Raw genomic sequence first — 57,671 nt, forward strand, 5'->3', positions numbered from 1 at the left:
CGAAGACCCGTCAACGCGAACGGAATGTAGTCATCCACATCCCCACGCCGGTCATAGACCACGTACACCACAAGCCGACGACCACCAACCGGGAAAACACCCGGCACCCGACTCATGTTTGTCATACTTTGAGGATCTCCGGGGTTCGTATGAATTCATCGACGCGTATCAGTTGCGCGCTCCTGGCTCGCAGGCCTGGACAATATTAGCTTCCGGCCTGTCAGCGTCCCTGGGCGAGCGCCTTGAGCAGGTAGGCTCCATATCCGCTCTTGATGAGGGGCTCAGCGCGCTCACGCAAGTCGTCATCCGTGAGGAAGCCCATCCGCCAGGCGACCTCTTCGGGGCAGCCGATGGACAAGCCCTGGCGCTTCTCGACCGTGCGGATGAAGTCGGTGGCCTCAGCGAGAGAATCGAATGTTCCCGTGTCCAGCCATGCGGTGCCTCTAGTGAGAAGCTGCACCTTGAGCTTCCCCCGAGCGAGGTACTCGCGATTGACATCGGTGATCTCCAGTTCGCCGCGCGGAGACGGCTTGAGCGCCTTCGCGATCTCGATGACGTCGTTGTCATAGAAATAGAGACCGGGGACGGCGTAGTTGCTCTTCGGCTTCTCCGGCTTTTCTTCGAGCGAGACTACGCGCCCGTCCTCGCCGAACTCGACGACACCGTAGGCCGTCGCGTCATCGACCCAGTACCCGAACACCACACCTCCGTCGAGGTCGTTGTACTGGCGCAACTGAGTGCCCATGCCATGGCCATAGAAGATGTTGTCACCGAGGACAAGGGCTGCTGAATCGGAGCCGATGTGTTCCTCTCCGAGGATGAACGCCTGGGCGAGTCCATCCGGAGACGGCTGGGTCTTGTAAGTGATCGAGACACCGAATCGCGATCCATCGCCGAGCAGCCGTTGGAACGACTCCGCGTCATGCGGCGTCGTGATCATCAGAATGTCACGAATGCCCGCGAGGATCAGCGTCGACAGCGGATAGTAGATCATCGGCTTGTCGTACACCGGAACCAACTGCTTGGAGATTCCGAGGGTGATGGGGTGCAGCCGGGATCCAGTTCCGCCGGCGAGAATGATTCCGCGCATGGGTAACAGTCTCCCCGATCCCGCACACCTGAACAAACGCCCCGAGTCTTGCAGCGCGTCCCCGGTACGCTGGGTGGCATGCAGAGACTGCTTGTCACCGGCGGCGCCGGATTCATCGGATCTAATTTCGTGCATCACGTGATCGAGAACACCGACGCACATGTCACGGTTCTCGACAAGTTGACATACGCCGGCAACGAAGCTTCTCTCGCCGGTCTCCCGACGGACCGCCTGCGGTTCGTACACGGCGATATCGTCGACGCCGAACTTGTCGACGGGCTCTTCGCCGACGCCGATGCGGTCGTCCACTACGCCGCCGAATCGCACAACGACAATTCCCTGCACGACCCCCGCCCTTTCCTCGACACGAACATCATCGGCACGTACACGTTGCTCGAAGCCGCGCGCCGCCACGATCGCCGGTTCCACCACATCTCCACGGACGAGGTGTACGGCGACCTGGAGCTGGATGACCCGGATCGCTTCACGGAGAGCACCCCGTACAACCCGTCCTCACCGTATTCGTCCACGAAGGCCGGCAGCGATCTGCTGGTGCGCGCATGGGTACGGTCTTTCGGCGTGCAGGCGACCATCTCGAACTGCTCGAACAATTACGGCCCCTATCAGCACGTCGAGAAGTTCATCCCACGACAGATCACGAATGTGATTCGCGGCATCCGGCCGAAGCTCTACGGGGCGGGGCTCAACGTCCGAGACTGGATCCACGCCGATGATCACTCCTCGGCTGTGCTGACGATCCTCGGCAAAGGCGAGATCGGCGAGACGTACCTGATCGGCGCCGACGGTGAGAAGGACAACAAGTCCGTCGTCGAACTCATCCTCACCCAAATGGGGCAACCCGCTGACGCGTACGACCACGTCACGGACCGCGCAGGCCACGATCTGCGCTATGCGATCGATTCCTCCAAGCTGCGCGCCGACCTCGGCTGGAAGCCGAAGTTCAGCGATTTCGAGTCCGGTCTCGCATCGACGATCGCCTGGTACCGGGACAACGAGCAGTGGTGGGCGCCGTCGAAGGACGCGACCGAGTCCTTCTACGCTTCCAAGGGGCAGTGATGACGGAGTTCGGCAAGACGCTCACGATCACCGAAACGACGATCCCCGGTCTGCTGGTCGCGGAACTTCCCGTCCACGGCGATTCACGCGGGTGGTTCAAGGAGAACTGGCAGCGCGAGAAGATGGTCGCGGCCGGTCTCCCCGATTTCGGACCGGTTCAGAACAACATCTCGTTCAACGACGCGGTCGGTACGACGCGAGGTGTACACGCCGAGCCGTGGGACAAGTGGGTATCGGTCGCAACCGGACGTATCTTCGGTGCCTGGGTGGATCTGCGCGAGGGGCCCACCTTCGGGACCGTGTTCACGACAGAACTCGATCCATCTCGAGCGATCTTCGTACCGCGCGGCGTCGGCAACTCCTACCAGACGCTGGAAACCGACACCGCGTACGCGTACCTGGTCAACGACCATTGGTCAGCCGATGCCGAGTACTCGTTCCTGAACCTCGCAGATGAGACCGCTGCCATCGCATGGCCGATTCCGCTCAGCGAGGTGGAGATCTCCGCCAAGGACCTTGCCCATCCCCGGCTCGCCGATGTCAGGCCCATCGGGCCGAAGAAGACGCTCATCGTGGGCGCCAACGGACAGCTCGGCCTCGCGCTGCACGCGCTCCTGGGCGACAGCTCGCGCTATGAGTACGCGACCAGGGACGACGTGGACCTGGCCGATCAGGACCTCGGATCGGCCCGCCGCTGGCGTGAGTACGACACGATCATCAACGCGGCGGCGTACACGGCCGTTGACGCGGCCGAGACCGCCGACGGGCGAGAGGAAGCCTGGGCAGCGAACGTGACCGGTGTCGCCGGGCTCGCCCGGATCGCGACCGAGAATGGCATCACGCTCGTGCACGTCTCCAGCGACTATGTGTTCGACGGGACGAAGACCGGAGACTACACGGAGCTCGACCCGGTGCGTCCACTCGGCGTGTACGGACAGACCAAGGCCGCTGGTGACGCGATCGTCAGCACCGTTCCCCGGCATTACATCGTTCGCACGTCATGGGTCATCGGAGAAGGCAAGAATTTTGTTCGGACGATGGCATCACTCGCCGAACGCGGCCTCGATCCGAGCGTTGTCGATGACCAGTTCGGCCGGCTTACCTTCACGAACGACATCGCTGCGGGCATCCAACATCTTCTCTCAAACCGCGCCGCCTACGGAACCTACAACCTCACAGGAGCGGGTGATGTGACGACCTGGGCCGGGGTTGCACGACAAGTGTTCGCCGCGACAGGCCATGACCCCGCACGCGTGACAGGAATCTCCACAGACGAGTATTTCGCGAAGTCGGCAACTCCGGTCGCACCCCGACCGCGCAACAGCGCCCTGGACCTCTCCAGGATCCGTTCAACCGGTTTCGTGCCCGGCGAAACGGTGGACTCATTGTCCGAGTACCTTCGCAGCTGAGGACGATTGCGTCGAAGGGTTTGATGATCGAATGGGTAGCTGAGCGTCAGCTGCCCATTCGTCTACACACGCCCGATCAGGGCACCGTGACGTCGCGGCAACCGAGGAAGGAGTGACCGCCGCTGCCATTGTTGATCGCGTAGACACAGACCCGATGCGCTCCAGGCGCCATTGCGACGGTCTCACCGAAACCGTGATTCGAACCAGCCCCAGGATAGAAGGCGGCAACATCGGCACGAGGATCGTCAGCGAGGTAGGCTGCACTCGCGGCGTCTACATAGATGTGAACGCTGATCGGACCCGCTGTGTCCGGGTCAATCGTCCATCCCGCGACGATCGCGCCCCCTGTCGTAGGAACCACAGCCTCGAAGTTGCCGAACGGTTTCAGACCACGGTCGACGCTGGGGGCCTTCACCGTGGCGATCCTGCATCCGAGGAACGTGTGGCCCCCACGACCAGTATTGATCGCGTAGGCGCAGACGTTCGTCGTACCCGTAGGCAGGGTGAGCGGCTCCACGAATCCGTGTCGGGTCCCGAATCCCGGATAGAAGGCCGCGACATCAGGGCGTTCCTTGTCCGCTGCGTACGCTGCGCTGCCTGCGCCGACGTACAAGTGGATCGCCACAGACGCGCTCGTGTCCGGGTCGATCGCCCACCCGGACGCCGTCGCGACGTTGCCCGACACGGAGAGCGCCTCGAAATTGCCGAATGGTGGCCGACCGAGGTCTGAACTCCCAGGGACGGTCACTTGTTGACATCCGAGGAGAGCGTGACCACCCGCTCCGACATTTATGCCGTACACGCAGACGTTATGTGGCCCCGGCGCCGCCTCCAACTTGCCTGCGAACCCGTGGGCCGTGCCGAAGATCGGGAAGTGCGCGGCCAGATCCGGGCGGGCTTTGTTTGCAGGCAACGCCCAGCTCTGCCCGTCGACGTACACGTGAACAGGGATTGAAGCCACGGTGTCGGGGTCGATCGCCCAGCCCGAGAACTCGACCGCGCCGGCTACGCCGACAACCGAATCCAATCGACCCGCCGGCGGTCCGCTGATGGCATTCAGCATCTTGCATCCGAGCAGAGCATTGGCCCCTGGGCCTGCGTTGATGGCGTAGACGCAGGCGTTGAACTGGCCCGGGCCGAAGGCGGGGATCTTCGCTGAGAACCCATGTTTGAGTCCCGTACCGGGATACGCCGCCGCGACATCAGGTCGGTCCACGTCTGCGGGGAAGGCACCAGCCTTAGGTCCGACGTAGACATGCACCGAGATGGGAGATGCCGTACTGGTGTCAGCAACCCATCCTGAAACCACGAACTCGCCAGGGCGGGCTTCGATCAACTCAATGTTCCCGAACGGGTCCTCAGCCCGAGTCGATCCGAACCAGTCTGTGAAGTAGTTGTAGAAGTTCCTGTTGCCGTAGGCCCCGCAGGGAGCCTCGCCGTGCCCGGCCGCCAGCGCCGCCGCGTTCGGCTGGTACGGCGTGTAGTAGTACATCGCCGACGTAGCCTTGTTCGCGATGTAGACGGGCGACGATCCGCAGGCGACGTTCGGGCTGTACCGGATGTTCCAGGTCTTCCCCGGTGCGAACCAGGTGAAGTACCGGCCCTCCATGTAGATCTGCATCTGCCGCGCAGCGCCATAGATCTGGTGGAAGAAGCCGACGAAGGCGGGGTCGCATGGTGCGTCGTCCGGGCAGCCCTGGCCCAAAGCCATGTCGTAGCGCCAGGCGCTCGGCCATGTGTTCGTGATCAGCCCCTGCTCCTTCTGGAGCATCACGATCAGCACCTGAGGGTTGATGCCGCAAGACTGCGCGACCTTGTAGATGATGCGCGCCGCGGTTTCGTTGGCGGCTCCTGTGTAGCCCTGGCAATAGCTGTCAGCCGGGCGATTGACCGAGGTGATCTTGAAGTCCTTCAGGCAGACGATCGGCCTGCCCTTTTCATCTGTGCCACCGCGACACGTCGTCACCTTGCCGTTGAAGAAGGACTGGATCTGCGCCTCGGTCATCGTGCTCTTGTTCGTGAACACGGCGTCACTGATGAGGTTCCCTGGGTCGAACCCGGCGAGCGTCATCGGCTTGATGCCGGTTACGGGGTCGGATGCCGCACGAGAGATTGGTGCCGCCGGTGCAGCCGTGGCGGCGCCGGTAGGCACGAGGACCGCTGCTACCAAAGCGACGACGGCGAGCAGGCAGGCGAACCAGCGTCCGGGCGCGATCGGGCGTCGAGGACTACGGGCCTGTCCAGTCATATCGACAGTCTGTCGCAGCGACGCCGTGATTCAGCGCTGGACACGCGTCATTGCGCCGAGGAACCACGTTCGATGCGGACGCCCGACGTCACAACTCGGCGTGCAGTCCCCACACCTTCTCGCCGGAACTCGCCCACGAGAACGCCCGCGAGCGGTCGGCCCCGAGCACGCGAAGCCGTCGCGCGCCCGGTCCGGCCGCGTCGACGACGGCGTCTGCCAGCTCGGAGGCGTCCACGAGCATCCCGCCGTCGGCGATCACGTCCCGATGGATGCCGCTTTCGACGGCGACCACGGGAACACCGAGCGTCATCGCCTCGATCGCGCGCCAGGGCCATACGGTGAGCGCGCTCGTCGCCGCGAACGCCGAAGCGCCGGAGAGCACCGCGGCACGATCGGTCGCCGGCAGCGGTCCGCGCATGTGGGCACGCTGCTCCGGGAGACCGGCGGCGGACGCGATCTCGGCCAGACGTGGCTCTGTCCCTTCGGCGACGTCGAGTACGACGGCATCCAGACCCGCCGCAGCGGCCGCACGGAAGCCCTCCTCGAGCGACGCGTTCGACCCGACGAGCACGACGTACTGCTCCGGCAGGGAGAGTTCCGATCGGCGTCCTGCGGCATCGGACGGCTCTGCGAATCCGGTGGGTGCGGCGCCCGCGATCACCCGCACGCGCTCTCCCACCTTCGCGAGCTCCTTGAGCCGCTCGGCGAAGGCATGCGAGGGCACGACCACGGCATCCGCATGCTTCACCGCCCGGCGCAGCATTCCGCGCTGCCAGGCGACGGTGGTCTTCGAGAGCGTCTCGGGGGCCTCCCAGGCGTTCAGGTCCCACAGCGTGACGGTCGTCTGGTCGTTGTCGTGGACGCGGTCGTGCCGAACCAGCGGCGCCATCAGGGTCGGCGCGTGGATCAGTCCCCCGCCCACCCCGTGCGTGATCCCCATCTGCCAGGACGCGGCGAGCTCGCGCCGCGCCAGCGGCAGGCGGCGCACCTCGGCGAGGCCGGCGATCTCGACCTCCGCGCCGGCCGCGACGATCGCGTCGACCTCGCATCCGGATGGCGTGGTCGCGATGAGACCCCGCACCAGATCGGCCGAAGCCGCAGCCTGATCGGCATCGACGACGTGCCCCAACTGATCCAGAACAACACGCAGTCGAGCACCCATGAGGAAAGGGTAGCCTCAGCCGCGATCGGCGCTCGGACAACGCGCGATCACGACCGGCAAGTGTCAGCGACTACACAGCTTCGCGAGCCTCAGGGCGACGGAGTCGCCGTCGGCGTCGGTGGATGCAGCGCCTGCTGGATCATCTCGTGCACATGGGCGTAGTCCGGTTCGTGCTCGTCGACCCCGAACTCGGGCGTGAGCTCGATCGACGTCACCGTCTGCTCCTTCGCCTTGAGCACCAGGTCGAAGAACTCGGGCAGCTTGTCCTGCGGAAGATCCGTCTCGATCAGCGCGGTTCCGGCAGCGGCGACCTCGTTGAAGCGGGTGAGCACGGTCTGCGGCGTGAACTGGGCGAGGATCGCAGCCTGCAGCTCGCGCTGCCGCTTCATCCGATCCCAGTCGCTCGTCGTGTACCGCGACCGCGCGTACCACTGCGCGGTGTCGCCGTTCATGTGCTGCTGACCCGGCTCGATCCATCCGATCGCCCAGTCCTCGGCCGGCTCGCCGTCGTAGGAAGGACCGCCGCCCATCGGCAGACGCTCGGTGACGTTGATATCCACTCCCCCGAGCGCGTCGATCAGTTGCGCGAAGCCATGCATGTCGACGAAGACGTAATACGGGATCTCGATGCCGAGCACGCCCTCCGCCGCATCCTTCGTCGCCTCGATGCCGGGCTCGGAACCGTGCGCCGCTGCGTCGGGATACAGCGCCGACCCGCCGTCCTCGCGGCAGGTCTGCGCGGCGTTGCGGACGTGGTTCATCCACCCGTTCCAGCCGCACGTCGAAGACGAGTGCCCCTCGAATCCGTTCGGATACTGCTCGAGCATGGGGCTCTTCGCGCTGAACGGCGCGTTCGGCAGCTCGCGCGGAATCCCGGTGATCGTCACGGCACCGGTCGTGGCGTTCACCGAGACCACCGAGATGCTGTCGAAACGCATGGAATCGCGCCCCTCCCCGCTGTCGGCGCCGAGCAGCAGGATGTTGTAGTACCCCTCGCTGGGAGGAAGGCTCGGACCGCTGTTCCCGAAGACTGCACCGAGCGTGTCGCGGACGGACCCGACTGCAGACGCCGCATAGGCCGTGCCGCTGCCGATCAGGCCGAACAGCAGCAGCGCGACCAGCGGGATCGCGAAGCGCGAGGGCCCCTGCACCTTCACGAGCCGTACCAGACGGAGGGTGTCGAGCGTGAGCACCAGCCACAGCACGGCGTAGCCGACCAGCGCGATCTGCACGACGGTGAGCAGCACGGCGGAGAACAGGCCGGCGCCGACCGCCAGCCACAGCAGCACCGGGCGGGCGAACATCGCCAGCGCCGCGACGACGATCACGAGGAACCAGACGAGCAACGTGGCGCCGAGACCGAACCGGCCGAGCCTGCGCCTGCCGGCGAGCACCTGCGCGGAGCCGGGGACGAGAACGTTGAGCAGCACCAGCCACCAGCCGCGCTTCGCCATCAGTCCGGCGTCGGAGGCGTCCGGATGCCGGAGCGGGCGCGTCTCGATCAACGGCCGCCCGACCGTGCGCGGAGGCGCAAGGGTCACAGCGACTCCTTCAGCCGATCGTTCTTCTCCCCGACCTGCGCCTCCAGCTCGCGCGCGTAGTCCTCGACCCGGTCTGCGAGGGCGTCGTCAGCGGTTCCGAGGATGCGCGCCGCGAGGATGCCGGCGTTGCGCGCACCGCCGATCGAGACCGTCGCCACCGGGATGCCCGCCGGCATCTGCACGATCGAGAGCAGCGAGTCCATCCCGTCGAGGTACGCGAGTGGCACCGGCACGCCGATCACGGGCAGCGCGGTCATCGACGCGAGCATGCCGGGCAAGTGGGCTGCACCGCCGGCTCCGGCGATGATGACGCGGATACCGCGGCCACGGGCCTCGCGGGCGTACTGCATCAGCTTGTCGGGCGTCCGGTGCGCGGACACCACCTCCACCTCGTGCGGGATGCCGAAGTCGCTGAGCGCCTGGGAGGCGTCGCTCATCACGCGCCAGTCGGAGTCCGATCCCATGACGACACCGACGAGAGGGGCTGTGGAGGAGTGCAGAGGCTCAGTCACCCACTCAGGCTACGGGCTGGGACTGTGAGATCCCCCGAACGGCGCGCACCCTCGGTCAGGCGAAATGCCCCGCTGCTGCGCGCGCGATGTAGACGGCGTCGTCGAGGTCGTCACCTGCGACGTTGACGTGTCCCACCTTTCGCCCCGGGCGCGGAGCCTTCCCGTAGGTGTGGATCTTCGCTGCGGGCTGATCGCTCATCGCCGCCGAGAATCGGTCCTCCAGCGTGCCCTGGGCCGGTCCGCCGAGGATGTTCACCATCACCGACCATGGCGCACGCGGACTCGTATCCCCCAGCGGCAGATCCGCGACGGCACGCAGGTGCTGCTCGAACTGGCAGGTGACCGCTCCGTCCTGTGTCCAGTGCCCGCTGTTGTGCGGACGCATCGCGAGCTCGTTCACCAGGATGCGCTCATCGTCGGTCTCGAAGAGCTCGACGGCGAGCATGCCGGTCACGCCCAGCCCCTCGGCGATCGTGCGGCCGATGCCTTCAGCCATCTGCGCCAGCCGCTGCGGTGCTCCGGGCGCCGGCGCGAGGACCTCAGCGCACACCCCGTCGCGTTGCACCGTCTCGACGACGGGATAGGCGACCATCTCTCCGCCGGGCCTCCGGGCCACCTGCTGCGCGAGCTCACGGACGAAGGAGACGAGCTCTTCGACGAGCAGCGCCTCCCCCTCCCCGAGCGCCGCGAACCAGTCATCCGCCTCGGAGCCGGCACGCACCACGCGCACGCCCTTGCCGTCGTACCCGCCGCGTGGGGTCTTCACGACTCCCCGGCCGCCGTGCGCGTCGAGGAAGGCCCGAAGCTCGTCGGCATCCCTGACCGCAGCCCAGTCGGGTTGCGGGATGCCGAGTTCGGCCAGCCGCGCGCGCATCACCAGCTTGTCCTGGGCGAACTGCAGCGCATCCGGTCCCGGATGCACCGCGACGCCGTCGGCGACGAGAGCGCGCAGGACGTCCTGCGGAACGTGCTCGTGGTCGAAGGTGACGACGTCGACGTCACGGACGAAGGCGCGCACGGCCTCGAGGTCTCGGTAGTCGCCGACCGCCGTCGCGGCGAGCTGCGCCGACATCCCCTCTTCCTCGGCGAGGACCCTCAGGTCGATGCCGATCTCGACCGCCGGAGCGATCATCATTCGGGCCAGCTGTCCTCCGCCGATCACGCCCACACGCAGCGCCATGTGCCGCCTCCATTCGTCCGGGTCCATTCTCCCGCACTGGTGCGGAAGAAAAAGACGCTCTCCCGCACTGGTGCGGAAGAAGAAGACGATGTCCCGCAATCGCGCGGGTCAGGAGTCTTCGAAGGAGTCGGCGCCCGCCTGGGCGTCGCGGTGTGCGAGGATCTGGCTCACCTCGATCTGATCGGCGAGAGTCTCGTGCACGAGGGTGACGTTCGGGACGTTCGCAATCCGCAGCGGCGCATCGACGCCGTTGGAGAGGATGATCGTGCCCACTCCCCACATCCGCTGCAGGATGCCGCGGCGCACGCCGATCGTGTACCCGCGCGCATGCGACATCTCGCGCCGATGGCTGGCACCCAGCCCGTGCTTGACGATGACACGACGCGTCGTCACGGTGCAGGTGCGCGACAGCCAGAGCGCATACGGCACCACGACGATCAGCAGAAGGACGAGACCGGCGGCCGTGAGCAGCATCCAGTTCTCGAACGGCGCAGGCAGGTTGTCGTAGAAGTAGGCCGCGCCGCCGAACACGGCGATCAGCACCGACGCAGACCAGAACAGCCGCCGCGCGTGACCGCGGAATCGGGCGATGAGCAGTTCCTCCGCCGGCACTCCGGGCGGCGGCATCATCGGCCTGCCTCCGAGCGTCACGGGGTGAGTCACACCTCTATTGTGCCTGTGGTCTGCGACATCCCCGGAGGCGCGCCGGTCATCGCGGCGTCAGAGCGCCTGAGCGTGCACCACATCGCCGGCCGAGATCGCGCGCTCGATCTCGTCGGCGAGCACCACCAGGCGTCCATCCGCGTCCAGCCGCATCGCGCGGCCCTGCACGGTCTCGCCGCCCGGCAGCGACACGCGCACGTCGCGCCCCAGCGTCACGCATCGTCCGGTGACCGACGCGTGCAGGCCGCTTCGCACGGCGTCGTCGGCTGCGACCAGCGCCGTGAGGTGACCGTCGAGTGCCTGCAGGTAGTCGGCCAGCAGGCGATCCTCGTCCACCTCGGCGCCGAGTGCGGCGAAGGAGGTCGCCGTCGGCACCGGAAGCTCTTCCGCGGTCATCGCCGTGTTCACGCCCGCTCCGACGATGATCGTCTCACCCGTCGCCTCCGCCAGAATTCCGCAGATCTTGTGCGTGAACGTTCCGGCTCCCCCGGCCTCACCGCCGCCGATGAGCACATCGTTCGGCCACTTCACGCCGACTTCATGATCGGGAAGCTGTGCCGCGACGGCTTCAGCCATCGCCAGTCCGGCCGCGAGCGGGATCCAGCCACGAGCATCGATCGATGCCGGCAGGCGTCGCAGCAGCACGGACACCGCCAGGGATGCTCCCGCCGGCGCAGTCCAGACCCGATCGAGCCGCCCCCGCCCCGCCGTCTGGTTCCTCGTCGTGAGCACCGACAGATGCGGCCAGCCGGCAGGGTCCTCGGCGTGCTCCCGCAGGTCGGTATTCGTCGAGCCCGTCTCGGGCAGCATGGCGAATCGGGCGGCGACGGCCGCGGCACGGGGAAAGTCCATGACGAGGAGCCTAGAGCTCTTCCTCGTCGGCTTCCTCGTCATCGTCGTCCTCGTCGGATCGGATGCTGCCCATCTCGTGCTCGTGCCAGTCGTCCCATTCGCTCATGAGCCGCTCGATGGCGCCGTGGAACTTGGCGGAGGCGACGCCGGGCGTCGTGTCGCCGAAGTAGTGCTGCACCCACATCCGCAGGCGGGCGATGGCTTCGGCATCCGCTCCGACCCGTTCCACTTCCGCGACGATGCCGGGGGCGGCATCCGCTGTCAGCCATTCGCAGTCGGCGAGGTAGCCGGTGGTGTCGACGGAGGCCCGTTCGTCGGCCGGGCGCGTGATCATCAGCGGTTTCCCCGCGGCGAGCCGGTCGTAGACCATGGCGGAGATGTCGACGATCGCGACGTCCGCCGAGGCGAGCTGCCAGCCGAGCTCGGGGCCGTTGTCGTAGACGTGCTGAGCGCCGGGATCGGCGGCGTTCGCGGCGGCCACGGCCGCGATGATCCGGCGGTGCGCGGCCCCGTACTCGTCATCGACGACGCCGCTGCGCGGATGCGGACGGTAGATGACCCGGTGCTCGCCTGTGGCGAGCAGTGCCGCGACCAGGGCTTCGCCGTGCGTAGCGATCGAACCGTAGTGGGCGCTGGGGCGATCGCCCTCCCACGTCGGCGCGTACAGGACGACCGTCCGCTCGTCGGGGGTGTACGGAAGCACTCCCGAGTAGTGATCGGCCTGCGGGCGGCCGATCTCGATGGTCCGTGCATCGATGTCGTAGTTCCACAGCGTCCGTGAGAGCCGATCACGCGCGGCCTGCCCGGCCACGAAGGCGTAGTCGTACGCCTTGTACTGATTAGTGGTCATGTACATCTTGTCGGACTCGCCGTGGTTGATGAACACGTGCCAGCGACGTCCGTACCGGAACATCTGGAAGTTGCGGGTGTTCTGGTTCACGTAGAGGACGACGCGGATGTCCTGCTTCGCGACGAACCTCTCGAGGTCGCGCACCGTCGGCACGAAGGTGATCGGCGGGGCGCCCTCCTCCTCGAGGAGCTTCTCGGCGCCTGTCGCGTTGCGGGAGATCACGACCACCGGCCAGCGCTTCGCGAGCTCCGCGAGCGGTCGGTACCACTGACGCATCTGGTACATGTTGACGGCGCCGTCGGCGAAGTACACCGCGACCTTGTAGTGGTCAGCGGGGAGCGGGCCGTCCGCCTGCAGACGGCGCCGCACGCGTTGCACCGCGGATCGCGAGATCAGCGCTCGCCTGAGCAGGCGATATGCCTTCGTCGCGTCGGAAACTGCACCCATCCCTCCAGGATACTGAGTCCCCGTCACCGCCCTTCCCGCTTCCGGCCGGACTGCGGCCTCAGATCTCCGGCTGATCGACGCCGTCGTCCTCTTCGGCACCTGCGGACGGTGTCAGGAAGTCGCCGTCGAGAGCACGCCACCGTTCCCACTCATCCATCAGCTGCTCGATCGCCGCGTGGAACTTCGCCGTCGCCACACCGGGGCTCGTGTCGCCGAAGTAGTGCCGCACCCAGTGCCGCAGCCGGGCGACCGCCTCATCGTCGGCGCGGACGCGGTCGACCTCGGAGACGATGTCGGCCGCGGCATCCGACATCAGCCACTCGCAATCCGAGAGGTAGCCCTCGTCATCGATCCGCGCGAGGGGGTCGACCGGGCGGGTGATCAGCAGCGGCTTGCCGACCGCGAGCCGGTCGTAGATCATCGCCGAGACGTCGACGATGGCCACATCGGCAGCAGCGAGCTGCCAGCCGACCTCTGGTCCATCGTCGTGGACATGGTGTGCCGCAGGATCGGAGGCGTTGGCGGCGGCGATCGCGGCGATGATGCGCCTGCTGGCCGCCCCGTACGCCGGCGCGTTGATCCCGCTGCGCGGATGGGGCCGGTAGATGACACGATGCCGACCGGTGGCGAGCAGCTCGGCGACGAGGCGTTCACCGTGCGAGATGACGGATCCGTAACTCATCGATGCGCGATCCCCCTCCCACGTCGGCGCGTAGAGCACCACGATGCGATCGTCCGCCGGGTACGGCGTCTCGGCGAGATAGTGATCGGCTTGCGGCCGCCCGATCTCGAGCGTGCGGTGCTCGACGTCGTAGCCCCAGAGCGTCCGCGACAGGCGATCGCGCGCAGCCTGGCCCGCGACGAGCGCATAGTCGTAGGCCTTGTACTGATTGCTGACCATGTAGACCTTGTCGGACTCGCCGTGGTTGATGAACACGTGCCAGCGACGCCCGTACCGGAACATCTGGAAGTTGCGGGTGTTCTGGTTCACGTACAGGACGATCCTGATGTCCTGATCGGCGATGTAGTGCTCCAGATCGCGGATCTTCGGGACGTACGCCACCGGCAGCACGCCGTCGTCGAGCAACGTCTCGGCACCGATGGCCGAACGCGACAGCACGACGATCGGCCAGCGCTCCGCGAGCCCGGTGAGCGGCCGGTACCACTGCCTGATCTGGTACATGTTCACCGCGGAATCGGCGAAGTACACCGCGATCCGGAACCGATTCCCCTCCGGCGCTTCCGCCCTGCCCCGCACGCGCTGGGTGGCCGCACGCGACACGACAGCGCGGCGGATCAGGCGATATGCCTTCTTCACATCCGTGATGACGTCCATCCCTCGACGGTAATCAGCGAACCTCCGAGGTCGCCGTGACATGATCGACGGATGCATGAGAACGAAACCGCAGTGCCGCCTCCCGGCGTCTCGTTCGTCATGCCGGTGCTCAACGAGCGCGCCTACCTCGAACACGCCGTGGCGTCGGTTCTCGAGCAGGAACTCGACGGCCCGGCCGAACTGGTGCTCGCGCTTGGCCCCTCGACCGACGGAACCACCGAGCTCGCCCACCAACTCGCCGCCGAAGACGACCGGATCCGGCTCGTGGGCAACCCCGCCGCGCACATCCCCGTCGGGCTGAACGCGGCGATCCGCGCCAGCCGCTACTCGACGATCATCCGCGTGGACGCGCATTCGGAGCTCTCTCCTGGCTATGCCGCCCGGGCGCTGCTCACACTGCAGCGGACCGGGGCGGCGAACGTCGGCGGCGTCATGCGCGCCGACGGGCGGAGCCCGTTCCAGAAGGCCGTCGCCCGCCTGTACAACTCCCCCGTCGGCCTCGGCGGCGGCGCCTACCACAGCGGCAATCAGGAGGGGGAAGCGGAATCCGCGTACCTCGGGGTCATGCGCCGGGACGTGCTCGACGAGGTCGGCCTCTTCGATGAGTCCGTCCGCCGCGGCGAGGACTGGGAGCTGAACCTGCGCATCCGCCAGGCCGGTCACCGCGTCTGGTTCGACCCCGCCCTGTCGGTCACCTACTGGCCCCGCGAGAGCTGGCTGCGACTGGCCCGGCAGTTCAACGCGACGGGCGCGTGGCGCGGCGAACTGGTGCGCCGGTTCGGCAGGCGCAACGGCATCCGCTACTTCGCACCTCCTGCGCTCGTGGTCCTGATCGCGCTCGCACTGGTCGTCGCCGCGCTGCAGCTGACCGGCGCCCTCACGGGTCTCGTGTCGGCGATCGCATCCCTGGTGTATCTGCCGCTCGCCGCGTACGTCGCGCTCGTCCTGGCAGTCGCCCTCACGCCCGGCGGCGGCAGCGTCCGTCAGCGACTGTGGACGCTCCTCGTGCTCCCCACGATGCACGTTTCCTGGGGACTCGGCTTCCTCGGTGGTGTACTGCGCGGCGCGCGCGACACCGTCGACGCCTCCCGCCTCGGCACGCGCAACACCCCTCTGCCGTAGCCGGTGAGGATCAGCGGGTGACGAATCCCTGATCGAGGATGCGTGCGACCACGCGCTGAGCGGCATGGCCGTCGTCGCGCGTGTTGAACTGAGCCTGCCACGCCGCGTAGCGGGACGCATACGCGGCCTCGTGTCCGGGGTCCGCGAGCGCCGCAGCGAGTTCCTCCTGCGTGTGCACCAGCGGACCCGGCGCCCGATCGGCGAGATCGAAGTAGAAGCCGCGCAGCTCGCCGCGGTAGTGGGCGAGATCCGGCACCAGGAAGTACATCGGCTTGCCCGTGACGCTGAAGTCGAACATCACCGAGGAGTAGTCGGTGATCAGCCCGTCCGCCGCCAGCAGCAGCTGCGCCGTCTCGGGGTAGCCCGTGACGTCGATCACGCGGGCACCCGCCCGATCGCGCCCGGGCTTCAGGGTGCGCGAGTGCCCGCGTACGAGCACGACAGAGTCCGCCTGTCGCGCGAGCAGCTCCGGGTCGACGAAATCGACCATCTCGGTGCGATCGTCGCGCCAGGTCGGGGCGTAGAGCAGCACGCGCTCATCGGCCCCGATGCCGAGCGCCGCCCGGATGGCCGTCGCGTCACCGGTGCGGAGAACGTCGTTACGGGGGTAACCCTCTGTCCAGATCGGCCGGCCGAAGAACGCGTACGCCTTCTTGAGGATGCGGGCGGAGTAGGGGTTCTGCGCGAGCAGGACGTCCCACCGCCGCGCCTCCTTCACCACGGCCGCCATGCGGCGAGGATCGAACCCGGGCCGGTGCAGGGCCAGGCGCTTGAGCGGAGTGCCGTGCCAGGTCTGCAGCACCTTCTGCCCCGCTTTGCGGGCGAACCGGCGGCGCAGCCAGTCGTTGACGACCAGGAGGCGGGCCGCGGCCCGCGCACGCCACCATTCCGGGCTGCCCTCGACGACGGCGACGGCCCCGTCCGGAACCGCGACGGAGAGGTCGGTCACGCTCCAGTATCGGCGCACGCCCGGTGCCTGCACGGCGAGTTCCCGGTCGATCGCGCGCGGGTTGCAGCCGACGCTCTGCCCGTAGAAGCTCTCGAAGAACACCGCGTTCTCGGTGCCGCCGGCCTGTGCGACATACCGCTCCTCGAGGGTCGACTGGCCCAGAGCGCTCTCATACACCGGGTCCAGCGGCGGCGCGATCCGCACGACGTGCCCGTCGAGGTCGACGCGGAGGCCCGGCAGGAGCGTCGGCGCGATCGACAGTCCTTCGAGCAGGACTTCGTCGATGCGGAGCTCGTACTCCCCCGCGGGCAGCGGCAACTCCGCTCCGCCCCAGCGCGAGGCACGCAGCGCGAACGTGGCCTTCCACGTCTTGCCCCCGCCGGTGATCCTGGCGTCGACGCGTGCGCGGGAGCCGACCAGCTCGGCGCGCGCCGGACGCCCGCCTTCCCCGGCGATGATCAGCGTCTCCGCCTGGTCATCGATGCGGGCCGTCGTCATGCTGCTCCCTTCGGCGCAGGGATGCCCCGCGCGCGGATTGCCTGATACACCCGCCGGGTGTTGCGTCCGTCGCGGTACGCGTGCATCTCCGCGCTGAGCGTAGCGGAACGCCGTGCCTTCGCGGTGAAGGCGGCTTCGTCGGTGAGGAGCCGTTCGAGCTGCGTGGCCAGCTCGTTCCAGTCGGTCGCGACGTCGTCACCCGCGACGTCCTCGAATCGCCCGTAGAAGCCGCGTGTGCGCGCATACGCGGCGGCATCAGGCGCGAGGAACAGCACCGGCATCGCCAGCAGGCCGACGTCGAAGGCGAGCGAGGAGTAGTCGGTGATCAGCACGTCGACGGCGGCGAGCGCCGGAGTCACGTCAGCAAGGTCGCGTGAGCTCAGCATCCGCACCCGCAGGCTCGGCAGGGGCGGCGAGTACGCTCCCTCGCCGAGGGGGTGCGAGCGGACCATCAGGACCGCATTGCGCTCCTCGAGCAGACGGATGATGCGCACCCATTCCGCGGCGGTCGGCACCGCCGGGTCGGCCGCGCCGTCACGCCAGGTGGGTGCATACAGGACCACGCGGGCGCCCTCGGGCAGGTCGCCGGCGGTGCGGACGAGCAGAGCGGATGCCGCTGCACGGCGCTGCTCCTCGGTCCCGGTCGAGAGCACGTCCACCCGCGGTTCACCGGTGACCACGATCCGCTCGTCGCCGAGCCCGAAGGCCGATTCCAGACGACCGCGGGAACGATGGGAGGCCGCCGGGAGCACGCGGATGCGCTGGGCGGCTGCCCGGTACAGCAGGGCGATCAGGCGCTGCAGCACCGCGTGACCGGGCACGCGCGGCACCTGGGTCGTCGCCGGGGAATCGAGGCCGATCCGTTTGAGCGGGATGCCGTGCCACAGCTGCACGACGAACGCGTCGGCCACGCCGTAGCGGTTCACGTCACCCAGGCCGTGGGTCACGACCACGACCCCCGCCCGCGCCGTCTCCCACCAGCCACGCGGGCTCGTCTTGCGCACCGTGCGGATGCCGAGTGCCGCCGCATCCTGCTCCTCGCGTTCGGAGGAGGTGAGCCACAGCGTGTCGTGTCCCTCTTCACTCGCGAGCGCGTGGAGGGCGAGCGCACCGTCGCCGATGCCGGCGCCGCATCCGAAGACCCAGCGGTTCCCGCGGGGGACAAGGAATGTTCCTATGCGCCCCGCGGCATAGACGGGGATCCGGAGCAGCTTGGCCGCGTTGCCGGAGCCGAAGGAGAAGGACGCCACCCCGCGAGCCTATCGCGCGGGTGGCGTCCTTCTCTGTGCGGGTGGCTCAGCCGGCGAGCGCGCCGAGCGTCACCTCGATCTCGCTCTCGCGGCCGTCGCGGACGTAGGTGACGGTCGCGGTGCTACCTGCGGCGGCGGCCCGCACCTGCGCCGTGAGGTCGCTCGCGCTGGTGATCGGCACGCCGTTGAAGGCGGTGACGATGTCGTCGGCCTTCAGGCCGCCGGCTGCTGCCGCACCGCCGTTCGTCACCTCGGCGATGAAGGCTCCCGCGACCTCTGCGCCCTCGACCGATGCGGCATCCCGCACCGATGCGCCCAGCAGGCCGTGTGTGGCGGAGCCGTTCTCGATGATCTCCTTCGAGACGCGCTCGGCGATGTTCGACGGGATCGAGAAGCCGAGACCGATCGAACCGGACTCCTCGGAATTGCCGGAGCTGGCGATGGCGACGTTGATCCCGATGAGCTCGCCCTTGCTGTTGACCAGAGCGCCACCGGAGTTTCCGTGGTTGATCGCGGCGTCCGTCTGGATGACGGCGATCGAGATCGAATCGGAGGTCTGCTGCTGGCCGGAGCCGGGCAGGTCGAACTGGAACGGCCCGCCCTCGCCCTGCTCCTCCGGCGCCTCCTCCTGCGGCGCGTCTTCGCCGGAGGAGTCGGGCAACGCGGACGACGCGATCTGGATGCTGCGGTTCAGCGCGCTGATGATGCCTGTCGTCACCGAGTTGGACAGCCCCAGCGGAGCACCGAGCGCGACCGCCGTGTCGCCGACGTTGAGCTTCGACGAGTTGGCGAACTCGATGGGCGTGAGGCCCTTCGCGTCCTCGAGCTTGATCACGGCGAGGTCGTAGATCGGGTCCGTGCCGACGACAGTGGCGTCGTAGATGCGTCCGTCCGATGTCGTGACGCGGATCGTGGGATCGGCCACGGCGCCGCCGAGCGTGACGACGTGGGTGTTGGTCAGCACGTAGCCGTCATCGCTGATGATCACACCGGATCCGCTGCCGCCCTCGTCGGTGCCGGCCACCTCGATGGTGACGACCGAGGGCAACGCCTTCGCGGCAATCGCCGTCGTCTCGTTCACCGAACCGGGGTTGTTCACCGTGACCGTCTCCGGACCTGAGGCGACGCCGGCGGGCGGCGGGGTGCCGACTGCGCTCCAGATGGCGCCGCCGCCGAAGCCGGCGACTCCGCCGACGAGCGCTGCGGCCACCACGAGGGCTGCGACCTTCACACCCGTTCTGGGCTTCTGACCTGTCCCCTTGGCCGCACCTGCGGCGCTCGGGGTGTCGCTCCCCTGAACGTCGATGAAGCCTACCGGTGCGGTGCCGCCCAGCGGCGACGTCGGGTGCGTCGCGCCCGACGGTGTCGGAAGCCCGAATGCCGCGCCGCCCGCCTGGTGGGGGTTCGAGGCGGAGGCTGTGGACGGCGCGGCCGACGTGAACGCCGACGGCACCTCGTGCCCCTGTCCTGCGGCGACGCCGTGCGCCGGACCGGGCGCCGGGCTCGCTACGGGGTTCGCGGCAGCGTCTGCGGCCTGGGTGGGCGGCACAACGGGTGCCGTGTGGTCGTGGGTGTTGTCTTCGTTCATGGTGTGTGCTCCTTCAACAACGCCTCTTCAGAGTGCGCCCCGTATCTGTGCGTTTCGTATGCTCGGGGTGAGTTTCCGCTATGGCCTTAGCCTGTTCTTCATGAGTGACATTCCCGGTGCATGGCGACGCACGGCAGCAGGGGCCGGCCTGCTCTCGGCCGATGGCGTTGTCGCGCCCACCATCTTCGCAGAGATGTCGGCCGCCGCGGCGAGAACCGGCGCGATCAACCTGGGCCAGGGGTTTCCCGACGAGGACGGTCCGGCGGAGGTGCTGGATGCTGCGCGCGAGGCGATCTCCCGCGGTGCGAACCAGTATCCGCCCGGTCGGGGCATCCCGGACCTGCTCGCCGCGATCAGCGAGCACCAGCAGCGCTTCTACGGGCTGAACGTCGATCCCGAGCGCGAGGTCATCGTCACGGCAGGAGCCACCGAGGCGCTGACCGCGACGCTCCTCGCTCTCATCGACGGCCCCGATGACGAGGTCGTCGTCTTCGAGCCGTATTACGACTCCTACGCAGCTGCCGTCGCCCTTGCCGGTGCACGGCTGCGCACGGTGCCACTGCGCGCCCCGGGCTTCCAGCCGGATCTCGGGGAGCTTGCGGCATCCGTCACCGACCGCACCCGGATCATCCTGGTGAACGACCCGCACAACCCCACCGGAGCCGTCTTCGCCGCGGATGTACTGGCCGAGGTCGTGCGCCTCGCGACCCTCCACGATGCGATCATCGTCACCGACGAGGTCTACGAGCACCTCGCCTTCCACGCACCGCACACGCCGATCGCGGCGCTGCCGGGTGCCGCAGAACGCACGCTCACGATCTCCTCCGCCGGCAAGACGTTCAACACGACCGGCTGGAAGATCGGCTGGGTGCACGGACCCGCCGACCTCATCACCGCGGTGCTCACCGTGAAGCAGTACCTCACATACGTGAACGGATCTCCGTTCCAGCCGGCGATCGCGCTCGGGCTGCGGATGCCGGATTCGTACTTCGCGGACGCCGCATCCGCCCTCGCCCGCAAGCACGAGATCCTCGGTGCGGGGCTCCAGACAGCGGGATTCACAGTGCTCCCGCCGCAGGGCGGCTACTTCACCGTCGCCGACGCGACCGTGCTCGGAGGAGCGGATGCCGCCGCGTTCTGCCGTGCTCTCCCCGAGCGCGCCGGTGTCGTCGCGATCCCGCTCACCGCGTTCGTCTCCGCCGAGCGTCGTCCGGAGTACGACGGACTGGTGCGGTTCGCCGCATGCAAGCGGGTCGAAGTGCTCGAGGAGGCCGCGTCGCGGCTGGCTGCCTTCGGCGCCTGAGGCTGTCTTCGAGGCGCCGCCGCCGCGACTGCCCGCGTGCCACTTGCATGACCGATGCACACATGCAGGTCTGCAGTTAGGCGTGTCGCCCTGCAGGCGTGTTTTCGTCATGCAGGTTGAACGCGCTGACCATGTCGGCGCAGGATCCGCCGCGGGCCTCAGCGCGGGATGACGGCGTACCGGCGCAGGCGCAGGGACGGGTTCACCGCGCGCACGCGATCGATCGCGGCGCGCTCCACGGTCGCGATGGCGATGCCGTCGCCTGTGCCGACCCCGGCCAGCACGACGCCCTGCGGGTCGATGATCTGAGAGTGCCCCACCCCGATCGGCGCGGGGTGGTCGGCCGCGACGACGTAGGCGGTGTTCTCGATCGCCCGCGCGGCGAGCAGAGTCGTCCAGTGGTGCTCCTTGAGCGGGCCGCGAACCCACTCCGCGGGGACCACCAGAGCGTCGGCGCCGGCGTCCATCAGGGTGCGCGCCACCTCGGGGAAGCGCAGATCGTAGCAGGTCATCAGGCCGAACCGCAGGCCGCCGGCCTCGAACGTCGATGCCTCCCCCGGCTCGCCGGACTCGATCCAGTCCGACTCGCGCTGCCCGAACGCGTCGTACAGATGCTGCTTCCGGTAGACCGCGAGGATGCCGTCACCGCGGACCGCAACGACCGCGTTGCGCACGCGGTGCTCGTCGGCCGCGCGTTCGACGAGGCCCGCGACGATGACGACGGCGTACTCTGCGGCGAGCGCCGTCAGCGCCGTGACGAACTCGCCGTCCAGAGACTCCGCATTCTCCGCGAGAGTGGCGTCCATCGGGTCGATGAAGTAGCTGGAGTACTCCGGGAAGACGACCATTCTCGCGCCCCGGCCGGCGGCCTCGGCGGTGAGGCCGGCGATCCGCTCCAGGTTGTCGGCACGGGATGCGGTGGGCGCGAACTGGCAGACGGCGACGGGCAGGGCGGATGTCTCGGACATGCCCCCATCCTCCCAGCATCCGCCCTCCCGTGACACGCCCGGGAGGACCCGCTCGATTCGACGACCCTCTGGATCCGTGATAAGTTATCTCTTGTGCCGCGGGGTGGAGCAGTTCGGTAGCTCGCCGGGCTCATAACCCGGAGGTCGCAGGTTCAAATCCTGTCCCCGCAACAAAAGAAGGCCCGGATCCGCAAGGATCCGGGCCTTCAGCTTTCCCCGGCACCCGCGCTCCGGACTGTCTCGCTCAGTCGTCCCAGCGCCGCAAGGCCCGGTTCACGGTGCTGCTTCAGCCTGGCTTTCACGACGTCCAGCTCGGCGGACGCGCGGTATCCGGACGGCACTCGTGCCGGATTCAGAGCGACCCGGTTCGCCCACTCCGAGATGTCGGGTTCTGCTCCGAACGCCCTCGCCGCCCTCGTTCCCAGGATCGTCATCTCGACCCAGTCCGCCAGCGTGCTCGAGTACGGCGACGGCAGGCACACCCGGTTCTTCTCGTCATCGTCGACACGGGTCGCCTCGACATAGCCGATCATCGCCGCGCCGAAGCACGGGAATCCTGTGCGCGTCGGCTGGGGTCTGATGGCGTCGCCGCCCCAGATCGGCACGGGCGGCCTGCGTCGCAGACCTTCCGCTGCGCAGTGCACGACGACGGCATCCCGCTGAACCGCCTCGATCCCGTCGTCGAACAGCAGTCGTCCGACCTCGACGCGCCGGAGATGCCCGCGGCGCACGACGTTCTCTACGGTGCGCAGCAGCGCCAGCTCCCACATGGCCAGCGTGGGCGTCCGCGCCATCGTGGGCGTCACCGACCGATCGATCCTGAGCAGGACCTCAGCCTCCTCCAGCCGGAGGAACAGATCGTCGAGCGAGGTCGCCAGCCGGGCCGCCTCCATCGTGTCGGCCGCCATCCCCAGCAGGACGACGGGGTCCGGCTGAACCTTCGCACGGTTGAGCATCCACGGGTCGCGTGGGCGCACCCAGCAGATCGCATCGGGTTCGACACCTCGACCGAGCAGCCACACGATCGAGTCCGTCGCGGTCTTGCCCGAGCCGACGATGACGTACTGTCGCGGCGCGGCGTCGAGCTGCGGCAGCTCGTTGACCACGATCACCCGGGCGCCTGCTGCGACGACGAACGGCGGCGGGGACACCGCGGGGATCCTCGGCGCCAGGTACGTCGCATCCACGATCCGGCAGCTGTCGGGCACCGCGAACCCGTCTCCCCCTTCACCGATGGAGACTCGGCCATCGCCGAGGAAGGTGCTGCCACCGAAGAACTCGACTCTGCCGGATGCGAGCATCCGGTCCGCGAGCACGGCGGCGTAGTACGCGCACACCTCATCGCGATCCGCCCGTTCCTGCAGCCCGGCCTCAGGACCTTCGACCTGCAGCCGACCGTCGCCGAGCAGCGTGGACGCCACGCCGTAGAACATCGAGGCCTGGTGGAGCCGCACGAACGGGTACGCGTCGAGCCAGTGACCGCCCGGTGCCGCCCGCCGATCGACGAGCGCCACCCGCACGTCGGCGTGGTCGATCAGCGCGTCGGTGAACGCCATTCCGGCCGCTCCCGCGCCGACCACGAGGTAGTCGACATCCAGCGTCCTGGGCATCTTCTCAGTGAAGCACCGGCACGGTGGCGCGTCCAGGGCATCTGAGACGCGCGAACGCGAATGGGCGCCCCCGCAGGGGCGCCCATTCGATCCGTCGGCTGCCGGCTACTTCGAGGCGGCATCCAGTTCGAGCAGCTTCTGCACGGCCGCAGTGAGGCGCTCGTCGGCCTCGGCGAACTTGGTGAGGTCGCCGGACTTCAGCGCCGCCTCGCGGTCGAGCAGTGCCTGCTGAGCAGCCGCCAGTGCCTCTGCCTCGGCGTCGGTCGGCGTCGCCGGCACCTCGCCGGCGTCCGGATCGGTGGGCTCCTCGGTCCCCGGCTCCGTCGGTTCGACCGTGTCGTCGCCGCCGTCGGCTCCGGCGTCGCCGCCGAACAGCTTGTCCAGCGCCGCCGTCAGGGTGTCCTCGAACGCGACCTCGTCACCGAAGGCGACGAGAACCTTCTGCAGGCGCGGCAGCTTCGTGCCCTCGGAGGACTGCACGTACACCGGCTGCACATAGAGCAGACCGCCGCCGACCGGCAGGGTCAGCAGGTTGCCGTAGAGCACCTGCGATTCGCCCTGCTGGAGCAGGTTGAGCTGCGGTACCACCGCGGTGTCCGAGTTGTACGTGTTCTGCACCTGGCCGGGACCGGGCACTGTGGTGTCGGTGTCGATCTCGAGCATCCGCAGCTGCCCGTAGCCCTCGGCCTTCACGCCGGCTTCTGCCCCGGCATCCGAGTCGACCGCGAGATAGCCCATGAGCACGTCACGGTTGCTCCCCCCCTGCGCCGACGGGATGAAGGTCGAGAACATCGAGAAGCGCGGCGAATCCTGCCCGGGCATCTGCATCGTCAGGTAGTAGGGCGGCTGGAGTTCAGACTCGCTGCGCGGGTCGTTCGGCGTCTGCCAGCGGTTGTCCTGCTGTGCGAAGGAGCCGGCCTTGTCGATGTGGTACGTCCCGAGGATCTCCCGCTGGATCTTGAACAGATCGGTCGGGTACCGCACGTGGCTCATCAGATCGCCGGACATCTCGCTGATCGGCTGCACCGTGGACGGGTAGATCTTCTGCCAGGTCTTGAGGATCGGGTCCTCGGCGTCCCAGGCGTAGAGCGTCACCGAGCCGTCGTAGGCGTCGACCGTCGCCTTGACCGAGTTGCGCACGTAGTTGATCTCGTCGATGGCGAGCGTCGGCGCCTGGACGTTGGAGTCGGCGATGGCATCGGAAAGGCTCACCTTCGACGAGTACGGGTACGTCGAGCTCGTCGTGTAGCCGTCGACGATCCAGACGATCCGGCCGTCGACGACGCTCGGGTACGGGTCGCTGTCCAGTTCGAGGTACGGCGCCACCTTCTGCACGCGGGTCTTCGGGTCGCGGTCGTAGAGGATCTGCGACTCCTCGTTCACGAGGTTCGAGAACAGGATCTGCTCGGACTGGAACTTCAGCGCGTAGAGCAGCTTGGTGAAGGTGTCGCCGATGCGCGGCCCTCCCTCGCCCTCGAAGGTCGTCTTCGTCTCGCTGGAGCCGTCCTTGCCTCGCGGGTAGTCGATCTCGGCCGGCTCGGCGCCATCGGGCGCTCCGACGATCGAGTACTCGGGCGAGGACTCGCCGAAGTAGACGCGCGGCTCGAACTTCTCGTTCTCCGTGAGGAAACCGGCCGAGGGGATGCCCCGCTCGAGGAACACCGGCTCGCCGTCGGAAGTGCGCTGGTTGCCCGCCGCCGCGACGAGGCCATAGCCGTGCGTGTAGACCGCGGCGACGTTGTTCCAGTTGCCACTGTCGACGCCTTCCATGTCGAGGTCGCGGACCGAGACGACCGTGTCCTGCATGACGCCGTCGATCTCGTAGCGGTCGACGTCGAGCGTCTGCTGGAACTGGTAGTAGCCGCGGTACTGCTCGAGCTGACGCACCGTGGGGCTGATCACCTCGGGGTCGACGATGCGGATGGATGCCGTCGTCGCCGCGTCTTCGCGGAGCTGACCGGCCTCGGCGTCGGTCTCGGCCGTGAATGGCGTCGTCTCGAGGTCGGCGACACCGTAGGCTTCTTTGGTGCCGTCGATGTTGCGCTGGTAGAACTCGGCCTGGAGCGAGTTCTGGTTCGGTCCGACCTGGAAGGTGTCGACCGCCCACGGGTAGCCGACGCCCACGACCAGGGATGCCACGATGAGCAGCGCTGTCGCAGCCAGCGGGAACCGCCACCGGCCGATGATCGCGGTGACGAAGAACAGCACGGCGACCAGGGCTGCGAGGATCGCGAGGATCGCGAGACCGGGGATGGTCGCGTTCGCGCCGGTGTACGCGGCGCCGATGATGCGATCGTCTTCGGCGACGAGCGTCAGGTAGCGGTCGAGCCAGAGGCTCACGGCCTGCACCAGCAGGTAGAGACCGGCGAGCACCGCGAGCTGGATGCGCGCCGCCTTCGAGATTCGCAGCTCACCCTGTCCGATGCGCACCGAGCCGTACAGGTACGACACCAGAGCGGTCACGAGAAGACAGAGCAGCAGCACAGCAGAGACGAACGCCAGCAGGATCGAGTAGAACGGCATCGCGAACATGTAGAAGCCGGTGTCCAGGCCGAACTGCGGGTCGACCGCATCGGTGGCGACGCCGTTCGCCCACAGCCACACGGTCTTCCACTGCGCCGCAGCCGAGAATCCGGCGAACAGGCCGAAGAAGATCGGCATGCCCCACATGGCGAGGCGCCGCAGCGGCTCGATGACCTCCTGGTACCTGTCGAGCTGCGAGCTCAGGCGCACGTACACCGGTCGCAGCCGGTACGCGAGCTGGATCGTGAGGAACAGGGGCACAGCCATTCCGAGGAAGCCCGCCGTGAACATCACCGTGGTGGCGATCCACTGCGTGGTCAGCACGTTCGCGAAACCGACCTGGTCGAACCAGAGGAACTCGGTGTACAGCGAGGCGAAGACGAAGAACGCAGCGATGATCGCGGCGATGATCACCACCGAGATGGTGAAGATCCGTCGGGACGTTCGGGGCGTGGCCGGATTCGGCGCGGAGGTCGTGGTCACCGTCCCATCCTAGGCACGCCTCACTATGGGCGGGCTGTCATCCCGGTCACGGCGTGGTCACGGGACCTCGCAGGTGGGCAGCGAATCCACGTCGCCGCCGCCGGCGATCACCGCCAGCGCCTCGAGGGAATCGTCGAGCGTCGCGGTGCGGATCACCTGCAGCCCGCTGGGCACGTGGTCGACGACGTCGTCGCAGTTGGCCTCGGGAGCGAGGAAGTACTCCGCCCCGGCGTCGCGCGCGCCGTAGAGCTTCTGCCGGATGCCGCCGATCGGGCCGACCGTGCCGTCGGCCTCGATGGTCCCGGTGCCGGCGATGTCCTCTCCCCCGTTGAGCTCGCCGGGGGTCAACGTGTCGATGATGCCGAGGGCGAACATCATCCCGGCGCTGGGACCGCCGACGTTGTCGAGCTGGATGGCGACCTCGAACGGGAAGTCGTATTCGGTCTTCAGGGAGATCCCGATCACCCACGTCGTGTTCTCGCCCTCGGTGCGCTTCTCCGGGGTGAGGGCGACCGATCGCTCCTCCCCGCCGCGGAGCACCGTGAGCTCGACGGGTTCACCCTCGGCATCCTGGATAGCCTGGCGCAGCACCTTCGCGGAGGTGACCGCCTCCCCGCCGATCGCGGTGATCACGTCATCCGGCTCGAGCACCCCGTCGGCGGGGGTGCCCTCGACCGCTTCGACGACGTGGACGCTCGCACCGGTGTCGTAGCCCAGTTCGCCCAGTGCCGCGGCCGTCGCCTCGTGCTGCGAGTCGACCATCAGCACGGCGTTGTGCTCGTCGCGCTGCTCGCTGCTGACGCCCTCGGGGAACACCGAGTCCAGCGGCACGACGGCGCGCGACGAGTCCGTCCACGCCAGCGCCAGTTCGAACCAGCTGGGGGTGCGCTCGCGATTGCCGATGACCTGCACCGTCGTGAGGTCGAGAGTTCCCGCGGTCTCGAAGGTCTCGGCACCGTCGATCCGGATGAGCGGAACCTGCTCGCCGTCCTTGCCGGCAGCCGTCCCGAGGGTGTCGTAGACCGGCCCAGGGCGCTGGATCACGTAGGGCGTGGGCAGGAAGGTCAGCACGACCAGCGCGACGAGCGCGACGATCAAGGCCCAGACACCCAGTCCGGGCTTCGCAGACCGGAATCTGTCCACAGTGATCCTCCGTCGTTCGCGGGCGGCGTACAGCGATCTGCCCGCGTCGGGGTCACGTGCAGAAACCTGCAACTAGCGTAGATGCCACGGCTATCGGCGTGCTGAGAGGGCGAGCGACATGGCAGACAACGACCCCACCCCCGAGGACTTCCAGGAGTTCCTCCGACGGATGCTGTCCGGCCAGGGTGCCGGCGACATCGACCCGGAGGCGCTGCAGGGCGCCTTCGCCGGCATGGAGGGCCTGCAACTGGACCCGGCGATGATGTCGACGATCATGTCGCAACTGCAGGGGGCATTCGGCGGCGACGCGTGGGAGAACGCGCTGCGTCAGGCTCTGCACATCGCGAACCGCGACGGCCAGGGCGTCACCGATGGCTCGCGCACCTCGCTCGTCGACGCGTTCGCCCTGGCGAACCTGTGGCTCGGCGAGGCGACGACGATCTCGGAACTCGCGGAGGCGCCGAAGGCGATGACCCGCGGTGAGTGGGTCGAGGCGACACTGCCGGTGTGGAAGGAGATCGCCGACCCGGTGTCGACGAGCATCGCCGACGCCCTCACCACGGCGCTCGACACGCAGGTGCCCGAGGAGATGCGCGGTCTCGTGCAGGGGGCGGGCAAGCTCATGCGCGGTCTCGGCGGCTCGGTGTTCGCCGCCCAGTTCGGCCAGGTGCTCGGCAACCTGTCGCTCGAGGTCGTCTCGGGCGGCGACGTCGGCATTCCGGTGCTGCCGGCCGGCACCGCAGCGGTGATCCCGCAGAATCTCACCGCTTTCGGCGAGGGGCTCGAGATCCCCGAGGATCAGATCGCGCTGTATCTCGCGACGCGGGAGCTCGCCCACGCACGCCTGTACCGCCATGCGAAATGGCTCCACCTGCACGTGATGGCTCAGATCACCGATTTCGCTCGCGGTGTCACCGTCGACGTCGACGCGCTGGAAGACGTCGCCAGCCGGCTCGACCCATCGAATCCCGAGGAACTGCGCGCCGCCATCGAAGGCGGCGCGCTGCTGCCCACGCAGACCGAGGCACAGCGTGAGGCGCTGACCCGGCTGGAGAATCTCGTCGCGACCATCGACGGCTGGGTCGACGTGGTCACAGCCCAGGCGACCTCGCGTCTTCCCGACGGCGCCCGCCTCGCCGAGGCTGCTCGTCGCCGTCGCGCGGTCGGCGGCCCGGCCGAGGACGCCCTCGGTGCACTGGTCGGGCTGAAGCTGCGGCCGCGACGGATGCGCGAGGCGGTCGCCATGTGGCAGGCCGTTACGGATGCCGTCGGCACGGCCGCTCGTGACTCGCTCTGGGACTACCCCGATCTCATGCCCACGGCCGAGGACATCGACGACCCCAGCGCGCTGGTGGCCCGGCTGCAGGCGGTCGCCCGCGGTGAGGAGCCGGCAGCCGACGAGTTCGACGAGGCACTCGCGCGTCTGCTCGACGGCGATGACTTCACCGGCGATACGGAAGCGGAACCGGGATCCGAGGGCACCGCGGACCCGGGAGGTTCCGGCGAGGACACGCCAGAGGACGAGCACGGGAACGGCGGGGAAAGGCCGGTCTGAACGGGGACTCTCCACTCGTCCTCCCCAGAGCGGGAGCGGCGGCAAGTTGTCCACGGATGGCTGTTCTGCGTCCTGCGCCTGCTCGCAGGTCGTGAGAATCGGGGTATGTCCCCGCTCACCCCGAAGACGATCACCCGCCTCGATCCGTCTGCTCCTCTGCTCTGGCGCGACGAGCGGACGCTGCAACTCGGCGTCGAGGGGAATGTGCGCATCGAGGTGGTCGGCATCTGGGTCGAAGCGCTGCTCGCGAGGATGTGCGCCGGGTTCCAGCGCCGCGCCTTCGACGTGATCGCGCACGCCGCCGGGGCGCCACGGGACGAGGCGCGGATGCTGCTGCGACGCCTGCACCCGCTCCTCATCGACGATCCAGCGACTCCACCGGAAGTCTGGGTGGAGGGCATCAACATCACCGACGCCCGCTGCGATCATCGGATGCGGGATGCTCTCGGCGACGAGGGGCTGTCGTTCGGGGTGCGTGGCGATCCGGATGCCGTCGGCGTCATCCTCGTGGAGGGAGCGGCGGCCGCGCTCCAGCTCGCTCCGTACCTGAGCGCGGACATCCCGCATCTGCCGGTGTCGTTCGAGAGGGGTCGGGTGACCGTCGGGCCGCTGGTGCTGCCCGGCGTCACGCCGTGCCTGTCGTGCCGCGACGGCCATGAGCGCGATCGCGATCCGGCCTGGCCTCGGCTGCACGCCCAGTTGATCGGCCGCGACTGCGGCCCCATCCCCGCCGTGCGCGTCGCGGAGGCCGCTGCTCTCGTCTCCCGCATCCTGTCATCGCCCGAGGGCGACTCCTCACCGACCGCTCAGGTCACTGCGGACGGCGCCCGCGAGTGGAGTTCGGTGACGTTTCACGAAGAATGCCGGTGCCGCGAGCGGTCGTTCCCATCTCAGCGAGAAAACGCGATGGCGCCCTCTCCCCTCGTCCTGCCGCTCGCGACCACGACAGCGACAGCGTTCGCGCAGCCCGCGTGACCCCGACATAGGCGAGACGCCGCTCTTCGTCGACGGCCTCGAACGTCGTCGCATACGAGATCGGCAGCGCGCCCTCCGCCCATCCGGCGAGGTGCACGTGCGGCCACTCGAGCCCCTTCGCGGCGTGCAACGTCGACAGCGTCACGGTGTGCATCGTGGGCTCGTGCTGATCCTTCGCCCTCGCCATCAGGGCATCGCTGAAGGAGCGCAGATTCGCGTCCGGACCCGCCTCCTCCGCCAGCCGGAGGATCGCGCGGCGCGCCTCCCAGCCGTCGCGCTGTGCCCCTCCGGCAGCGGGCGGCTCCTCGGTGAGGCCGAGTTCGCGGAGCACCTTCTCGACGTTCCCGAGGAAGTCCCGCTCGGTCGGCGCGACCGCTGCTCCTCGGAGCGCAAGGATGGCCTGCCGCACCTCGGGCATCGCGAAGAATCGCGTTCCTCCGAGGACCGTCGTCGGAATGCCCGCCGCCCCCAGTGCCTGCTGCAGGGCTGCGGACTGGGCATGCGCCCGGTAGAGCACTGCGATGTCCGCCGGTGACGCACCGCCGGCGATCCTTGCGGCGATCGCCGCAGCAACTCCGGTGGCCTCCTCCGTCTCGGTGTCGTAGGCCGTGACCGTCGGAGCGTCGGCGGTGAACGAGTCCCGAGCGGGGACGAGCTCCAAGGCTCCGGGGCGGCCGCGCATCAGCGCGTTGGCCGCCGTGAGGATCGGCGGCTGCGAACGGTAGTTGGTCTCCAGGCGCACCACGGTCGCGTCCGGATATCGCCGGCCGAACTCCAGCAGGAAGCGCTGCTCGGCGCCGGCGAAGGAGTAGATCGTCTGACTCGCGTCTCCCACCACGCAGAGGTCGCGCCGGTCCCCCAGCCACAGTTCCAGGAGCCGATTCTGCAGCGGGGACACGTCCTGATACTCGTCGACCGTGAAGTGGCGATACTGCTCGTGGACGGATGCCGCGACGCGCGGCTCCGCCTCCAGCATCCCTGCGCACGCCAGCAGCACGTCCTCGAAGTCGAGCTGACGCCGCTCGTCCTTCAGCACCTCGTACGCGCGCTGCAACTCCGCTAGCTGAGTCGCGTCCACGCCGTTCACGGTGCGCCCGAGCGCCGCGTGCTGCTCGATGGAGAGCATCGAGACTTTGCGCCACTCGATCTCCGAGGCGATGTCCCGAAGCGTGGCGGTGTTGGGTCGCATCCGGAGGCCGTCGGCCGCCTGGCCGAGCAGCCGCACCTTGTTGTCGATGATCGACGGGGCGGGTGAACCCGCCAGGGTCGGCCAGAAGAAGTTGAGCTGCGCGAGGGCGGTGGCGTGGAACGTGCGGGCGGCGACGCCCTCGACCCCGAGTGCGCGCAGCCGACCTCGGAGCTCACCGGCGGCCTTCGCCGTGAATGTCACCGCCATCACGCGCGACGGCGAGTACGTGCCGGTGTCGACGCCGTGCGCGATCCGGTGCGTGATCACCCGGGTCTTTCCGGTTCCGGCTCCGGCGAGGACCGCGACGGGGCCGCGCAGCACAGACGCCGCCTCACGCTGCCGTGCATCGAGAGCCGCCAGAGCTCCGCCGACGGCCTCGGGTTCGCTCACGTCCGATCCTCGTACCAGTCGCGGATCAGCGCCCGGGCGATCGAAGCCGAACCGGGCAACCCGACAGGTCCCCTGCCCTCGAGCGCCGAACCGATCTCTGCCCGGGTGAACCAGCGGACGTCGATGATCTCCTCACCGTCGGCGCGTGCGACGGACTCGTCCTCGACGACCGCGCGGAAGCCGATCATCAGCGAACGCGGATACGGCCACGATTGCGAGGAGATGTAGCGGATCGCGGTGAGGCGCACGCCCGCCTCCTCTTCGATCTCCCGGTGAACGACCTGCTCCAGGGACTCTCCGGCCTCGGCGAACCCCGCGAAGCAGGAGTACATGCGGCCGCCCCAGTTCGCGTTGGCTCCGAGCAGCAGCCTCTCGCCGTCCACGCTCTCGACGGCGACGATCACGGCCGGATCGGTGCGCGGGAAATGCTCCCGGCCGCAGGATCGGCACCGACGAGACCAGCCGGCCTGGATCACGTCGGTGGCGTTTCCGCAGGCGGGGCAGAAAGGCGCATCCCGCAGCCACCCGGCGAGCGCGACCGCTTCGACCAGGAGTGCGACGTCAGCCGCATGGAGCCGTCCGGCGATGTCCCGCAGACCCAGCCAGGTCTCCTCGGGCGCGGCGTCGATCGTTGCGGAGTCATCGGCGGTGGCGGCGAGCAGCACCGCTGCTCCGGCATCGTCGCGGCCGAGAAGCGCCCAGGTGGCGTCTCCGACCTCGGCCGGCGCAGCCAGCACGAGAGTGGGCGCCGGCTCTTCCGAAGGCGCGGCGCCGGCGGGAGGAGCATCGGGAAGGGCCACGCGAACACGGCCGTCGCGCACCACGAGCACCCGCGTGTTCGCGTCCGCGCGCAGACGATCGATGACGTCGGTCTCGGTGCGGATCTCGGCCGCACGGTCGAGGGTCGGACCCTGGATGATCATCGACTCCCTCTCTCACGGGCGTGGCGAGGGCGGGACCGCCCCTGCACCGACCTACCCTGGGGGCATGGCACGCTCTCCTTTCACTCTAGCCGCGGCGGTGACGGCCGCATTGCCCGGGGCGGACGTGACGGGTGCACGCCCGCTGACCGCCGACGGCGACGCCCGTTTCGACTCCGCTGTCGTCACGCTCGGCGACCGGCGCGAACTCGCGATCCGCGTGGCGGACGACGACGAGACCGCGCGCGAACTCGCCGCCGAGGCGATCGCGCTGCGTGCCCTCACCGCAGGGGCCCGCGCCATGCTGCCCTTCCGGGCGCCGGAGTACATCGGCGAGACGCGTGTCGGTGATGGCCGCGCGCTCGTCACCGAGCTGCTTCCGGGGTTCCAGATCGAGGCCCCGCAGGTTCCTGGCGGCCCGGGTGCGGCCGAGTCGATGGGTGCCGCGATCGCCGCCGTCCACGGGATGCCGGTCTCGGTCGTCCGCGGCGCCGGCCTGTCCACGCGTTCCGCGGAGGAGGGCCGTGATGAAGTGCGCCGGCTCGTGGACACCGCGGCCGCGACCGGGCGGGTGCCCGCGAGGCTCACGGTGCGCTGGCGGGAGGCCGTCGCCGACGACGATCTGTGGCGGTTCGAGGCCACGGTCGTGCTCGGCGGATTGCAGTCGACGTCGTTCCTGTTCGAGGACGACCCTGAACTCGGGCCGCGGGTCACCGGACTGGTCGGCTGGCACGGGTTGTCGGTCGGGGATCCGGCCGTCGACCTGGCGTGGCTCTCGGCCGCGCCGGAAGCGGCCGCCGATGTGCACGCCTCGTATGCGCGTGCCGCGGGACGGGTGCCCGATTCTTCGCTCGAGGTGCGGGCGCGCCTGCTCGCAGAGCTGGAGTTCGCGCGCTGGCTCGCCCATGGAGACTCTCTGCGCCGTGCGGACATCGTCGATGATGCGGCCGCTCTCCTGGAGGCCCTCGCCGCCGGTCTCCGCGACGACGACAGAAGTGTGATCGCGGCGCGGAGCGAGGGCGTGGACTCGGCGCTCGACGCCCTCGACCGCGTCCCCGCCGCGGCGGCCGTCGCCGTCGACACCTCGATGCAGACCGACGCCTACAACCCCGACGACCTCTGGCACGATCCGGATGCGACGGGTTCGATCCCTCCTCTCGACGGATCCCCTGCGACCGAGGACGCATCGGATGCGCCCGCTGATCGGAGAGCTGAGATGCCGAACGTCGAAACCGAGGATCTGTCGGACGTCGTTGATTCAGGACTGTTCCGGATGGAGGACGTCGATCAGGCAGCTCCTGAGCGCGACGACCACGATCGCTCCACGGCCACCGGCGATTCGGACGAGGCTCAACGTGCCGCTCGAGCCGCGCTCCAGCGCTGGAAGAGTTCCTCCTCCGAGTAGATCCGGTCCCCGCGGATGACGAGATCGTCGGCCACGTAGTACAGCGCGACGTCGATCTCGTCGAGCGGCACCCCGAACCGGCGGTGGTAGGCAAGCCGGTAGAGGGCGAGCTGGAGCATCCGCTCCTCACGCTCCTCGGCGGTGCGCGGCGCCTTGCCGGTCTTCCAATCCACGATCTCGATCCGGTCGCCGCGGTCATCGCGGCGATAGACGGCGTCGAGCTTGCAGATGACGATATGCCTCTCGTCGCTCACGCCTGTGCCCCCGAGCGCGAAGTCGATCTCGATCTCGACAGCGATCGGCTGCAGCGCACCCCACTCGCTGCGTTCGAAGGTGTCGCGCAACTCCGCCAGGGCCGTTTCGTCGGCCCTGGCGACATCGTCGAGCTGCGCCTCGTCGTCATCGATCTCCCACAGGCCGTCGTCGAGCGAGGAGTCGGCGCCTACGAGCCCGGAGCGGTGCTCCACCCAGGAGTGGAACAGTGTTCCTATCCGGGTCTGCGTGTACGGGCGCTCCGGCATCGGCCGCGCGATCGTGCGGGCGGTCCCGGCGAAGTCGCCGATGTAGTCCTTGAATCGCGACGCCGGAACCCGGGTCGGCACATGAGCGATGATCCCCCGTTGTCGTTCGGCGCGCTCCGCGAGAAGGCTCTCGAGCTCGCGCGTCGCCTGCGGTGACGTGGTGGATGCCATCGCCGCTCGCACCTCCTCGGCCGCGCGCGACACGACGCCCCGGCGTCCGCCCAGAGGATCCCGGGGCCAGGACGTGGTGCGTGAGGCGCCTTCGTACGGGTTCTCGTCCGGATCGACGTCGCCGATGGCGTCGAGTCCGCGGATCTCGATGGCCTCCAGGAGGTAAGGGCTGGGTGTGCGCGGCTTCTTCTGCCCCGCCCAGTGCGCCCCACTGAGCAGCAGATGGGTGCGGGCCCTGGTGACGGCCACGTAGGCCAGCCGCCGCTCCTCCTGCTGCTGGTAGTCGCGGTACTCGGACTTGAACCGCTCGAGAGCGCCACCGAACGGATAGGCCTTCGTCCGCCCGCTGCCCAGAGCATCGAGCGCGGCCTTGTGGCGCTTCTTCGGATCGTCGCCAGCCGCGGCCATCTCCGCCGCCGGATCCCAGGAGAAAACAGGCAAGGCCGTGCGGTCGCCGCGGAGCGCGAACGGAAGCATCCCGAAGCCGAACCAGCCGGCCGTCTCCTTCGGTGTGCCGGGCAGTTCGTCGTCGACCAGGCGGACCACGGCCACAGCATCCCACTCCAGGCCCTTCGAACCGTGGATCGTGAGCAGTTGCACGACCCCGGGTTCCGGCGGCTCCGTCCGCGGCATCAGCTCGTCCGTGCGCTCGGCCTTGTCAAGCCAGGCCAGCAGGCTCCCGATAGTGCCGCGCTCGTCGGCCGTGAGAAAGGCGCGCACCTCATCGGTGAAGGCACGCAGCTGCGTCGACGCCGTGCGCGCCGGTCCCCTGGTCTCGTTCGTCGCCAGTTCGATGTCGAGGCGCAGCTCGGTCTCGATCAGGCGGATCAGCTCGGGGATGGGCTGCGTGGACGCCCGGCGCAGCCGCTCCAGCATCTCTCCCGCCTCGCGCAGGCGCGCGCGTCCAGCCGGGGTGATCGCATCGAGCATCCGGTAGCCGTCGTCGATGCCGCGCACGAAATCGACGGCATCGACGATCGACACGGCCTCGTCCGCGCCCTGCGAGGACCGCAGCCGCGCCTGCACCTCGTCGGAGAGCGGGGTGAGCGAGCCGTCACGCTTGGCGAGGGTCGTCGCGAGGTCGTACAGCGCCGCCATGTCGGCGACGCCGACCGCGAAGCGCGGTCCGACGAGCAGGCGGATCAGCGCGGACCCGGCGGTCGGGTCATGGATCACCCGCAGAGCGGAGACGACATCGACGACCTCGGGCGTCGACAGGAGTCCGCCGAGTCCCAGGATGCGATGCGGGATGCCGCGGCGGCCGAGGGCTGAGGCGAACGTCTGCATGTGCTTCTTGGACCGGAACAGGATCGCGCCGCTCGATGCGCCATCCGCCGCGTCACGGCGATCGGCGAACCAGGTCGCGACCTCGTCGGCTTCGTCCTCCACCGTGAGCGCGAAGCGCACGTCCACGGCGCCTTCGCCGGCTCCCGGCCGCGGTTCCAGCTCGGGCACGCTGAGCTCGGCCCGCTGCAGCGGCAGCAGAACGCGATTGGCGACGTCGAGGATGCTGCGGTCGTTGCGCCAGCTCGTCATCAGACTGTAGTTGGCAGCCGGCTGTGCGCGGGCGAACTCGCGGCCGAAGGCATAGAGGTTGTCGGCGCTGGCACCGCGCCATCCGTAGATCGACTGGTGCGGGTCTCCGACCGCCATCACCGCGGTGTCGTGGAACAGTGCGGCGAGGAATCGCGTCTGGATGACGGACGTGTCCTGGTACTCGTCGAGCAGCACCACCCGGTACTGCTCCCGCAGTGCTTCGCGCACGTCGGCCGAGCCCTCGACGATGTCGAAGGCGCCGCTGACCTGGTCTGCGAAGTCGAGCACGCCACGACGGGACTTCTCGGCGACGTACTCGGCGACGAGCCGGGTGAGGACCGGCATGTTCTCCAGGTTCGCCGCCGCAGTCTCCACGATCGCCCGCTCCCGGTATGGCCGGAACGCCTCGGCCTGAGCGCTGGCGATCCTCTCGATGTCCGCGACGTCGGCCCGATGGTCGAGGGCGTCGCCGGCGAGGCGCTGCACGGCATCGATCACTCCGGACGGCGATCGCTCGATCTCCTCCAGATCGGGGTCCTGCGATCGGTGGACGACCGTGCGGGCGAGCAGCCACGATGCCGACTGGCTGAGCATCGCGGCATCCGGGTCGCGGCCGATCCGCGCCGCGTGCTCGCGCACCAGCGAGTCGGCGAACGCGTTGTAGGTCGACACCCGCGGGCGGATCATGATGTCCTCCGCGGGACGCGGGGCCGACGGGTCCCAGCCGGTGCCGAAGCGCACGGCGAGCTCGTCGAGAACAGTCGAGCGCACCAGTTCGCGCTGACGCCCGGCGGTTGCTGCCTCGACCCGCTCCAGCGCGCCGCTGCGCACGATCTCGGCAAGATGCGGAAGGAGACCGCGCCGCCCGTACTCGTCGACCAGCGCGAGGCGCGTTCCGATGCGCTCGGCGAGCTCACCGGCCGCCTTGCGTGTGAAGGTCAGCCCCAGGACCTCGTCTCGGCGGACATGGCCGTTCGCGACGAGCCAGACCACCCGCCCCGACATCGTCTCCGTCTTGCCCGATCCGGCGCCGGCGACCACCAGCGCGGGGCCCGGCGGCGCTTCGATGACGCGCTGCTGGGCGGCCGTGGGCGGCGGCTGGCCGAGAGCCGCGGCGATCTCGATGGCGGTGAGCGCGAGCGCACCCGTCCAGACGGTCACGAACTCACCGCCTCGACGGTGTGGATGCGGCACGGCTTGACGTACACCTGGGTGTCCTCGCAGTGCGCCTGCGCCTGGGCGGTGAAGCTGCTCGCCGCCATGCCTCTGCCCGCGTCGGCGACCCGGCGGAGGAACGCCGCGCGCTGCTCGTCGCCGAGCGTGTGCTGATGCGCCACCCGGTAGTCGCTCTTGCCGACGGTCTTCGACACGATCACGAGGCGCGCCCCGACCAGCGCGTCGGCGTTGGCGCCGTCGACGAGTCCCTCCTGCACAGCCACCTGGTAGGCCGCGAGCTGCGCGTGCTCGAGGACGGCCGACTCCGTGTCCGGCTCGTATTTCCCGCTCTTCAGGTCGACCACCACAACACGCTCTCCGCTTGCGCCGTCCGACATCTCCGTCCAGCGCTGCCCCCGCGCGGGGCGGTGCTCGCCGGCGCCCGCGGAATAGACCTCGACCCGGTCGATCACGCCGCTCACGAGCGCCCGCCCCGCCGGAGCCGCGCCGTCTGCGGGGACGACGACCACGTCGTCGACGTCGTCGGACAGCCCGACCGCGAAGCGGAACGCCGCTTCTGATCCGACCACACGCCCGCCGTCCCGGGACACCTCGCTCAGGTACGCCTGCATCCGGTCGACGTAGAGATCGGCGCGGCGTCTCTCCTTGCGCCCGATCCAGGCGGTCTCGAAGTCGAGTTCGGGCCATCGTTCTGCGACGATCTCGCGCAGTTTCTCGATCCCGCCCTCGGGCGCGCGCTCCATCGCGGCGTGCAGGATCGTGCCGATGCCCGCCGACGGCGCCACCACCGTGTCACCGCCGAGCGCCGACACCACCCAGCCGAGGCCGCACTCCTCGTAGGCCTCCAGCCGCGATGGGGAGACGCGGACGCCGGCGTTGTCGAGGTCGCGCAGCGGCGCGGTGCTGGACGGCTCGCGCACCCCGTACCAGGTGGACGGGTCGGCGCCGGGCACACCCGCCTCGGCGAGCAGCCGCAACTGGCCGGCCGCGTCAGCACGGGCGTGCGCGTCGTCGGAGCTGGTGAGCGTGCGCCGGTGCCGGGCGACGAGGCCGCGGAGCGTGAGCGGGTAGGCCATGCGGTCACCTGCATCAGGGCGGGGTTCCGGGAGGAAGCCGAACAGGGCGCTCGGCGACGAATCGTCGTCGTCGACAGCGGTGACGAGCAGCAGCCGGCGAGACCGGGAGAGGGCGCGCACGAACAGGCGCAGCTCGTCGTGCAGCACGGTGCGGCGCCGGCCTTGCGTGTCGGGCTCATCCAGCCGATGGCCACTTCGGGCCGCCGCGATCGTGTCGGCGAGACGCCAGGTGTCGAGCATCCCGCCGCGCAGCCGAACATTCGGCCAGACGCCGTCCTGGACACCGGCGATGACGACGGCATCGAACTCGGTGCCGAGAGCCGTGGCGGGTGTCAGCAGCGTCACCGTTCCCGGGCGTTCAGGGGACGAGAGCGTGTCTTCCGGCACCTCGCTGTCGAGGATGTCGGAGATGAATCGCGCAGGTCCCCCCTCTTGCACGCGCTCCACGGAGCGCTTGGCCGCGTCGAACAGAGCGACGAGCGCATCGAGCCGTCGTCCGGCCTCGGCGCCACCCGGTGCATCGGACGCCTCCCGCCAGGCGTCGTCGAGGCGGCGTCCGCCCGGCGCCCTGGCCGCGTCCCACACCCGCCAGAGCAGCTCGTGGATGGTCTCCCCCGTCGCAGCGGCGTCGGAGACGTCCTGCAGCAGCGAGCCGAAACGCGCGGCGGTGCGCGCCTCCGGCGTGTCCAGCAGGTCGAGAGTCGCCGGCTCCGCCAGAGCGACTCTCAGCAGCTCGCGCGCCGGTGCCGAGCCCCCGTTCTCCAGCTCGCGATGCCGGAGGCCCGCGCGGAGCCGGCGGAGTCCGACGCCGTCGAGGCCGCCGAAGGGCGTGCGCAGCGCCTCGGCGAGAGCATCCGCCTCCCGTTCGGCCACGGGCGTCGCGGCGAGGCGCACGATGCCGAGGATGTCGCGCACGACCTGCTCGCTGCCCAGAGGCCGCTGCACGCCGGCGGAGCGCGTCGGCACCTCTCGCGCCGCCAGTTCGACGTCGAAGTTCACCACCTGCCGGGTGTCGTGTGCGAGCACCGCCATCCGGTCCCACGGGATCCCCTGCTCGAGGTGCCAGTCGCGGAGTACGGCCGCGATGCGGTCGATCTCCTCGTGAGGCGACGGGGCGAGGAAGGTCGTGATGCCGTCGTCCTGTGCCTGCTCGTCTCGGGGCGCCGGTGCGCGCCGGTGCTCGACCCGGCCTGCGACGCCGATCGCCTGTGTCACCCTCCGGGTCAGATCGGTGAGCGCGGGCGTCTGCCGGTGCGGCTCGTCGAGGACGAACAGATCGCCGAGAACGACAGCCAGCCGGGCGAACAGCTCGGGGCTCGCACCGCGGAACGCACCTGAGGAGATGTCGGGATCCCCGAAGGCGAGCACCGCGATCCCGCGATCGCGCAGCGCCTGCACGATCGCGATGCCGCCGGAGGTGAGCTCCTGGGCGTCATCGATGAGCACCGTCCGCAGTTCGCCGAGCGCCCCGAGGGACGGCGTGTCGGCTGCGCGCAGCAGAGCAGCCGCCTCGCTGAGCAGGTCGGCCGCATCGCGATGCGCGGAGCGGAACTGGTCGAGCACCCCCCGGTACTCGATGAGGAAGTCCGCGACGGCGCGCCAGGCGTCGCGGTCCGATGCCCTCAGTTCCTCCGGAGACACCCCGAGCTCGGCGCATTCGGCGATGAACGCGCGCAGTTCCGAACGGAAGTCCTTCGAGGCGCGGACCATGGCACTGAGCTGAGACGGCCAGCGCTCGACGCCGTCATCCTCGTCGCTCTCGTGACCGGCGAGGAGTTCGGCGATGATGCGATCCTGATCGGCTCCGGTGAGCAGCGCCGGAGGTTCGTCGCCCTGCTGCACCATCGCACCGCGCACCAGCTGGAAGGCGAAGGAGCCGAGGGATCGCGCCAGCGGCCCGGGAGTCGCCTGGTCGATGCGCACGCCGATGCGATCGCGCAGCATCGTCGCGGCCTTCCGGTTCGGAGTGAGCACCAGCACCTCCGCGGGCCGCAGGCCAGAGTCGAGCAGATGCACGACGCGATCGGTGAGGGTGCGGGTCTTGCCCGTTCCGGGCGCTCCGATGATCACGCCGGATGCGGTCGCAGGAGCGCCGATGACGGCTCGCTGCGCAGCATCCGGTGTCATGATCTCCACGCTAGCGGGGCGCGCGGACATCGCTCCTCCCCCCGCGTTCGCGGGCCTGTGCGCTCACGGCGAAACCGGCCGCTGCGGCCGATCCGCGCCCACAGCGCCGCGGTAGAGTTGGGCGCAGTCCCCGACGAGAACGTCGTCACATGAATCGCGAGGAGCACGCGTGGAAATCCGCATCGGCATCATCAACACCGGCCGCGAGCTGAGCTTCGACACCGGAGCCTCCGCCGACGAGGTCCGCACCCAGGTCGCCACAGCTCTCGAGCAGGGTTCGACGCACCTGAACTTCGCCGATGTGAAGGGCAACTCCTACCTGGTACCGACCGCGAACCTCGCGTACATCGAACTGGGCACCGAGGAATCACGCCGCGTCGGCTTCGTCGCCTGACCCCACGATGTACATCCTTCTCGCACTCGTCGCCGCGTGCGCGCTCGGGATCGGCGCGCACTTCCTGATCGGCGGCCGGGAACTGCGCGGCGTCGCCCTCACTCCGGCGATCGCCACGGTTGCAGCCGGTGTCATCTACACGGCGATGCAGTGGGCCGGCATCGGCGAGGACAGCATCTGGCTGTGGCTCGCGAGCATCATCGGATCTGTCGTGATCGCCGCCGTTGCGACCCTCGCAATCGTCGCGGTCCGCCGTCGCACCGACGCCGAGACGAAGGCCGCGCTGGGGATCTGATCGGCCTCTCCCCGTGCGGTTCGGCTGAGAGCCGCTAGGAGGCGAGTCCCATCGCATCCATCCGGCGGGCGTGCGCGCCCATGAGTTCGGTGTAGACCGGTTCGACGCGCTCCTCATCCACGGCGAGCCGCTCAGGGCGCAGAGCTGCGCGGCACACGAGCAGCGTGTCGCCGACGAGACGGCGCGCCCACATCGAGAGCAGTGAACGCCACTCCTCGTCGCTCTCGATCGTGAGCTGGATGATCGCGACGATCTCCTGCCGGTCGTCGTCCTCGCGCAGGATGTCGGCGACACGGCGTCCGGTGTCGCCATAGCTGGAGGCCAGCGCGAGGTAGAAGTCGTCGAGCATCCCGGCGGTGATGTACACGGCCAGGAGAGTCTCCCGGGGGCGCGCGCCGATCGTCTTCCGGCGGAAGGCATCGAGGTGCTCGCGGAACGGCAGCATCAACTGGGTCGGATCATCGCCGCGAGAAGCGATCAGTTCGACGATCGCACGATGCTTGCTGAGGGCTGCGCCGGCGGCCCGCGACAGCGCCTCCTTCTCGGAGAGCTCCGGCGTCGCCCGGATCAGCCGGGTGAGCGTCTCGAAGTAGCCGAGCTGCAGGTATGCGGCCTGCCCGAGGAAGCGATTGAGTTCAGGCGCGAGTTCGGCGAAGTCGACCCTGGTCGCATCGCCCTGATCACCGCGGCTGCGAAGCGTCAGTGTGCGCCGCGGTGCCTTGCGCTTCCAGAACCAGTCGACCATGCGCCCAGACTACCCAAGCTCGGCCGCCGTCTCGGGTGTTCCGACCCCCTCGGGTAGGCTGAGCTTGTCCCGCCAGTGGAGTGGGACCCCGCGCCTGTGGCAGAAGAGACGGCGTGGATCCGTTTTCGTGGCGATCACCGAGCCCTGCGAGGGGTCGCCGGACAGGCATATGAAGAATTGACTACTTTCGCTGATCTGGGCGTCGATCCGGACATCGTCGAGGCACTCGCCTCCAAGGGCATCATCGATGCGTTCCCCATCCAGGAGCAGACCATCCCCCTCGGCCTTCCCGGCCAGGACATCATCGGCCAGGCCAAGACCGGCACCGGAAAGACCTTCGGATTCGGCATCCCGGTCGTGCAGCGCCTGGGCCTGAACCCGGAGCACGGCGTCAAGGCACTCATCGTCGTGCCGACCCGCGAGCTCGCGGTGCAGGTGTACGAGGACATGGACCTGCTCACCAGCAACCGTTCCACCAGCGTCGTCGCGATCTACGGCGGCAAGGCCTACGAGGGCCAGATCGACCAGCTGAAGGCCGGCGCGCAGATCGTCGTCGGCACGCCCGGTCGCCTGATCGACCTCGCCGGACAGCGCCTGCTCGACCTCTCGAACGCGACGCAGGTCGTGCTCGACGAGGCCGACAAGATGCTCGACCTCGGGTTCCTCGCCGACATCGAGAAGATCTTCCAGAAGGTCCCGGCGGTCCGCCACACGCAGCTGTTCTCGGCGACGATGCCCGGCCCGATCGTGGCGCTCGCCCGTCGCTTCATGAGCAACCCGATCCACATCCGCGCGACCGACCCCGACGAGGGGCTCACGCAGGCGAACATCAAGCACCTGGTGTACCGGGCGCACTCGATGGACAAGGACGAGGTCATCGGCCGCATCCTGCAGGCCGAGGGCCGCGGCAAGACCGTGATCTTCACCCGCACGAAGCGTGCCGCGCAGCGACTGGTCGACGAACTGGGCGACCGCGGCTTCAACGTCGGCGGCGTGCACGGCGACATGGGCCAGGAGCAGCGCGAGCGCTCGATGGCCGCGTTCAAGGCGGGCAAACGGGACGTGCTGGTCGCCACCGACGTGGCCGCCCGCGGCATCGACGTCGACGACGTCACGCACGTCATCAACCACACGATCCCGGACGAGGACAAGACGTATCTGCACCGCGCCGGCCGCACCGGTCGCGCCGGCAAGACCGGCATCGCGGTGACCTTCGTCGACTGGGAGGACATGCACAAGTGGGCGCTCATCAACCGCGCCCTCGAGTTCGGCCAGCCCGAGCCCGTCGAGACGTATTCCTCGAGCCCGCACCTGTTCGAAGACCTCGACATCCCCGCGGGCACGAAGGGCCGTCTGACGACGGCTCCGAAGAAGGCCGAGGCCCCGAAGGTGCAGCGCGCGCCGCGTCCTGAGCGCGCAGCCGATGCCGCCGAGCAGGGCACAGACGAGGGCGGAACCCGCCGTCGTCGTCGCCGTCGCGGCGCTGCCGAGAAGGTGGGATCCACGTTCGCGGAGGGTGCGGAATCCGCGACGACCGCAGGTTCACCCGATGTCGCGGGTGTCGCCGCCCATGAGGCCGCCGAGCCCGGTGCGGGCACGCACGACGGCGCCGGCAAGGAGCACCACGACGGCAAGCCGGCTCCGGCTCGTCGCCGTCGCCGCCGCCGCGGTGGCACCGGCGCCGGAGCGCCGACCGGCGCCTGAGGCGATGTGAGACCCGAGACGGGCGGATGCTGCACGCATCCGCCCGTCTTGCGTCTCATCCGTCTCAGGCGTAGCGCGGAGACGTACCGGTCGCGCGGTCGATGAGCCGGGCGACCATCTCCTCGGTGGTCGTGTTCTCACCGGGACGGTTCGGCTTCCCGCTGCCGTGATAGTCGCTCGAACCGGTCACGATGAGGTCGTGCTTCACCGCCAGCTCACGCAGCATCCTCTTGCCTGCCTCGGTGTTCTCCCGGTGGTCGATCTCGAATCCTCCGAGACCCGCCGCGATGAGCTGCTCGATGAACGGAACGGGCATCATCCGGTCACGCCCCGATGTCACCGGATGCGCGATGACGGCGACGCCTCCGGCCCGGGTGATCAGCCGCACAGCCGTGAGCGGGTCGGGCGCGTAGTGCGGCTCGTAGTAGCCCTCACGGGGGTGCAGGATGCCGTCGAACGCCTCGGTGCGGTCGCGGACGATGCCCCGGGCGACCAGGGCGTCGGCGATGTGCGGACGGCCCACGGTCGCATCCAGCATCGTCTGGGCGAGCACGTCGTCCCAGTGCAGGTCGTAGTCGCGCGCGATGTTGCGAACGATGCGCTCTGCGCGCCCGATCCGGTCGCCGCGGATGCGGTCGGTCTCCACCCGCAGAGCAGCGTCGTCCGGGTCGAACAGGTAGCCGAGCACGTGGACGCTGCGCCACTCGTGCTTCGCGGACAGCTCCATCCCGGGGATGAAGGTCATGTCGAGCTCGCCGGCAGCGGCCGCCGCCTCGTCCCACCCCGTGGTGCGATCGTGATCGGTGAGGGCGGCGGTGCGGATGCCGTAGGCGTGAGCCTGACGCATCACCTCGGCCGGCGCCTCCGTCCCATCGGAGTGGTTGGAGTGCATGTGCAGGTCGGCGGGACCCGCGAATCGATGCGACTGATCGGCGGACATCCTCTGAGCGTAGCGAGAGCGGAGGACGCCGGGCGCGACCGTCGCCGCGGCAGGGAGTTCACAGGCTCTCCTCCTAGGCTTGACGGGATGTTTCGTCTCCTCGGGATCCTCTGCACGCTGCTGCTCGCGATCGCGACCGCGATCGTCGTCTGGCCGCAGTTCTTCCGTCTCGAGCAGACATATCCGTTCGCGCAGCTCGTCGCCGCTCGCGGCCTCGTGCTGGGCGGGTTCCTGGTGGTCGCCGTCCTCGCGCTGCTGCTCCTCCTCGCCCGCCCGATGCGCGGCTTCGCCGCATCCGTCCTGATCGTCGCCCTGATCGGCGCCGGCGCGACCGGGATCATCGGTGCGACGCGCGGATTCGGCAGCTCATCGCTTCCGGAGAAGACGGATTCCAGCATCCGGGTGATGACATGGAACACCGCGGGCGAGGCTGTGCCGGCCGCCGAGATCGCCCAGCAGATCCTTGATCAGGGTGCCGACATCGTGTCGCTTCCGGAGACCGCGCAGACCGTCGGCGAGAGCATCGCGATCATGCTGCGCGAGCAGGGTTACCCGATGTGGGTGCACCACGTGCAGTTCAACCCTGACGTCCCCGACGGTCCGCAGTCGTGGCAGACCACGGTGCTGGTCTCCCCCGCACTGGGCGACTACTCCGTCATCCAGTCGTCAGAAGACGGCACGAGCAACACCGGATCGGTGCCGAGCGCCGTTTTGATGCCCGTCGACGGGGAGGGCCCGACGATCGTGGCCGTGCACGCCGTCGCACCGCGGCTCGAGGAGATGGAGGACTGGAAGTCCGATCTGCAGTGGATCGCCGACCAGTGCCCGCAGGGAGACGTCATCCTCGCCGGCGACTTCAACGCCACGGTCGACCACATGGCTCCGCTCGGCGTCGACGGCGGTGACATGGGGTACTGCCGCGACGTGGCGTCCCGCACCGGCAACGGCCTCGTCGGCACCTGGCCGAGCTCTCTTCCCGCACTGGCCGGTGCGCCGATCGACCACGTGATGGCCTCGCCGAACTGGCGGCCGTCCGGTTCGCTCGTCTTCGCGGACGCAGGCGGAAGTGATCACCGAGGGCTGGTCGTGCAGCTCGAGCCCGCGGGCTGATACCGGGATCGCCGCACAGATGACAGACTTGTCGGATGAGCACAGGAGAGCGCGACACGATCGCTGAGCCCACCGCCGAGACCAGCACCACCAACCGCAAGCAGCCGTTCCCCCGGGGCTTCCTCGACACCATCTCCACCGGATGGGCCGAACGCCCGGAGTCACTGCCGGATGCGCGAGCACAGGCACCGTTCGCCGCTGCTCGTCGCGACGCGGTCTCCGCGGCCTTCCCGGGCAAGCGCCTGGTGATCCCGGCAGGATCGCTCAAGCAGCGCAGCAACGACACCGACTACGTGTTCCGCGCGCATTCCGCCTTCGCGCACCTGACCGGATGGGCATCGGATGCCGAGCCCGACTCCGTTCTCGTCTTCGAGCCGACCACCGAGGGTCACGACGTGACCCTGTTCTTCCGCGAGCGCGCCGACCGCACGACGACCGAGTTCTACGCCGATGCCACGGTCGGCGAGTTCTGGATCGGTCCGCGCCCGTCGCTCGCCGGCGTCGCTGCGGATCTCGCCATCGCGACCGCGCACCTCGACGACTTCGCAGCCATCGAGGGCGAACTGGTGCTCGGCGAGGATGCCGCGCTGGACAGCTACGTCTCCGAGCTGCGCCTCGTCAAGGACGAGTTCGAGATCGCCGAGATGCGACGCGCCGTCGACATCACCGCTCTCGGGTTCGACGACATCATCCGCGCTCTTCCCGAGGCCTCCGCCCACGCCCGCGGCGAGCGCGTCGTCGAAGGGGTCTTCCACCGCCGCGCCCGTGAGGAAGGCAACGGTGAGGGGTACGACACCATCGCCGCGTCCGGGCCGCACGCCTGCTACCTCCACTGGACGCGCAATGACGGCGTCGTCGCTCCAGGCGATCTGATCCTCGTCGACGCCGGCGTCGAGGCGGACAGCCTGTACACCGCCGACATCACCAGGACCCTGCCGGTCTCCGGCACGTTCACCGAGGTGCAGCGCCGGGTGTACGACGCCGCGGTCGAGGCGGCAGATGCCGCCTTCGCCGCCGCGCGCATCGGTGTGCGCTTCCGCACCGTGCACGAGGCCGCGATGCAGGTGATCGCGGCGCGCGTCGCCGAGTGGAGTCTGCTTCCGGTCAGCGCAGAGGAGGCACTGGATGCGGATGCCGGTGGCCAGCACCGCCGCTACATGGTGCACGGCACATCGCACCACCTGGGGATCGACGTGCACGACTGCGCGCAGGCGCGTCGTGAGATGTACTACGACGGGATCCTGGAGCCGGGAATGATCTTCACGATCGAGCCGGGACTGTACTTCCAGATCGACGATCTGACCGTACCGGCCGAGCTCCGCGGCATCGGCGTGCGCATCGAGGACGACATCCTGATGACCGCGGACGGCCCGGTGAACCTGTCGTCCGCGATCCCGCGGACCGCCGATGACGTCGAGGCCTGGATCGCGCGAGTGCAGGGATGATGGGCCTGTCCGGGATGCACCTGGTTCTCATCCTGCTCGTCTATGCGATGGCTGCCCTGGCCATTGGTGCGGTGATCTATTTCGCCGTCCGATTGGCGGTCTTGCACGCCTTGAAGGCGCACACGCGATGGGTCGATGCGGGCAAGCCCGGACGCTGACCCGATGCACGAGGATCAACTCGACGTCGATGACGATCTCGCCCGCCGGCTGATCGCCCTGCGGTTCCCGGAGCTGGCCGACCTCCCTGTGCGACACTTCCGCACGGCCGGGACGGTGAACACGATCGTTCGGATCGGCGACGACCTCGTGGCGCGGTTCCCCCTCGCCGCGGTGGCGGAGAGCGAGCTCGCGGCTGAGGCCTCGGCCCTCGATGCGTTCGCCGCGGTCTGTCCATTCCCGGCCTCGATTCCGGTCGGCATGGCTGCGGGGACGGACGAGTACCCCTCGGCGTGGTCGGTGCAGACGTGGGTCGCCGGGCAGACCGCCCGGCACGACGCGCACGCCGACTCGCTGACGTTGGCGGAGGACATCGGGAAGCTCATCGGCACCCTGCGTTCAGTGGGTCCTGGCGACCGGGTCTTCGACGGTCGCGGCCGCGGCGGGTCCCTCCCGGATCACGACGAGTGGATGGCGGAGTGCATCGACCGGAGCGCTCATCTGCTCGACGCTCAGTGTGTCACCGCGTTGTGGGCAGCACTGCGAGAACTGCCGCCGTCCGGCCCGGACACGATGAGCCACCGTGATCTGACCCCGCCGAATCTGCTCGTCTCGGACGCCTCCGGCGCATGGCGGCTCACCGGCGTGCTCGACGGCGGCGGGTTCGGTCCGGCCGACAGGGCGCTCGATCTCGTCGCGGCGTGGCATCTGTTCGATGCCCCAGCGCGTCGTTTGGTCCGTGACGGGGTCGGCGCCGATGACATTGAGTGGTTCCGGGGTGCGGCGTGGGCGCTGCAGCAGGCGATGGGACTGGGCTGGTACTACGAGGAGACGAACGCCGAGATGAGTGCGCTCGGACTCTCGACGGTGCGGCGGCTGCTTGCGGATTCCGAGGTGGGCGCGCTGGCCGGGTGAGCGGGTTCAGGGGTCCGCCACGACCTCGACCTTGAACCCGTCGTCGTTCTCCAGCCAGCCCGCGTAGTGGTCCGGGCCTCCGGCATGCGGATAGCGATCCTGATACAGCGCCCGCCAGCCGTGCTCCGCCGCTTCGGACATGATCGCGTCGACCTCCGAGCGAGATCCGCCCCAGAAGGCGAGGTGATTCACCCCGGGCCGGCGTCGGTCATGAGACGACGGCTTCAGGTTGGGCGAGGTCGTCAAAGTGACATACGCACCGTCTGCATCCCAGGTCCGCCCATTCGACCACTCCGAGGTGCACTCGAAACCCAGCCGGTCCAGCATCCAGCCCCAGGACTCCAGCGCCACGTCGAGCTCGGCGACCCACACCTCGACGTGGTGAAGCCCATTCATTCCTGCCGCCCACGACACACAGCGGTACGAGAACCCCTGGTCGGCATCCGTCATCTCCGTCTTCTCGAACTCCCCTCTCCAGGTTATGTCCTGCAGAGGCGTGCGAATCGATCGTGCGGAACGATGGAGTCTCGTGAGCCGGTGCGCTATGTTCTGACAATAACTCAATACCGGTTCGGGAGTCGGCAACGCATTCTTTGTCCGCGTCCGTCGTTTCCTCATCGTTCATCCCGTTCCGGCACCCTTCCCTCGCCCCCGTGCGCGCTCACGACTGCGCCGAATCCCCACGAGCCCGCCTCGGGCGGGCTCAGGAAAGGAACCCCCGTGCCATCCCCCACCCGCCGCAAGATCGCCACGTGCGCCGTGCTCGCACCCCTGCTCCTCACCCCCGTTTTCGCGCAGCCTGCGTTCGCGGCGAATCCCGGTCACAGCGACGACGTCGACCCTTCAGCCATCGAGCCCCACGAGGCGGCGTACGGGGCGTACGTCGACACGTACACGCAGAACACGCCGGAGTTCATGACGCCCGAGACGAACCCCGCCATCGGCGTCCTCTCCGAGATGCTCGAATACTGGACCCCGGGCCAGACCTGGAACGACGGCACCGTGCTGAATCAGCAGGTTCACGAGCAGAACATCGCCACCTCCGTGCAGATCACCCAGAACCGCTCGCCGGAGGAGGCCGACGCGGCGTACCTCGCCGACCGTCGCCACCAGAGCTACTCGATCATCGACGGACTCGTCGAAGACGCACCGGCCTTCCGCGATCTCACCAACGCGGGCACGACCATTCCGGATGAGATCCCGGCCGATGCGCTCACGGTCGCCTACTCCGACGGCGGCAACGACAACGGCGCCTGGGCCGACACCTCCTCCGAACTCGGCAGCGTCGTGCAACTCGTCGACACCGTGCGCGGCAACTGGGCGACGTCGAACCGCGCGAAGGAGTTCTACCAGTACATGCGCCCGTTCCGTTGGAGCGATGAGGTCTCGATCGTGCCGGCGCTGCTGCCGGTCAAGAAGCCGGACTCGCAGGCCGCGTCCGATGGCGGCTTCCCGAGCGGCCACACCAACGCCGCCTTCCTCGCGGGCATCGCGATGGCCACGGCCGTGCCCGAGCACTACGACGACCTCATCCTGCAGTCGGCCGATCTCGGCTACAGCCGCGTCGAGGCAGGCATGCACTCGTCGCTCGACGTGATCGGCGGCCGCATCCTCGCCACCGCGATCGCCGCGGCGACGCTGGCCGATGACGCCAACGCGGGCCTCGTGGCAGAGGCGACGGCCGACGCCGACGCGCTGCTCGGCGCCGAACTCGACCTCGACACCGACCGCGACGCCTACCAGGAGCGCCTCGCCGAGTACATCGCCCAGACGACGTTCGGCCTCGATACGGTCGGGGAAGCAGGCATCGCGCCCGTCGTCCCCCGGGGCGCGGAGGAGCTCATCCGCACCCGGTACCCGTCGCTCGACGACGATCAGCTGCGATGGGTGCTCTACTCCACAGCCCTCGACTCCGGCCTGCCTGTCGCCGATGACGCCGAGGGGTGGGGACGCATCAATCTCTTCGCCGCAGCGAACGGCTTCGGTTCGTTCGATCGCGACGTCGCAGTGACGTACGACGCGGCGGCAGCCGGCTACGGCGCGGCGGACGTCTGGCGCAATGACATCGACGGGTCCGGCGGCCTCACGGTGACCGGCTCCGGATCGCTCGTCCTCGCCGGGGAGAACTCCTTCGCGGGCGACGTGCTGCTCGACGGCGGTGAACTCACGGCGACGACCACCTCGGCGCTCGGCACCGGCGACGTCGAGATCCGTGAAGGCACGCTCCACGAGCAGGCCGTCGGTACGCTGCTGATCGACGGAGACCTCACCCAGAAGAAGCGGGCGACTCTCCGGCTCACGGTCGAGGACCCCTCGACTCCGGCGCTTCTCGTCGAGGGCAAGGTCAAACTGCCCGGGACCCTCGCCGTCGATCTCTCGGCTCTCGAGAGCCTGCCGTCGAGCCTTCCTCTCATCGAGGCCGACAAGTATCCGGGCAAGCTCCCGGTTCTCGAAGTCACCGGCCTTCCGGCGGGTCAGGCGGCCGAGCTGAAGGTGAAGGGAGACGTGCTCACGCTCGTCATCTCAGGCGACGCCCAGCACTGATCGCGACCCGATCGGCGGGCGGGAACACGCTGTTCCCGCCCGCCGATGCGGGTCACCGCCGGATCACGCCCTGGCGAAATCCGCCACCAGTGGCGCGAGCGACGCACCTATCTCGGCGGCCGGCCGCTTGCGGCCCTTCACCTCGAATGTGTGCCCACCGCCGTCGATCCATGCCACCCGCGCATCCCGGCAGGTCGCGATGACCTCTTCGAACTGCGACAGCGGCTGGATGAACGGGTCGTTCGTCCCCTCGATGAACAGCTGCGGCACGGTGATCGCCGGAAGATGCTCAGCTCGGGGCTTCTCGGGCCGTCCCGGAGGATGCAGCGGGTACCCCAGATAGGCCAGCCCATCGACGGCGAGGCCCTCAGCGACGGCCATGGAGGCCATCCGCCCACCGTACGACTTGCCGGTCGCCCACACCGGACCCTGCGGGTTTCGATCCCGAGCACCGGCGACCGCCGCGTTCCAGGTCGCGATGGCGTGCGTGGCCGGACCCGGCATCCGCCGTCCGAGTTCCACGTACGGGAAATTGAATCGCAGCGTCGAGAACCCGTCCTCACTGAGCGCCCCGGCGAAGCCTGTGAGGAAGGGATGGTCCATGCCGGTGCCGGCACCGTGCGCGATCAGCACCGTCCCTCGGCCGGTTCCCTCGCTCCACACCGCCGACACCTCGACCGCTCCCGTGGGCAGCGTCACATCGAAGCGGAACGGAACCATCCGGAGGTCAGGAGTCCGCGTCGCTCTCGCGCCCGGCAGGACGCGAGCTCTGCCCGTCGGATGCGGAAGCTCCTTCGCCTTCCGCCGCGGCCGAGGAGGAGTCAGGGGCGCTGTGGGGAGCCGGGTCGGCCGGAGCGGGATCCACGGGAGCTGCAGCGGGTGCAGGAGCTGGACCCGGAGCAGCGGCGGAAGCTGCAGCATCCGTCGACGCAGGATCCACCCGCTCGCCGTACATCGGAGTCGCGGGACGCGGCGGGATGACGTACCCCTCGGCGCCGGACACGGGAGCCGGGGCAGGAGCCGCGGGCGTCGAGCCCGGGGTCACCCGTTCGCCGTAGCGCGGAGGCTCGTCGAGGTTCACCGGGGGACGAACCGTCTGCGGGGTCACCGCACCCAGCACCTGTCGGGCCTTCGCGAGCGAGGTCGGCATGACCGTCACCTCGTAGTGATCGGCCGCGAACTGCGTGATGCTCGCGAAATCGCGCCGGCGCCGCACGATCGCGTAGGTGATGAGGCTGAGCAGCATGCCCACGGCGACGCCGATCAGCACGAACCCGACGAAGAGCTGGATCGGCACCTCCGGCTGGCCGATCACGAGGATCGCCGCGAGGAAGAGCCCGATGAGCACACCGTTGATCGCGCCGGAGCGGGCAGCCGCCGCGTATCCCAGCCGGCCGGTGACACGTTCGACCGTGCGCACGCTCTGCCCGATGATCGCAATGTCCCGTGCGGGCACCTCCCCCGCGATCAGCTTGGACACCGCCTTCTGGGCGGCCTCGTAGTCGCGCATCGAAGCGACGGTCTCGCCTGTTTCGGTGCCGTTGGCCGGACGGTTCAGCATGCTCATGCAGCCATTCTTCCACGCCCGCCGATGGGGGTACTGGGAACCGTGGATCCGACCGCGCGCCGGAGACACGCGCACTACGCTGGGAGGGTGAGCACACAACGGGTTTTTGCCGCGCGCCTGGCCGGGTGCGCTGTCTTCGACCCCGCGGGCGACCGGCTCGGCAAAGTCCGTGACGTCGTCATCGTGTACCGAAGTACCGGTGCTCCCCGCGTGATCGGCCTCGTCGTGGAGATCCCGGGAAGACGCCACGTGTTCCTGTCCATCGGACGGGTCACCTCCATCCGCTCCGGCCAGGTGATCAGCACCGGCCTCATCAACGTGCGCCGCTTCCAGCCGCGCGCCGGCGAAGTGCGGGTTCTCGCCGAGATGCTCGGTCGCCGGGTGACCTTCGCCGACGGCAGCGGGAGCGCCGTCGTCGAGGATGTCGCGATCGAACCGAACCGGCTCGGCGAGTGGGCGATCAGCCAGCTGTTCCTGCGCCGGCCGAAGACCAGCGCCTCCCCGTTCGCGAAGGGGCCGACGACGTTCGCCGCATGGAGCGAAGTCGCCGAGGAGCGCGCGCCCGGAGAATCCCAGTCCGCCGAGCAGCTGGTCGCCTCGTATTCCGAGCTCCACGCGGCCGATCTCGCCAACACACTTCTCGATCTGCCCGAGAAACGCATGCTCGAAGTGGCGGAGGAGCTCTCCGACGACCGTCTCGCCGACGCCCTCGAAGAGATGCCCGAGGACGAGCAGGTGCACATCCTCGATCAGCTCGGAGACGAGAGAGCGGCCGACATCCTCGACCAGATGGATCCGGATGACGCGGCCGACCTCCTCGCCCAGCTGCCGTCCAGCCGGCTCGAGCAACTGCTCCAGCTGATGGAGCCGGAGGAGGCGGAGGACGTCAGGATGCTGCTCCGCTACGGCCCCGACACCGCCGGTGGCCTGATGACTCCGGAGCCGATCATCCTGTCGGCCGACGCCACCGTCGCCGAGGCGCTCGCGCTGATCCGCCGTCACGAACTGCATCCGGCCCTCGCGGCCGCGGTGTTCGTGACGCTTCCGCCGTTCGAGACGCCGACCGGGCGTCTGCTCGGAGTCGTGCACTTCCAGCGGATGCTGCGCTATCCGCCTCACGAGCGGCTGGGAGCGATCATGGACGAGACCCTCGAGACGGTGTCGGTCACGGCATCCGCCATGGAGGTCGCCCGGATGCTGGCGAGCTACGATCTCGTCTCGCTGCCGGTCATCGACGCGGCGCATCGCCTGGTCGGAGCGATCAGCATCGACGACATGCTCGATTACCTGCTGCCGGATGACTGGCGCAGTCACGACACCGATGAGACGACCGAAGCGAAGGCGGCGCCCTGATGGCCCGTTCCGCGCGCCTCGATGCGCCCCTCGGCCGCGGCACACCCCTCGGCCGCGGCACCACCCGTCAGCGCCCCACCTCGCGCGACCGCTTCGGCCGGTTCACCGAATGGGTCGCTCGCGCCATGGGCACGCCGACCTTCCTCGTCCTGCTGTCGCTGTTCTGCGTCCTGTGGATCATCTGGAACACGATGACTCCGGAGAACTGGCGATTCGATGCCGCCGCCAACGGGTTCACGGCGCTCACGCTGATGCTCTCCCTTCAGGCGTCCTATGCCGCCCCGCTGATCCTGCTGGCGCAGAACCGTCAGGACGACCGCGACCGTGTGCAGATCGAACAGGACCGTCAGCGCGCGGAACGGAATCTCGCCGACACCGAGTACCTCGCCCGCGAGATCGTCGCGCTGCGGATGTCGCTCGAGGAGCGCAACTCCCAGACGGTGACCCGAGACGTGCTGCGTCAGGAGCTGAAGGCACTGCTCGCAGAGCTCGAGGAGACCGATCCGAAAGCGCCGTCCGGCCCCGCGCCGAAGACGCACTCCCGCGAAGACCACTCATGACGACGGCCGATCGGGTCCGGGATGCCGTGGCCGCGGTCACCGATCCGGAGCTCCGCCGTCCGATCGGCGACCTCGACATGGTGCGCGGGATCACGGTGCACGGCGATGTCGCACAGGTCGCCATCGTGCTGACGATCGCCGGATGCCCAGCCGCGCAGCGCATCGAGTCCGACGTGCGGCAGGCGGCGGCATCCGTTCCCGGAATCGGGGAGGTCGTCGTCGACGTGGGCGTGATGACGCCCGGCGAGCGCAAGGCACTGACCGAGAAGCTGCGCGATGGACGGCCGGCGCGGCAGATGCCGTTCGGCCCGGACTCGCTCACCCGGGTGATCCTGGTCTCCAGCGGCAAGGGCGGAGTCGGCAAGTCCACCGTCACCGCGAATCTCGCCGTCGCGCTCGCCGAGCAGGGACTCGCGGTCGGTCTCGTGGATGCCGATGTGCATGGCTTCTCGATCCCCGGGCTTCTCGGGATCCCGGCCGGCACCCAGCCGACCCGCATCGACGATCTCATGCTGCCGCCGGTCGCCTACGGAGTGAAGACGATCTCGATCGGGATGTTCCTGCGCGACGGCGAAGCCGTGGTCGCCTGGCGTGGGCCGATGCTGCATCGCACCGTCACGCAGTTCCTCACCGACGTCTTCTTCGGCGACCTCGATGTGCTCCTCATCGACATGCCGCCCGGTACCGGCGATATCGCGATCTCGATCGGTCAGCTGCTCCCCCATGCCGAGGTGCTGGTCGTCACGACACCGCAGACGGCCGCATCCGAGGTGGCGATCCGCAGTGGCCTCGTCGCCCGGCAGACCGGGCAGCGCGTGATCGGCGTCGTGGAGAACATGGCCGCGTTCGCACTGCCTGACGGCACCGTCGTCGATCTGTTCGGTGCCGGCGGGGGCGCCGCGGTCGCGAAGGCACTGTCCGAGCCGGGTGGGCCGGTACCGCTGCTGGCATCGATACCGCTGAGCCCCGCTCTGCGCACGGGAGGCGATGCCGGAGTCCCCGTGGTGATCGGCGAACCGGCGGATGCCGCTGCATCCACCATCGTCGATCTTGCTCGGGCCTTGACTGCACAGGGACGCGGTCTCGCCGGGCGCTCCCTGCCGATGTCGCTCAGCTGACGGCGGTCCGCCTCGCGGAGCGCCGTCGGGTGAATGCGATCCTCAGGGCGATCACCACAGGGAGCAGTACCGAGAACAACGGCAGGACGACTGCGCAGAACGCCAGTACCGTCCCCATCGCGAAACCGTTCGATCCCGTGCGGCCCAGGCCCAGCTCGCCTCCCCCGAAGGTGTCCCCGGCAACAAGGAACTCGCCGTCGTAGGTGTCGAGCGAATCCGCGCACGTCACCATGTGGGCTCCGGACACGGATGCCGTGAACTGCGCGACCTGCTCGAATCCGCGCCGTGGAGTCATCCACCACAACGTGTCGTCCCATGTCAGCGACGGCGCGCCGCGCCGCGGCAGCTCCACGCCGTCCGGTGCGATCGCCGTACAGCTGGTCGAACCGAGCGCAGGCGAGATCCCGCTGGCCCAGATACCGAACCGCTCGCCCTCATCCACGTCGACGCGGATGGTGCTGCTGAGCGCGCTCGGCTCGGCCCCGTCGACGGAGGACGCGATCGGAATCACCCACATCATCCAGATGAGGATTCCGGCGAGCAGGGCGACGAGCGCGGTGCCGAGCGCCACATGATCCCGATCGGTCAACCCGGATCTGTGAGCGGCTGGGCTCACGTGGCCTCGACGTCGAACGGAGGCGGATTGCCACCGGTGAAGGCGGGACTGACCTGGGAGCGACGTGGAGAGAGCGGCTCCGGCACAGGTTCGGCGATGGCTGCAGCCGGTGTCGCCGGCTTCGGGTCCTCCTCGAGCAGCGCATCCCGGATGATGCGGCGAGGGTCGTACTGACGCGGGTCGAGCTTGCGCCAGTCGACGTCGTCGATCTCAGGGCCCATCTCCTCGCGCACCTTGGACTTCGTGTCGCGCAGGAAGACACCGGCCCGTCGCACGAACTTGGAGAAGTTCTCGGCGACCCTGGGGAGGCGCTCAGGACCGATGATCATCACCGCGATCAGACCGATCAGCAGGAGCTTCTCGAAGGTGAGCCCGAATGTCATATGCCCAGGCTACCGCCGCGCCTGCCATTGCCGCACACACCGTGCGCATACGCTGGAAAGAGAATGAACATCAACGGGAGAATCAGGCCATGAGCGAGCACGACGCGAACGCACGTTTCATCCGTGAATCCATCGTCGAACCGGACGCGATCGCTCGCGCACGCGCCCACGCCATCGAGCTGGGAGCGTCCCCGATCAGTGCGGCCGTCGGCGCGCAGATCGCCGTGCTGGCCGCCGCCACCGGCGCCCGGTCGATCGTCGAGATCGGGACAGGCGCCGGAGTCTCAGGACTCTGGCTGATGCGGGGCGCTCCGCAGGCGGTGCTCACCTCCATCGACAATGAGCCCGAGCATCTGGCCGCAGCCCGCCAGGCGTTCGCCGACGCGAAGATCTCCTCGACGAAGGCGCGATTCATCACCGGGCGCGCCGCAGATGTGCTGCCGCGGATGAACGAGGCCTCCTACGACATCGTGCTGGTCGACGCCGATGCCGAGAATGTGATCGAGTACGTGGAGCACGGCCTGCGTCTGGCCCGCAACGGCGGGATGGTGCTCGTTCCACGCGTGCTCGCCGGAGGACGCGTGGCCGACCCCGTGCAGCGCGACGCGGTCACCGCCGCCTACCGCTCGCTCATCCAGGAGACCCAGGAGTCCTCGGCCGTCCTCGCAGCGGTGTCGCCCACAGGCGAAGGCCTGCTCCAGCTGGTCAGCATCGCCGAGCGCGGCTGACGCCCGACCGAGTACAAAAAGGGGCGGTGGATCGATGATCCACCGCCCCTTCCGCATCCGCTCGCGCGGACGGAGGTCTCGTCAGGCCGGCGTCACGACGGCTGCCAGCACGTCGTGAAGCTCCTTGGCCTCGGCATCGTTCACGGAGACGACCAGACGGCCGCCGCCCTCAAGCGGGACACGCACGATGATGAGTCGCCCCTCCTTCACGGCCTCCATCGGTCCGTCTCCGGTTCTTGGCTTCATCGCTGCC

At 68.9% G+C, this 57,671-nt stretch carries 47 protein-coding genes and 1 tRNA gene (1 of these 48 running past the window's edge); 19 read left to right on the forward strand and 29 right to left on the reverse strand.

What is annotated here, in order from left to right:
* Nucleotides 1-220 precede the first annotated feature (220 nt).
* Nucleotides 221-1,090 (reverse strand): glucose-1-phosphate thymidylyltransferase RfbA, encoded by an 870-nt coding sequence (gene rfbA, locus CUR96_RS05425; protein WP_102192287.1) that lies wholly within the window; start codon nt 1,088-1,090, stop codon nt 221-223.
* A gap of 78 nt (nt 1,091-1,168) precedes the next feature.
* On the opposite strand from rfbA, the gene rfbB reads away from it, so the two are divergent.
* Nucleotides 1,169-2,167, forward strand: a complete 999-nt coding sequence (rfbB, locus tag CUR96_RS05430; RefSeq protein WP_102192288.1) for a dTDP-glucose 4,6-dehydratase — start codon at nt 1,169-1,171, stop codon at nt 2,165-2,167.
* Complete coding sequence (locus CUR96_RS05435; protein WP_102192289.1) at nt 2,167-3,576, forward strand: sugar nucleotide-binding protein; 1,410 nt, start codon at nt 2,167-2,169, stop codon at nt 3,574-3,576. The genes rfbB and CUR96_RS05435 overlap by 1 nt, the downstream gene beginning before the upstream one ends.
* A gap of 76 nt (nt 3,577-3,652) precedes the next feature.
* On the opposite strand, the gene CUR96_RS05440 is transcribed toward CUR96_RS05435, so the two are convergent.
* The 9 genes from CUR96_RS05440 to CUR96_RS05480 all read right to left on the reverse strand — a co-directional run bounded on the left by CUR96_RS05440 (nt 3,653) and on the right by CUR96_RS05480 (nt 14,367).
* Nucleotides 3,653-5,824 (reverse strand): hypothetical protein, encoded by a 2,172-nt coding sequence (locus tag CUR96_RS05440; protein ID WP_102192290.1) that lies wholly within the window; start codon nt 5,822-5,824, stop codon nt 3,653-3,655.
* Nucleotides 5,825-5,912: 88 nt separating this feature from the next.
* On the reverse strand, nt 5,913-6,986 hold the full coding sequence (locus CUR96_RS05445) for a glycosyltransferase (protein WP_102192291.1): 1,074 nt from the start codon (nt 6,984-6,986) through the stop codon (nt 5,913-5,915).
* A gap of 89 nt (nt 6,987-7,075) precedes the next feature.
* Nucleotides 7,076-8,527 carry an LCP family protein gene (locus tag CUR96_RS05450; protein WP_102192292.1) on the reverse strand — a complete coding sequence of 484 codons (1,452 nt, stop codon included), beginning with the start codon at nt 8,525-8,527 and terminating at the stop codon, nt 7,076-7,078.
* The gene (gene purE, locus CUR96_RS05455; RefSeq protein ID WP_102192537.1) at nt 8,524-8,991 is read right to left on the reverse strand and encodes a 5-(carboxyamino)imidazole ribonucleotide mutase; all 468 of its coding nucleotides are present in this window, start codon (nt 8,989-8,991) and stop codon (nt 8,524-8,526) included. Before purE ends, CUR96_RS05450 begins: the two co-directional genes overlap by 4 nt.
* Before the next feature lie 103 nt (nt 8,992-9,094).
* Nucleotides 9,095-10,219: a 5-(carboxyamino)imidazole ribonucleotide synthase gene (locus CUR96_RS05460; RefSeq protein ID WP_102192293.1), complete on the reverse strand. Its 1,125-nt coding sequence runs from the start codon at nt 10,217-10,219 to the stop codon at nt 9,095-9,097.
* 108 nt (nt 10,220-10,327) lie between these two features.
* Nucleotides 10,328-10,882, reverse strand: coding sequence for a PH domain-containing protein (locus CUR96_RS05465; protein ID WP_432612413.1), 555 nt, complete (start codon nt 10,880-10,882; stop codon nt 10,328-10,330).
* A gap of 57 nt (nt 10,883-10,939) precedes the next feature.
* Entirely contained in the window at nt 10,940-11,734 is a 795-nt protein-coding gene (locus CUR96_RS05470) for a biotin--[acetyl-CoA-carboxylase] ligase (RefSeq protein WP_102192294.1), read from the reverse strand.
* A gap of 10 nt (nt 11,735-11,744) precedes the next feature.
* Complete coding sequence (locus tag CUR96_RS05475; protein WP_102192295.1) at nt 11,745-13,031, reverse strand: CDP-glycerol glycerophosphotransferase family protein; 1,287 nt, start codon at nt 13,029-13,031, stop codon at nt 11,745-11,747.
* 58 nt (nt 13,032-13,089) lie between these two features.
* Nucleotides 13,090-14,367 carry a CDP-glycerol glycerophosphotransferase family protein gene (locus tag CUR96_RS05480; RefSeq protein WP_146008125.1) on the reverse strand — a complete coding sequence of 426 codons (1,278 nt, stop codon included), beginning with the start codon at nt 14,365-14,367 and terminating at the stop codon, nt 13,090-13,092.
* Between the two features lie 51 nt (nt 14,368-14,418).
* Here CUR96_RS05480 and CUR96_RS05485 point away from each other — a divergent pair, with 51 nt between their 5' ends.
* Entirely contained in the window at nt 14,419-15,489 is a 1,071-nt protein-coding gene (locus CUR96_RS05485) for a glycosyltransferase family 2 protein (protein WP_102192296.1), read from the forward strand.
* A gap of 10 nt (nt 15,490-15,499) precedes the next feature.
* On the opposite strand, the gene CUR96_RS05490 is transcribed toward CUR96_RS05485, so the two are convergent.
* From CUR96_RS05490 to CUR96_RS05500, 3 genes are read right to left on the reverse strand one after another with little or no spacing between them, the layout of a single operon-like run.
* Nucleotides 15,500-16,936, reverse strand: coding sequence for a CDP-glycerol glycerophosphotransferase family protein (locus CUR96_RS05490; RefSeq protein WP_102192297.1), 1,437 nt, complete (start codon nt 16,934-16,936; stop codon nt 15,500-15,502).
* Nucleotides 16,933-18,186, reverse strand: coding sequence for a CDP-glycerol glycerophosphotransferase family protein (locus CUR96_RS05495; protein ID WP_102192298.1), 1,254 nt, complete (start codon nt 18,184-18,186; stop codon nt 16,933-16,935). The genes CUR96_RS05490 and CUR96_RS05495 overlap by 4 nt, the downstream gene beginning before the upstream one ends.
* 46 nt (nt 18,187-18,232) lie before the next feature.
* Nucleotides 18,233-19,774 (reverse strand): S1C family serine protease, encoded by a 1,542-nt coding sequence (locus tag CUR96_RS05500; RefSeq protein WP_102192299.1) that lies wholly within the window; start codon nt 19,772-19,774, stop codon nt 18,233-18,235.
* A 100-nt stretch (nt 19,775-19,874) separates the two neighbouring features.
* Between CUR96_RS05500 and CUR96_RS05505 the strand changes: the two genes are divergently transcribed.
* Nucleotides 19,875-21,077, forward strand: coding sequence for an aminotransferase class I/II-fold pyridoxal phosphate-dependent enzyme (locus CUR96_RS05505; protein WP_102192300.1), 1,203 nt, complete (start codon nt 19,875-19,877; stop codon nt 21,075-21,077).
* 158 nt (nt 21,078-21,235) lie between these two features.
* Here the strand turns inward: CUR96_RS05505 and CUR96_RS05510 are convergent, their stop codons facing one another.
* Nucleotides 21,236-22,045 (reverse strand): carbon-nitrogen hydrolase family protein, encoded by an 810-nt coding sequence (locus CUR96_RS05510; protein ID WP_102192301.1) that lies wholly within the window; start codon nt 22,043-22,045, stop codon nt 21,236-21,238.
* Nucleotides 22,046-22,142: 97 nt separating this feature from the next.
* On the opposite strand from CUR96_RS05510, the gene CUR96_RS05515 reads away from it, so the two are divergent.
* A tRNA-Met gene (locus CUR96_RS05515) sits at nt 22,143-22,216 on the forward strand.
* A 35-nt stretch (nt 22,217-22,251) separates the two neighbouring features.
* Here the strand turns inward: CUR96_RS05515 and CUR96_RS05520 are convergent.
* The 3 genes from CUR96_RS05520 to CUR96_RS05530 form a co-directional block, all read right to left on the reverse strand.
* A complete protein-coding gene (locus CUR96_RS05520) occupies nt 22,252-23,655 on the reverse strand; it encodes an NAD(P)-binding protein (RefSeq protein WP_102192302.1) in 1,404 nt (467 codons plus the stop codon).
* A gap of 105 nt (nt 23,656-23,760) precedes the next feature.
* Complete coding sequence (locus CUR96_RS05525) at nt 23,761-26,661, reverse strand: UPF0182 family membrane protein (protein ID WP_102192303.1); 2,901 nt, start codon at nt 26,659-26,661, stop codon at nt 23,761-23,763.
* Nucleotides 26,662-26,718: 57 nt separating this feature from the next.
* Nucleotides 26,719-27,804 carry a YlbL family protein gene (locus CUR96_RS05530; protein ID WP_102192304.1) on the reverse strand — a complete coding sequence of 362 codons (1,086 nt, stop codon included), beginning with the start codon at nt 27,802-27,804 and terminating at the stop codon, nt 26,719-26,721.
* A 118-nt stretch (nt 27,805-27,922) separates the two neighbouring features.
* Between CUR96_RS05530 and CUR96_RS05535 the strand changes: the two genes are divergently transcribed.
* Nucleotides 27,923-29,359 carry a zinc-dependent metalloprotease gene (locus tag CUR96_RS05535; RefSeq protein ID WP_102192305.1) on the forward strand — a complete coding sequence of 479 codons (1,437 nt, stop codon included), beginning with the start codon at nt 27,923-27,925 and terminating at the stop codon, nt 29,357-29,359.
* Between the two features lie 811 nt (nt 29,360-30,170).
* Here CUR96_RS05535 and CUR96_RS05540 read toward each other — a convergent pair.
* Both CUR96_RS05540 and nudC read right to left on the reverse strand, forming a co-directional pair.
* Entirely contained in the window at nt 30,171-31,913 is a 1,743-nt protein-coding gene (locus tag CUR96_RS05540; protein ID WP_180968951.1) for an ATP-dependent helicase, read from the reverse strand.
* Complete coding sequence (nudC, locus tag CUR96_RS05545) at nt 31,910-32,836, reverse strand: NAD(+) diphosphatase (protein WP_102192306.1); 927 nt, start codon at nt 32,834-32,836, stop codon at nt 31,910-31,912. The genes CUR96_RS05540 and nudC overlap by 4 nt, the downstream gene beginning before the upstream one ends.
* Nucleotides 32,837-32,900: 64 nt before the next feature.
* Between nudC and CUR96_RS05550 the strand changes: the two genes are divergently transcribed.
* Nucleotides 32,901-34,238 carry a phosphotransferase gene (locus CUR96_RS05550; RefSeq protein WP_245861091.1) on the forward strand — a complete coding sequence of 446 codons (1,338 nt, stop codon included), beginning with the start codon at nt 32,901-32,903 and terminating at the stop codon, nt 34,236-34,238.
* Here CUR96_RS05550 and CUR96_RS05555 read toward each other — a convergent pair.
* Nucleotides 34,184-37,627 (reverse strand): ATP-dependent DNA helicase, encoded by a 3,444-nt coding sequence (locus tag CUR96_RS05555; RefSeq protein WP_180968952.1) that lies wholly within the window; start codon nt 37,625-37,627, stop codon nt 34,184-34,186. The genes CUR96_RS05550 and CUR96_RS05555 overlap by 55 nt on opposite strands.
* Nucleotides 37,624-40,845, reverse strand: coding sequence for an ATP-dependent helicase (locus CUR96_RS05560; RefSeq protein WP_102192542.1), 3,222 nt, complete (start codon nt 40,843-40,845; stop codon nt 37,624-37,626). The genes CUR96_RS05555 and CUR96_RS05560 overlap by 4 nt, the downstream gene beginning before the upstream one ends.
* A 169-nt stretch (nt 40,846-41,014) precedes the next feature.
* Between CUR96_RS05560 and CUR96_RS05565 the strand changes: the two genes are divergently transcribed.
* On the forward strand, nt 41,015-41,239 hold the full coding sequence (locus CUR96_RS05565) for a DUF3107 domain-containing protein (RefSeq protein ID WP_102192308.1): 225 nt from the start codon (nt 41,015-41,017) through the stop codon (nt 41,237-41,239).
* Nucleotides 41,240-41,246: 7 nt separating this feature from the next.
* Complete coding sequence (locus tag CUR96_RS05570; RefSeq protein WP_102192309.1) at nt 41,247-41,534, forward strand: hypothetical protein; 288 nt, start codon at nt 41,247-41,249, stop codon at nt 41,532-41,534.
* A gap of 34 nt (nt 41,535-41,568) precedes the next feature.
* Here the strand turns inward: CUR96_RS05570 and CUR96_RS05575 are convergent, their stop codons facing one another.
* Nucleotides 41,569-42,279: a ferritin-like fold-containing protein gene (locus tag CUR96_RS05575; protein WP_102192310.1), complete on the reverse strand. Its 711-nt coding sequence runs from the start codon at nt 42,277-42,279 to the stop codon at nt 41,569-41,571.
* A gap of 177 nt (nt 42,280-42,456) precedes the next feature.
* Here CUR96_RS05575 and CUR96_RS05580 point away from each other — a divergent pair, with 177 nt between their 5' ends.
* On the forward strand, nt 42,457-43,983 hold the full coding sequence (locus CUR96_RS05580) for a DEAD/DEAH box helicase (RefSeq protein ID WP_102192311.1): 1,527 nt from the start codon (nt 42,457-42,459) through the stop codon (nt 43,981-43,983).
* 64 nt (nt 43,984-44,047) lie between these two features.
* Here the strand turns inward: CUR96_RS05580 and CUR96_RS05585 are convergent, their stop codons facing one another.
* Nucleotides 44,048-44,923: a PHP domain-containing protein gene (locus CUR96_RS05585; protein ID WP_102192312.1), complete on the reverse strand. Its 876-nt coding sequence runs from the start codon at nt 44,921-44,923 to the stop codon at nt 44,048-44,050.
* A gap of 87 nt (nt 44,924-45,010) precedes the next feature.
* Between CUR96_RS05585 and CUR96_RS05590 the strand changes: the two genes are divergently transcribed.
* Genes CUR96_RS05590 through CUR96_RS05600 form a run of 4 tightly spaced genes read left to right on the forward strand, consistent with a single transcriptional unit; the run spans nt 45,011 to nt 48,549 of the window.
* On the forward strand, nt 45,011-46,033 hold the full coding sequence (locus CUR96_RS05590) for an endonuclease/exonuclease/phosphatase family protein (protein WP_102192313.1): 1,023 nt from the start codon (nt 45,011-45,013) through the stop codon (nt 46,031-46,033).
* A 35-nt stretch (nt 46,034-46,068) separates the two neighbouring features.
* Nucleotides 46,069-47,478: an aminopeptidase P family protein gene (locus tag CUR96_RS05595; RefSeq protein ID WP_102192314.1), complete on the forward strand. Its 1,410-nt coding sequence runs from the start codon at nt 46,069-46,071 to the stop codon at nt 47,476-47,478.
* Nucleotides 47,475-47,636 carry a hypothetical protein gene (locus tag CUR96_RS18565; protein ID WP_180968953.1) on the forward strand — a complete coding sequence of 54 codons (162 nt, stop codon included), beginning with the start codon at nt 47,475-47,477 and terminating at the stop codon, nt 47,634-47,636. The genes CUR96_RS05595 and CUR96_RS18565 overlap by 4 nt, the downstream gene beginning before the upstream one ends.
* A 4-nt stretch (nt 47,637-47,640) precedes the next feature.
* Entirely contained in the window at nt 47,641-48,549 is a 909-nt protein-coding gene (locus CUR96_RS05600) for a phosphotransferase (protein WP_102192315.1), read from the forward strand.
* A gap of 6 nt (nt 48,550-48,555) precedes the next feature.
* On the opposite strand, the gene CUR96_RS05605 is transcribed toward CUR96_RS05600, so the two are convergent.
* Nucleotides 48,556-48,945 carry a VOC family protein gene (locus CUR96_RS05605; protein ID WP_102192543.1) on the reverse strand — a complete coding sequence of 130 codons (390 nt, stop codon included), beginning with the start codon at nt 48,943-48,945 and terminating at the stop codon, nt 48,556-48,558.
* A 324-nt stretch (nt 48,946-49,269) separates the two neighbouring features.
* Between CUR96_RS05605 and CUR96_RS05610 the strand changes: the two genes are divergently transcribed.
* Complete coding sequence (locus tag CUR96_RS05610) at nt 49,270-51,093, forward strand: phosphatase PAP2 family protein (protein ID WP_180968954.1); 1,824 nt, start codon at nt 49,270-49,272, stop codon at nt 51,091-51,093.
* A 63-nt stretch (nt 51,094-51,156) separates the two neighbouring features.
* On the opposite strand, the gene CUR96_RS05615 is transcribed toward CUR96_RS05610, so the two are convergent.
* Nucleotides 51,157-51,813, reverse strand: coding sequence for an alpha/beta hydrolase family protein (locus CUR96_RS05615; RefSeq protein WP_102192317.1), 657 nt, complete (start codon nt 51,811-51,813; stop codon nt 51,157-51,159).
* 7 nt (nt 51,814-51,820) lie between these two features.
* Nucleotides 51,821-52,660 carry a general stress protein gene (locus CUR96_RS05620; RefSeq protein ID WP_245861092.1) on the reverse strand — a complete coding sequence of 280 codons (840 nt, stop codon included), beginning with the start codon at nt 52,658-52,660 and terminating at the stop codon, nt 51,821-51,823.
* 87 nt (nt 52,661-52,747) lie between these two features.
* Here CUR96_RS05620 and CUR96_RS05625 point away from each other — a divergent pair, with 87 nt between their 5' ends.
* Genes CUR96_RS05625 through CUR96_RS05635 form a run of 3 tightly spaced genes read left to right on the forward strand, consistent with a single transcriptional unit; the run spans nt 52,748 to nt 55,691 of the window.
* Entirely contained in the window at nt 52,748-54,013 is a 1,266-nt protein-coding gene (locus CUR96_RS05625) for a magnesium transporter (RefSeq protein ID WP_102192318.1), read from the forward strand.
* Nucleotides 54,013-54,573, forward strand: a complete 561-nt coding sequence (locus CUR96_RS05630) for a DUF1003 domain-containing protein (RefSeq protein ID WP_102192319.1) — start codon at nt 54,013-54,015, stop codon at nt 54,571-54,573. The genes CUR96_RS05625 and CUR96_RS05630 overlap by 1 nt, the downstream gene beginning before the upstream one ends.
* Entirely contained in the window at nt 54,570-55,691 is a 1,122-nt protein-coding gene (locus tag CUR96_RS05635) for an Mrp/NBP35 family ATP-binding protein (RefSeq protein WP_102192320.1), read from the forward strand. Before CUR96_RS05630 ends, CUR96_RS05635 begins: the two co-directional genes overlap by 4 nt.
* Here CUR96_RS05635 and CUR96_RS05640 read toward each other — a convergent pair.
* Nucleotides 55,684-56,280: a hypothetical protein gene (locus CUR96_RS05640; RefSeq protein WP_146008126.1), complete on the reverse strand. Its 597-nt coding sequence runs from the start codon at nt 56,278-56,280 to the stop codon at nt 55,684-55,686. The genes CUR96_RS05635 and CUR96_RS05640 overlap by 8 nt on opposite strands.
* A 23-nt stretch (nt 56,281-56,303) precedes the next feature.
* Entirely contained in the window at nt 56,304-56,690 is a 387-nt protein-coding gene (locus CUR96_RS05645; protein ID WP_102192322.1) for a twin-arginine translocase TatA/TatE family subunit, read from the reverse strand.
* 89 nt (nt 56,691-56,779) lie between these two features.
* Between CUR96_RS05645 and CUR96_RS05650 the strand changes: the two genes are divergently transcribed.
* Nucleotides 56,780-57,418, forward strand: coding sequence for an O-methyltransferase (locus tag CUR96_RS05650; RefSeq protein ID WP_102192323.1), 639 nt, complete (start codon nt 56,780-56,782; stop codon nt 57,416-57,418).
* 81 nt (nt 57,419-57,499) lie between these two features.
* Here CUR96_RS05650 and CUR96_RS05655 read toward each other — a convergent pair whose 3' ends face one another.
* Nucleotides 57,500-57,671: the 3' portion of a DUF3117 domain-containing protein gene (locus CUR96_RS05655; protein ID WP_067122349.1), read on the reverse strand. 2 nt of this gene lie beyond the right edge of the window; only the last 172 of its 174 coding nucleotides appear in the window; its start codon straddles the right edge of the window (only 1 of its three bases is visible, at nt 57,671); its stop codon occupies nt 57,500-57,502.

Source organism: Microbacterium aurantiacum, assembly GCF_002872075.1.
Lineage (GTDB): Bacteria > Actinomycetota > Actinomycetes > Actinomycetales > Microbacteriaceae > Microbacterium > Microbacterium aurantiacum_A.

Excerpts from the sequence above, each read along its gene's own strand:
- rfbA (WP_102192287.1), bottom strand. The coding sequence starts at position 1,090 with ATGCGCGGAATCATTCTCGCCGGCGGAACTGGATCCCGGCTGCACCCC.
- rfbB (WP_102192288.1), top strand. The coding sequence starts at position 1,169 with ATGCAGAGACTGCTTGTCACCGGCGGCGCCGGATTCATCGGATCTAAT.
- CUR96_RS05435 (WP_102192289.1), top strand. The coding sequence starts at position 2,167 with ATGACGGAGTTCGGCAAGACGCTCACGATCACCGAAACGACGATCCCC.
- CUR96_RS05440 (WP_102192290.1), bottom strand. The coding sequence starts at position 5,824 with ATGACTGGACAGGCCCGTAGTCCTCGACGCCCGATCGCGCCCGGACGC.
- CUR96_RS05445 (WP_102192291.1), bottom strand. The coding sequence starts at position 6,986 with ATGGGTGCTCGACTGCGTGTTGTTCTGGATCAGTTGGGGCACGTCGTC.
- purE (WP_102192537.1), bottom strand. The coding sequence starts at position 8,991 with ATGGGATCGGACTCCGACTGGCGCGTGATGAGCGACGCCTCCCAGGCG.
- CUR96_RS05460 (WP_102192293.1), bottom strand. The coding sequence starts at position 10,219 with ATGGCGCTGCGTGTGGGCGTGATCGGCGGAGGACAGCTGGCCCGAATG.
- CUR96_RS05470 (WP_102192294.1), bottom strand. The coding sequence starts at position 11,734 with ATGGACTTTCCCCGTGCCGCGGCCGTCGCCGCCCGATTCGCCATGCTG.
- CUR96_RS05475 (WP_102192295.1), bottom strand. The coding sequence starts at position 13,031 with ATGGGTGCAGTTTCCGACGCGACGAAGGCATATCGCCTGCTCAGGCGA.
- CUR96_RS05480 (WP_146008125.1), bottom strand. The coding sequence starts at position 14,367 with ATGGACGTCATCACGGATGTGAAGAAGGCATATCGCCTGATCCGCCGC.
- CUR96_RS05485 (WP_102192296.1), top strand. The coding sequence starts at position 14,419 with ATGCATGAGAACGAAACCGCAGTGCCGCCTCCCGGCGTCTCGTTCGTC.
- CUR96_RS05490 (WP_102192297.1), bottom strand. The coding sequence starts at position 16,936 with ATGACGACGGCCCGCATCGATGACCAGGCGGAGACGCTGATCATCGCC.
- CUR96_RS05500 (WP_102192299.1), bottom strand. The coding sequence starts at position 19,774 with ATGAACGAAGACAACACCCACGACCACACGGCACCCGTTGTGCCGCCC.
- CUR96_RS05505 (WP_102192300.1), top strand. The coding sequence starts at position 19,875 with ATGAGTGACATTCCCGGTGCATGGCGACGCACGGCAGCAGGGGCCGGC.
- CUR96_RS05510 (WP_102192301.1), bottom strand. The coding sequence starts at position 22,045 with ATGTCCGAGACATCCGCCCTGCCCGTCGCCGTCTGCCAGTTCGCGCCC.
- CUR96_RS05520 (WP_102192302.1), bottom strand. The coding sequence starts at position 23,655 with ATGCCCAGGACGCTGGATGTCGACTACCTCGTGGTCGGCGCGGGAGCG.
- CUR96_RS05535 (WP_102192305.1), top strand. The coding sequence starts at position 27,923 with ATGGCAGACAACGACCCCACCCCCGAGGACTTCCAGGAGTTCCTCCGA.
- nudC (WP_102192306.1), bottom strand. The coding sequence starts at position 32,836 with ATGATCATCCAGGGTCCGACCCTCGACCGTGCGGCCGAGATCCGCACC.
- CUR96_RS05550 (WP_245861091.1), top strand. The coding sequence starts at position 32,901 with ATGGCACGCTCTCCTTTCACTCTAGCCGCGGCGGTGACGGCCGCATTG.
- CUR96_RS05560 (WP_102192542.1), bottom strand. The coding sequence starts at position 40,845 with ATGACACCGGATGCTGCGCAGCGAGCCGTCATCGGCGCTCCTGCGACC.
- CUR96_RS05570 (WP_102192309.1), top strand. The coding sequence starts at position 41,247 with ATGTACATCCTTCTCGCACTCGTCGCCGCGTGCGCGCTCGGGATCGGC.
- CUR96_RS05575 (WP_102192310.1), bottom strand. The coding sequence starts at position 42,279 with ATGGTCGACTGGTTCTGGAAGCGCAAGGCACCGCGGCGCACACTGACG.
- CUR96_RS05585 (WP_102192312.1), bottom strand. The coding sequence starts at position 44,923 with ATGTCCGCCGATCAGTCGCATCGATTCGCGGGTCCCGCCGACCTGCAC.
- CUR96_RS05590 (WP_102192313.1), top strand. The coding sequence starts at position 45,011 with ATGTTTCGTCTCCTCGGGATCCTCTGCACGCTGCTGCTCGCGATCGCG.
- CUR96_RS05595 (WP_102192314.1), top strand. The coding sequence starts at position 46,069 with ATGAGCACAGGAGAGCGCGACACGATCGCTGAGCCCACCGCCGAGACC.
- CUR96_RS18565 (WP_180968953.1), top strand. The coding sequence starts at position 47,475 with ATGATGGGCCTGTCCGGGATGCACCTGGTTCTCATCCTGCTCGTCTAT.
- CUR96_RS05600 (WP_102192315.1), top strand. The coding sequence starts at position 47,641 with ATGCACGAGGATCAACTCGACGTCGATGACGATCTCGCCCGCCGGCTG.
- CUR96_RS05605 (WP_102192543.1), bottom strand. The coding sequence starts at position 48,945 with ATGAATGGGCTTCACCACGTCGAGGTGTGGGTCGCCGAGCTCGACGTG.
- CUR96_RS05615 (WP_102192317.1), bottom strand. The coding sequence starts at position 51,813 with ATGGTTCCGTTCCGCTTCGATGTGACGCTGCCCACGGGAGCGGTCGAG.
- CUR96_RS05620 (WP_245861092.1), bottom strand. The coding sequence starts at position 52,660 with ATGAGCATGCTGAACCGTCCGGCCAACGGCACCGAAACAGGCGAGACC.
- CUR96_RS05630 (WP_102192319.1), top strand. The coding sequence starts at position 54,013 with ATGGCCCGTTCCGCGCGCCTCGATGCGCCCCTCGGCCGCGGCACACCC.
- CUR96_RS05635 (WP_102192320.1), top strand. The coding sequence starts at position 54,570 with ATGACGACGGCCGATCGGGTCCGGGATGCCGTGGCCGCGGTCACCGAT.
- CUR96_RS05645 (WP_102192322.1), bottom strand. The coding sequence starts at position 56,690 with ATGACATTCGGGCTCACCTTCGAGAAGCTCCTGCTGATCGGTCTGATC.
- CUR96_RS05650 (WP_102192323.1), top strand. The coding sequence starts at position 56,780 with ATGAGCGAGCACGACGCGAACGCACGTTTCATCCGTGAATCCATCGTC.